This window comes from Sellimonas catena (assembly GCF_027924685.1).
Classification (GTDB): Bacteria; Bacillota; Clostridia; order Lachnospirales; family Lachnospiraceae; genus Sellimonas; species Sellimonas catena.
This window is the reverse complement of the sequence record NZ_BSBO01000009.1, coordinates 1-57671: the sequence shown is the minus strand read 5'-3', so window position 1 is coordinate 57671 and position 57671 is coordinate 1. Positions and strand designations below refer to the sequence as shown.

Annotated in this window: 60 protein-coding genes and 2 pseudogenes (1 of these 62 running past the window's edge); 46 read left to right on the top strand and 16 right to left on the bottom strand. The window is 43.6% G+C overall.

The genetic code is table 11. From position 1 onward, the window contains the following. On the top strand, positions 1-344 hold the 3' portion of the coding sequence (locus Selli1_RS05820) for an SIR2 family NAD-dependent protein deacylase (RefSeq protein ID WP_281872479.1). Its footprint begins 577 nt before the window's first position; only the last 344 of its 921 coding nucleotides appear in the window; its start codon lies beyond the left edge, outside the window; its stop codon occupies positions 342-344. Positions 345-479: 135 nt separating this feature from the next. Continuing rightward, positions 480-1937, top strand: a complete 1458-nt coding sequence (locus tag Selli1_RS05815) for an ATP-binding protein (protein ID WP_191427879.1) — start codon at positions 480-482, stop codon at positions 1935-1937. 137 nt (positions 1938-2074) lie between these two features. Here Selli1_RS05815 and Selli1_RS05810 read toward each other — a convergent pair whose 3' ends face one another. From Selli1_RS05810 to Selli1_RS05795, 4 genes are all read right to left on the bottom strand, one after another. After that, positions 2075-2584 carry a nitroreductase family protein gene (locus Selli1_RS05810; protein WP_191434474.1) on the bottom strand — a complete coding sequence of 170 codons (510 nt, stop codon included), beginning with the start codon at positions 2582-2584 and terminating at the stop codon, positions 2075-2077. 82 nt (positions 2585-2666) lie between these two features. After that, positions 2667-3332 carry a hypothetical protein gene (locus Selli1_RS05805; RefSeq protein ID WP_281845440.1) on the bottom strand — a complete coding sequence of 222 codons (666 nt, stop codon included), beginning with the start codon at positions 3330-3332 and terminating at the stop codon, positions 2667-2669. Then, positions 3325-3666: a PadR family transcriptional regulator gene (locus tag Selli1_RS05800; RefSeq protein ID WP_191427882.1), complete on the bottom strand. Its 342-nt coding sequence runs from the start codon at positions 3664-3666 to the stop codon at positions 3325-3327. The genes Selli1_RS05805 and Selli1_RS05800 overlap by 8 nt, the downstream gene beginning before the upstream one ends. Before the next feature lie 178 nt (positions 3667-3844). Continuing rightward, entirely contained in the window at positions 3845-4870 is a 1026-nt protein-coding gene (locus tag Selli1_RS05795) for a LacI family DNA-binding transcriptional regulator (RefSeq protein WP_138373619.1), read from the bottom strand. A gap of 317 nt (positions 4871-5187) precedes the next feature. Here Selli1_RS05795 and Selli1_RS05790 point away from each other — a divergent pair, with 317 nt between their 5' ends. The 6 genes from Selli1_RS05790 to Selli1_RS05765 are packed head-to-tail and all read left to right on the top strand — an operon-like array spanning position 5188 to position 11716. Beyond that, a complete protein-coding gene (locus Selli1_RS05790; RefSeq protein WP_281872478.1) occupies positions 5188-6510 on the top strand; it encodes a sugar ABC transporter substrate-binding protein in 1323 nt (440 codons plus the stop codon). Positions 6511-6513: 3 nt separating this feature from the next. Beyond that, positions 6514-7413, top strand: coding sequence for a carbohydrate ABC transporter permease (locus Selli1_RS05785; protein ID WP_087169001.1), 900 nt, complete (start codon positions 6514-6516; stop codon positions 7411-7413). Continuing rightward, positions 7385-8236, top strand: coding sequence for a carbohydrate ABC transporter permease (locus Selli1_RS05780; protein WP_087169002.1), 852 nt, complete (start codon positions 7385-7387; stop codon positions 8234-8236). Before Selli1_RS05785 ends, Selli1_RS05780 begins: the two co-directional genes overlap by 29 nt. Positions 8237-8240: 4 nt before the next feature. Beyond that, entirely contained in the window at positions 8241-9341 is a 1101-nt protein-coding gene (locus tag Selli1_RS05775) for an ABC transporter ATP-binding protein (RefSeq protein WP_281872477.1), read from the top strand. Positions 9342-9381: 40 nt separating this feature from the next. Beyond that, the gene (locus tag Selli1_RS05770) at positions 9382-10731 is read left to right on the top strand and encodes a glycoside hydrolase family 32 protein (RefSeq protein WP_281872476.1); all 1350 of its coding nucleotides are present in this window, start codon (positions 9382-9384) and stop codon (positions 10729-10731) included. A 28-nt stretch (positions 10732-10759) separates the two neighbouring features. Further along, positions 10760-11716 (top strand): carbohydrate kinase family protein, encoded by a 957-nt coding sequence (locus tag Selli1_RS05765; protein WP_281872475.1) that lies wholly within the window; start codon positions 10760-10762, stop codon positions 11714-11716. Between the two features lie 94 nt (positions 11717-11810). Here the strand turns inward: Selli1_RS05765 and Selli1_RS05760 are convergent, their stop codons facing one another. Next, positions 11811-12584 carry a protein-ADP-ribose hydrolase gene (locus Selli1_RS05760; protein WP_281845435.1) on the bottom strand — a complete coding sequence of 258 codons (774 nt, stop codon included), beginning with the start codon at positions 12582-12584 and terminating at the stop codon, positions 11811-11813. Between the two features lie 155 nt (positions 12585-12739). Between Selli1_RS05760 and Selli1_RS05755 the strand changes: the two genes are divergently transcribed. From Selli1_RS05755 to Selli1_RS05705, 11 genes are all read left to right on the top strand, one after another. Then, positions 12740-13663 carry an AraC family transcriptional regulator gene (locus tag Selli1_RS05755; protein WP_281845434.1) on the top strand — a complete coding sequence of 308 codons (924 nt, stop codon included), beginning with the start codon at positions 12740-12742 and terminating at the stop codon, positions 13661-13663. Between the two features lie 77 nt (positions 13664-13740). Then, positions 13741-14337, top strand: a complete 597-nt coding sequence (locus Selli1_RS05750; RefSeq protein WP_281845481.1) for an HDOD domain-containing protein — start codon at positions 13741-13743, stop codon at positions 14335-14337. A 120-nt stretch (positions 14338-14457) separates the two neighbouring features. Continuing rightward, entirely contained in the window at positions 14458-15360 is a 903-nt protein-coding gene (locus tag Selli1_RS05745; protein ID WP_281872474.1) for a LysR family transcriptional regulator, read from the top strand. A gap of 141 nt (positions 15361-15501) precedes the next feature. Beyond that, positions 15502-16506: an ABC transporter permease gene (locus Selli1_RS05740; RefSeq protein WP_281872473.1), complete on the top strand. Its 1005-nt coding sequence runs from the start codon at positions 15502-15504 to the stop codon at positions 16504-16506. Between the two features lie 38 nt (positions 16507-16544). Continuing rightward, positions 16545-17480 (top strand): iron chelate uptake ABC transporter family permease subunit, encoded by a 936-nt coding sequence (locus Selli1_RS05735; RefSeq protein ID WP_281872498.1) that lies wholly within the window; start codon positions 16545-16547, stop codon positions 17478-17480. A gap of 3 nt (positions 17481-17483) precedes the next feature. After that, positions 17484-18236: an iron ABC transporter ATP-binding protein gene (locus Selli1_RS05730; RefSeq protein ID WP_281872472.1), complete on the top strand. Its 753-nt coding sequence runs from the start codon at positions 17484-17486 to the stop codon at positions 18234-18236. Positions 18237-18268: 32 nt separating this feature from the next. Then, positions 18269-19270 carry a siderophore ABC transporter substrate-binding protein gene (locus Selli1_RS05725; protein WP_281872471.1) on the top strand — a complete coding sequence of 334 codons (1002 nt, stop codon included), beginning with the start codon at positions 18269-18271 and terminating at the stop codon, positions 19268-19270. 225 nt (positions 19271-19495) lie between these two features. Beyond that, on the top strand, positions 19496-20176 hold the full coding sequence (locus tag Selli1_RS05720) for a hypothetical protein (RefSeq protein ID WP_281845429.1): 681 nt from the start codon (positions 19496-19498) through the stop codon (positions 20174-20176). Continuing rightward, positions 20173-20598, top strand: a complete 426-nt coding sequence (locus Selli1_RS05715; RefSeq protein WP_281845428.1) for an HNH endonuclease domain-containing protein — start codon at positions 20173-20175, stop codon at positions 20596-20598. The genes Selli1_RS05720 and Selli1_RS05715 overlap by 4 nt, the downstream gene beginning before the upstream one ends. A 219-nt stretch (positions 20599-20817) precedes the next feature. Continuing rightward, a complete protein-coding gene (locus tag Selli1_RS05710; protein ID WP_281872470.1) occupies positions 20818-21300 on the top strand; it encodes a MazG family protein in 483 nt (160 codons plus the stop codon). Between the two features lie 273 nt (positions 21301-21573). Continuing rightward, positions 21574-22620: a virulence RhuM family protein gene (locus Selli1_RS05705; protein WP_138373630.1), complete on the top strand. Its 1047-nt coding sequence runs from the start codon at positions 21574-21576 to the stop codon at positions 22618-22620. A 672-nt stretch (positions 22621-23292) separates the two neighbouring features. Here Selli1_RS05705 and Selli1_RS05700 read toward each other — a convergent pair. Further along, positions 23293-24567, bottom strand: coding sequence for an ATP-binding protein (locus tag Selli1_RS05700; protein WP_138373631.1), 1275 nt, complete (start codon positions 24565-24567; stop codon positions 23293-23295). Positions 24568-24773: 206 nt separating this feature from the next. On the opposite strand from Selli1_RS05700, the gene Selli1_RS05695 reads away from it, so the two are divergent. The 6 genes from Selli1_RS05695 (at position 24774) to Selli1_RS05670 (ending at position 31312) form a co-directional block, all read left to right on the top strand. Then, positions 24774-24980: a hypothetical protein gene (locus Selli1_RS05695; RefSeq protein ID WP_087252116.1), complete on the top strand. Its 207-nt coding sequence runs from the start codon at positions 24774-24776 to the stop codon at positions 24978-24980. Positions 24981-25234: 254 nt separating this feature from the next. Then, the gene (locus Selli1_RS05690; RefSeq protein WP_281872469.1) at positions 25235-25981 is read left to right on the top strand and encodes a hypothetical protein; all 747 of its coding nucleotides are present in this window, start codon (positions 25235-25237) and stop codon (positions 25979-25981) included. Between the two features lie 226 nt (positions 25982-26207). Further along, on the top strand, positions 26208-27128 hold the full coding sequence (locus Selli1_RS05685) for a DpnII family type II restriction endonuclease (protein WP_281872468.1): 921 nt from the start codon (positions 26208-26210) through the stop codon (positions 27126-27128). Positions 27129-27142: 14 nt separating this feature from the next. After that, positions 27143-28429 (top strand): hypothetical protein, encoded by a 1287-nt coding sequence (locus tag Selli1_RS05680; RefSeq protein WP_281872467.1) that lies wholly within the window; start codon positions 27143-27145, stop codon positions 28427-28429. A gap of 14 nt (positions 28430-28443) precedes the next feature. After that, positions 28444-30402 carry a DEAD/DEAH box helicase gene (locus tag Selli1_RS05675; RefSeq protein WP_281872466.1) on the top strand — a complete coding sequence of 653 codons (1959 nt, stop codon included), beginning with the start codon at positions 28444-28446 and terminating at the stop codon, positions 30400-30402. Then, positions 30377-31312 (top strand): protein NO VEIN domain-containing protein, encoded by a 936-nt coding sequence (locus Selli1_RS05670; RefSeq protein WP_281872465.1) that lies wholly within the window; start codon positions 30377-30379, stop codon positions 31310-31312. Before Selli1_RS05675 ends, Selli1_RS05670 begins: the two co-directional genes overlap by 26 nt. Positions 31313-31357: 45 nt before the next feature. Here Selli1_RS05670 and dcm read toward each other — a convergent pair whose 3' ends face one another. Further along, on the bottom strand, positions 31358-32806 hold the full coding sequence (dcm, locus tag Selli1_RS05665; protein WP_281872464.1) for a DNA (cytosine-5-)-methyltransferase: 1449 nt from the start codon (positions 32804-32806) through the stop codon (positions 31358-31360). Positions 32807-32995: 189 nt separating this feature from the next. Here dcm and Selli1_RS05660 point away from each other — a divergent pair, with 189 nt between their 5' ends. The 3 genes from Selli1_RS05660 to Selli1_RS05650 all read left to right on the top strand — a co-directional run bounded on the left by Selli1_RS05660 (position 32996) and on the right by Selli1_RS05650 (position 34867). Continuing rightward, positions 32996-33373 (top strand): helix-turn-helix domain-containing protein, encoded by a 378-nt coding sequence (locus tag Selli1_RS05660; protein ID WP_281872462.1) that lies wholly within the window; start codon positions 32996-32998, stop codon positions 33371-33373. Further along, positions 33373-34035, top strand: a complete 663-nt coding sequence (locus Selli1_RS05655) for an ImmA/IrrE family metallo-endopeptidase (RefSeq protein ID WP_281872461.1) — start codon at positions 33373-33375, stop codon at positions 34033-34035. The genes Selli1_RS05660 and Selli1_RS05655 overlap by 1 nt, the downstream gene beginning before the upstream one ends. A gap of 76 nt (positions 34036-34111) precedes the next feature. After that, positions 34112-34867, top strand: a complete 756-nt coding sequence (locus tag Selli1_RS05650; RefSeq protein WP_281872460.1) for a hypothetical protein — start codon at positions 34112-34114, stop codon at positions 34865-34867. A 59-nt stretch (positions 34868-34926) separates the two neighbouring features. Here Selli1_RS05650 and Selli1_RS05645 read toward each other — a convergent pair whose 3' ends face one another. After that, the gene (locus tag Selli1_RS05645) at positions 34927-35127 is read right to left on the bottom strand and encodes a helix-turn-helix domain-containing protein (protein WP_087169710.1); all 201 of its coding nucleotides are present in this window, start codon (positions 35125-35127) and stop codon (positions 34927-34929) included. Between the two features lie 107 nt (positions 35128-35234). On the opposite strand from Selli1_RS05645, the gene Selli1_RS05640 reads away from it, so the two are divergent. From Selli1_RS05640 to Selli1_RS05600, 9 genes and pseudogenes are all read left to right on the top strand, one after another. Beyond that, positions 35235-35588: a hypothetical protein gene (locus Selli1_RS05640; protein WP_281872458.1), complete on the top strand. Its 354-nt coding sequence runs from the start codon at positions 35235-35237 to the stop codon at positions 35586-35588. 655 nt (positions 35589-36243) lie between these two features. After that, entirely contained in the window at positions 36244-36630 is a 387-nt protein-coding gene (locus tag Selli1_RS05635) for a plasmid mobilization protein (RefSeq protein ID WP_256196191.1), read from the top strand. 219 nt (positions 36631-36849) lie between these two features. Next, complete coding sequence (locus Selli1_RS05630; protein ID WP_405595493.1) at positions 36850-37050, top strand: hypothetical protein; 201 nt, start codon at positions 36850-36852, stop codon at positions 37048-37050. After that, the gene (locus tag Selli1_RS05625; RefSeq protein ID WP_281872455.1) at positions 37034-37780 is read left to right on the top strand and encodes a replication initiator protein A; all 747 of its coding nucleotides are present in this window, start codon (positions 37034-37036) and stop codon (positions 37778-37780) included. Before Selli1_RS05630 ends, Selli1_RS05625 begins: the two co-directional genes overlap by 17 nt. Beyond that, on the top strand, positions 37777-38631 hold the full coding sequence (locus tag Selli1_RS05620) for an ATP-binding protein (RefSeq protein WP_281872453.1): 855 nt from the start codon (positions 37777-37779) through the stop codon (positions 38629-38631). Before Selli1_RS05625 ends, Selli1_RS05620 begins: the two co-directional genes overlap by 4 nt. After that, positions 38632-38826, top strand: a complete 195-nt coding sequence (locus Selli1_RS05615; RefSeq protein WP_281872451.1) for a DUF6462 family protein — start codon at positions 38632-38634, stop codon at positions 38824-38826. 107 nt (positions 38827-38933) lie between these two features. Beyond that, positions 38934-40147, top strand: a pseudogene (locus Selli1_RS05610) (tyrosine-type recombinase/integrase). Between the two features lie 430 nt (positions 40148-40577). Then, on the top strand, positions 40578-41027 hold the full coding sequence (locus tag Selli1_RS05605; protein WP_138373506.1) for an Hsp20/alpha crystallin family protein: 450 nt from the start codon (positions 40578-40580) through the stop codon (positions 41025-41027). Positions 41028-41171: 144 nt separating this feature from the next. Then, a complete protein-coding gene (locus tag Selli1_RS05600; RefSeq protein WP_087254712.1) occupies positions 41172-41639 on the top strand; it encodes a helix-turn-helix domain-containing protein in 468 nt (155 codons plus the stop codon). Between the two features lie 57 nt (positions 41640-41696). On the opposite strand, the gene Selli1_RS05595 is transcribed toward Selli1_RS05600, so the two are convergent. Then, a complete protein-coding gene (locus tag Selli1_RS05595; protein ID WP_281872450.1) occupies positions 41697-42587 on the bottom strand; it encodes a LysR family transcriptional regulator in 891 nt (296 codons plus the stop codon). Positions 42588-42791: 204 nt separating this feature from the next. Here Selli1_RS05595 and Selli1_RS05590 point away from each other — a divergent pair, with 204 nt between their 5' ends. Together Selli1_RS05590 and Selli1_RS05585 are read left to right on the top strand one after the other, a co-directional pair. Continuing rightward, on the top strand, positions 42792-43658 hold the full coding sequence (locus Selli1_RS05590) for an aldo/keto reductase (protein WP_281872449.1): 867 nt from the start codon (positions 42792-42794) through the stop codon (positions 43656-43658). Positions 43659-43691: 33 nt separating this feature from the next. Continuing rightward, entirely contained in the window at positions 43692-44051 is a 360-nt protein-coding gene (locus Selli1_RS05585; protein ID WP_087169650.1) for a cyclophilin-like fold protein, read from the top strand. Between the two features lie 65 nt (positions 44052-44116). On the opposite strand, the gene Selli1_RS05580 is transcribed toward Selli1_RS05585, so the two are convergent. Next, on the bottom strand, positions 44117-44968 hold the full coding sequence (locus Selli1_RS05580) for an aldo/keto reductase (protein WP_275950813.1): 852 nt from the start codon (positions 44966-44968) through the stop codon (positions 44117-44119). A gap of 118 nt (positions 44969-45086) precedes the next feature. Between Selli1_RS05580 and Selli1_RS05575 the strand changes: the two genes are divergently transcribed. Continuing rightward, complete coding sequence (locus Selli1_RS05575) at positions 45087-45941, top strand: LysR family transcriptional regulator (RefSeq protein WP_191427754.1); 855 nt, start codon at positions 45087-45089, stop codon at positions 45939-45941. Positions 45942-45988: 47 nt separating this feature from the next. Here Selli1_RS05575 and Selli1_RS05570 read toward each other — a convergent pair whose 3' ends face one another. Next, positions 45989-46915 (bottom strand): DMT family transporter, encoded by a 927-nt coding sequence (locus tag Selli1_RS05570; protein WP_281872448.1) that lies wholly within the window; start codon positions 46913-46915, stop codon positions 45989-45991. 399 nt (positions 46916-47314) lie between these two features. Between Selli1_RS05570 and Selli1_RS05565 the strand changes: the two genes are divergently transcribed. The 6 genes from Selli1_RS05565 (at position 47315) to Selli1_RS05540 (ending at position 55042) form a co-directional block, all read left to right on the top strand. Continuing rightward, entirely contained in the window at positions 47315-49096 is a 1782-nt protein-coding gene (locus Selli1_RS05565; RefSeq protein WP_087254695.1) for an adenine deaminase, read from the top strand. Between the two features lie 24 nt (positions 49097-49120). Continuing rightward, positions 49121-50851 (top strand): adenine deaminase, encoded by a 1731-nt coding sequence (ade, locus tag Selli1_RS05560; protein ID WP_087254692.1) that lies wholly within the window; start codon positions 49121-49123, stop codon positions 50849-50851. Positions 50852-50877: 26 nt separating this feature from the next. Continuing rightward, positions 50878-52443, top strand: coding sequence for a xanthine/uracil/vitamin C permease (locus Selli1_RS05555; protein WP_087169644.1), 1566 nt, complete (start codon positions 50878-50880; stop codon positions 52441-52443). A gap of 182 nt (positions 52444-52625) precedes the next feature. Further along, positions 52626-53666, top strand: coding sequence for an ABC transporter substrate-binding protein (locus Selli1_RS05550; RefSeq protein ID WP_087169643.1), 1041 nt, complete (start codon positions 52626-52628; stop codon positions 53664-53666). Beyond that, entirely contained in the window at positions 53644-54417 is a 774-nt protein-coding gene (locus tag Selli1_RS05545) for an ABC transporter permease (protein WP_204863987.1), read from the top strand. The genes Selli1_RS05550 and Selli1_RS05545 overlap by 23 nt, the downstream gene beginning before the upstream one ends. 1 nt (position 54418) lies before the next feature. Continuing rightward, positions 54419-55042 (top strand): ATP-binding cassette domain-containing protein, encoded by a 624-nt coding sequence (locus tag Selli1_RS05540; RefSeq protein ID WP_087169641.1) that lies wholly within the window; start codon positions 54419-54421, stop codon positions 55040-55042. Positions 55043-55093: 51 nt separating this feature from the next. Here the strand turns inward: Selli1_RS05540 and Selli1_RS05535 are convergent, their stop codons facing one another. The 5 genes and pseudogenes from Selli1_RS05535 to Selli1_RS18480 all read right to left on the bottom strand — a co-directional run bounded on the left by Selli1_RS05535 (position 55094) and on the right by Selli1_RS18480 (position 57507). After that, positions 55094-55543: an Hsp20/alpha crystallin family protein gene (locus tag Selli1_RS05535; RefSeq protein WP_087169640.1), complete on the bottom strand. Its 450-nt coding sequence runs from the start codon at positions 55541-55543 to the stop codon at positions 55094-55096. Positions 55544-55829: 286 nt separating this feature from the next. Further along, entirely contained in the window at positions 55830-56159 is a 330-nt protein-coding gene (locus Selli1_RS05530) for a type II toxin-antitoxin system RelE/ParE family toxin (RefSeq protein ID WP_087169638.1), read from the bottom strand. Next, positions 56156-56464, bottom strand: a complete 309-nt coding sequence (locus tag Selli1_RS05525) for a type II toxin-antitoxin system RelB/DinJ family antitoxin (RefSeq protein WP_171027950.1) — start codon at positions 56462-56464, stop codon at positions 56156-56158. The genes Selli1_RS05530 and Selli1_RS05525 overlap by 4 nt, the downstream gene beginning before the upstream one ends. 109 nt (positions 56465-56573) lie before the next feature. Further along, positions 56574-56760: pseudogene (locus Selli1_RS05520) on the bottom strand (MerR family transcriptional regulator); the annotation flags it as partial. 162 nt (positions 56761-56922) lie between these two features. Continuing rightward, positions 56923-57507 carry a sugar O-acetyltransferase gene (locus Selli1_RS18480; protein WP_204863985.1) on the bottom strand — a complete coding sequence of 195 codons (585 nt, stop codon included), beginning with the start codon at positions 57505-57507 and terminating at the stop codon, positions 56923-56925. Positions 57508-57671 lie beyond the last annotated feature (164 nt).

The window sequence follows — 57671 nt, the reverse complement described above, 5'->3', positions numbered from 1 at the left end:
CGTCGGAACTTGTCCCTTACTGTCCGAAATGCGGGAAACCGATGGCAATGAATCTGCGCGCAGACGATACCTTTGTGGAAGATGAAGGATGGCACCGGGCAGCAGAACGGTATGCGGATTTCCTGCGCAGACACCAGAATGGAAAGATCCTGTTTCTGGAGCTTGGAGTCGGATTTAATACTCCGGGAATCATCAAGTACCCATTCTGGCAGAAAACAAATCAAAACCCGAATGCAGTTTATGCCTGCGTAAACTACGGGGAGGCTGCGGCACCGGAACCGATTGCGGAGCGGTCGGTCTGCGTGGATGGGGATATTGGGGAGGTATTGAAAAAATTAAAGTAAAATCGTGGACTATTTCCATAGTATGATTTGCAATTTGCTAAAACTATTGCTATAATATACTTTGTAAACGGAAAAGAAAAATGAATTGTATAGTAGTTGAATTCCAACGGAATAATAATATTATGGAGGTGTATTATGGCAATTGTAAGTGATGAACAGGTTATAAAAGTATTGCAACAGTATAATCCGTGGTGGCGTACACCTTCTGCTATAAAGGAAGAAAGTAAGCCTCAAAAGAGGCTGGCATATTATGAAGCTCTGAAAACGCTTACACATAAGAGCATCCGGAGGTTTGCCGTTTTGTCTGGTATGAGGCGTGTAGGTAAGACGACAATTTTATATCAGATTATTGAGCATCTGATTGATGAGGGAGTCAATCCTAAAAACATTTTGTACGCTACTTTTGATAATCCGATTCTGAAACTTGTCAATGTGGAAAATGTGCTGTCCATTTATGAATCTATGTATCCTATCGAAGGCATACAGTATATTTTCTTTGACGAAGTGCAGTATACTGAAAATTGGGAACTTTGGATGAAGGTGATCTATGATAGCAGAAAGGATATTCGCCTGATTGCCACAGGATCTGCCAGTCCTATTTTAGAAAAGGGTTCTGCAGACAGCGGTACAGGTCGATGGAGTGTTCTCAAAATACCTACCATGTCATTTTATGAGTATTGCAGGTTACTTGATCTGGACTTGCCTCTTCTGCCGGAGGATTTACGTCTATCAGAGCTTCCAGGCTATGGTTTGGCACAACTTGGTGATTTGATGAATAAATTTATTCCGCTGCAAAATCATTTTAACCGTTATCTTATGATTGGAGGCTTTCCGGAGCTGGTATTATCGGACGATGATGCCTATGCCCAAAGGATGCTGCGAGAAGATGTGGTTGATAAAGTTATTAAGCGCGATGTACTGTCGCTATTTAATATACGAAGTCCTTTGCTGATGGAAAAGCTGTTTCTCTACCTGTGTATGAATTCTACGGAGATTTTTAATGCAACTACCGCAGCCAAGGAATTGGAGAATATCTCGATCACAACAATTGATAGTTATATCAAGGCATTGGAAATGTCCAATCTCATTTATCTGGCAAAGCCGATGAATGTGGGAAGCAAAGGTTCGCTAAAAGGGAAACCGAAAATATTTGTCGCTGATGCGGCTATCCGTAATGCTGTGCTGATGATTGACGATGTACTTTCGGATGAAAAGGAACTTGGTGCAATGGTGGAAACAACTGTTTACAAGCATATGGTTTCCTTCTATCAGGGCAGTCCGGCACAACTGGGATATTTCAGAAAGGCAAAGGATAATAAGAAAGAGGTTGATGTGGTAGTGGAACTTCCTCGCCAGAAGATTCTCTGTGAAGTAAAATATCGTAATCAATCCCACATTGCGGAGACAGATGCCATTGTAGAGTTGTGTAAGGACGAAAAATCCAAAGTAACAAACGCCTTTTTAATCACAAAACGCCTGGACGATTTTGGTATTACCAGGCACGAAACAATGGTACCGATTTTGCGTGTACCGGCCATTGCATTTCTCTATATCTTAGGCAAGACGGAAGCAGAGGGAAAGAATGGAATGTGACTATTTTGCCTTTGAACAAATATTTTTTGAATGGACAATATAAAAGCCACTTTGTATTTCCCTAAAAAGGAGGGGAGGAACAGAAGGCTTCCAAAAGAGAAGCTTTCTGTCCCTCCCCTCCTTTTAGAGTAAAGTTCTTACCGAATATACGTCACGCGGTCCGGATCGAATCCCCCTCTTGCCGCAGGTGTCTCATCTGCAACGCCGACCGCTACGATTGATACAGGAATACTCTGAGTATTCAAAATTTCCTGGATTTTTTCCACCCGGTCCATGGCAGGATAGCAGCCGCACCAACAGGTGCCGTATCCGAGATCTTTTGCCTGAAGGAGAAGATTTTCAATGGCTGCGCCGCAGTCCTGCGGCCAGTAAGGTCCACATTTACCTTCCTGGAGATCCGGCCGTCCACAGACAACGATGGCAGCGGAGGCGGTGGTAAGCATACTGGTGTAAGGATGAGCTTCCTGAAGTCTGGCCATTGTATCACGGTTGGTAATGACGAAAAATTCCCACGGCCTTGTGTTGCATGCGCTTGGCGCCATCATGGCAGCTTCCAGCATCTTTTCAAAATCCTCCTGAGGGATCGTAACCTGTTCTTTATATTTGCGGATACTTCTTCTTTCACGGATTACATCCGAACAATTCATACTAAATGCTCCTTTCCTCTAAAGACAATTTCTGAACAATTTGATTACGTTTATTATAACGCCGGATGTGCCGGCAAGCAAATCAGTCCGTATACGCAGCCAGCAGTTTGTGTACACAGAAGCAGATCACAAATCCTGCAATGTAGACGGCGATATGCACGTTCAGGACGGTATTCCGAAACAGAATTGCCGGCGCCATGCAGACCAGGACGGCAAAGAACAGGATCAGGATGAAACGGAAACGGTTCTTCCGGCGAGCCTGTTCGGATTCGTCTTTGAGAGAAGTTTTGCAAATATACTGTACAATCGCGTAAGAAACGACGAGAATGATCAAAGTTGCGGAAATCGTTCCCGAGGAGACCGGAACGTGGATCATGCTGCCGCCGTTTTGTACGCTGTCAAGAAGTCCGGTGACCATCCAGAGCGGCATCAGAATCGCAAGGCCAAGGAACAGAATGTCGGCATGGTAAGCGATCGTCTGTAAAGGCGTCCGCGGCGGAAGTTCTGCTACAATGCCTTTGCAGAATTCTTTGTAGTCCTCTCCGAGAACTTCGGAAGCAGAAGCCCCTCTTGCAGCTCCTTCCAGTAACATCCGTGTAATATCCAGCCGGACAAGTTCTACCTGATATTCACTGATCGGAAAGGATTTCAGATAGACGACAATATCGGTCAGGATCTGCCGTGTTTCTTTCGGCAGTTGCTTCTCATAATGATTATTCTGCTGTTGCAACGCTTTTCTTTTATTCATCATCATTTCCTCCCTTCACATCGGCAAGCAGGGCAGCGACAGCGGCGGATAATTCCCGGTAGCTTGTCAGAAAAGACTGAAACTCCGTCTCCCCATCTTCCGTCAGTGAATAGTACTTGCGCTTCGGACCTACGTCGGACTGACGGTAAGTGGCACGGATCATTCCATTTTTCTCCAGCCGCAGGAGAATCGGATAGATGGTTCCTTCCGTAATCTTTCCGAAGCCGTACTGTCCAAGTGCCTCTGAGATTTCATATCCATATGTTTCTCTTTTTCGGATGATGCCAAGGATACAGCCCTCCAGTGTTCCTTTCAACATCTGCGTCGAGATCATAATTATCACATCCTATTTTGTAATACCAAATAGCTTGAGTATATGGTAATACAAAATACCGGATGTGTCAATAGAAACAGGAGTAAATGAGAGAAAATGAGGGAAAGAAGAAAGAAAAAACCGGATACGGCAAGCATCTCCGGTATCCGGTTTCGGAAAAAGTGTCAGGTGAGTAGTGTTATACTGTTGTTTCGCGCCTGATCAATATCGGCGGAATGATCTTATGCACCGGTTCTTTTAACGGTTCCGGCCGTCTTTTCTTACGTTCTGCCATCTGTGCGGACAAAATGTTCATTGCTTCATTGGCGATGACAGAGATCTGCTGGCCAACTGTACTCATAGGAATGACGGCCTCTCTGGAAATCGGAGAATCGTCAAAGCCGATGATCTGATATGTTTCCGGAAGTTTCCCGTATTTTTGAAAGAGAATATTCAGGAGCACATTTGCGTGGGTATCATTAGGCATAAATACCCCTTTCTTCCTGCCGGGATATTTACTTTCAAGCTGATCCACAAGGCCGGAAATCCGTTCTTTGTTTTCTTCAAATGTATTGCCAAGATGCGTAAGAATGAGTTCATAAGGCAGGGAGTTTTCTTTACATGTATCAACAAAACCTCTGATTCGGCCAGAAGCAGGGATCGTGTCCGGAAGATCACTGTTTACATGGATCAGGATATCGCAGTCACTCTTTCTGAGCAGACTTGCGGCCTGTACACCTCCCATATAATTATCTGTATTCACACTGGAGATATACTGGTCTTCCCGCTCAATCCCAACAACAGGGATATTGTAGGAAGCAAGTTCCTGTGAAGGAATCGTTCCGCTTAGAGTAATGAGCCCTTCAATATTGTAAGCGAGGAGCTCTTTTATATATGCCCGCTCTACGTTTGCTTTGTCATTGCCCGCAAATACGAGAAATTTATACTTGTATTTTTCGTATGTAGCCAGGATCTGATTAAGCATCTCTGAATAATAATGCAGGTACAGATTTGGTATGATAATGCCGACGAATTCCGTTTTTCCGCTTGCCAGTATCCTTCCAACCTTATTTTCTTTATAATCTAGTGCTACAAGAGCATCTGCGATCTTCTGCTGATTTTCTAACGTAAGGGAATCCGGATTATTGAAATAGCGGGAGATCGTTGTTTTGGAAAAGCCGGTATAGGATGCAATATCGGCAAAAGTGACCTTCTTTGTTTTCATGTAGTAATCCCTTCCTCTCTTCATGATAAAAATAAATGTCAGGATAAACAGTGGTGAAATACCGGATGCTGTAAAAGTCCTTGCCACTCATTATATCAGATATAATTGACAGAAATCAATAAAGTAACCGGTAACGACACCGGTTTTGTGACATGTGTACAGAAAGTACGGGGGAAAAATAGCAGATATGACGAAAGTGTATTTTTTGATTGACATCTGTGTTAGTTAGGACTATGATTGCATTAAAGGAACCGGTTACTTAACCGGTAACAAAACTGTTTTTTATGAAAATATCAAATGAAAAAGGAGGAGATGGGATGAGAAAGCGGTTGCTGATCCTGACAGGTATACTTCTTGCTTCGACATGCCTCGCAGGATGCCGGCAGAAGGATCCAGAACCTGGAGAGATTGCCGGCTACGATGAAGGCGAAGAGTATTTATCCATATGGGTACACTCGATTGAGGATACGGAAGAGGGAGAGGCTTACAAAGAGTCGGTCGAAAGTTTCAATGAGGCATACGACGGAAAATATTTTGCGGATATAGAGTTTGTGCCAAGGAATGACAGCGGAGGCGGATATTCGGATAAAGTCAATGCATCTGTCATGGCAGGAGGACTTCCGGATGTACTTACAGTAGACGGACCGAACATATCAGCGTATGCTGCAAACGGAATTATTCAGCCGCTTGCCGATCTGACGGAAGAAGAGAAAAGTGAATATCTTCCTTCCATTATTGAACAGGGGACGGTCGATGATCAGCTGTATGCACTGGGAGTAATGGAATCAAGTGTTGGTCTCTATTACAATAAAGATATTCTCGAGGAAGCAGGTATCGAAGTGCCGGAGATGGATGATCCATGGACATGGTCGGAATTTCTGGATATTCTGGAAGAACTGAAACCGGTTATGGAAGAGAAAAACGGCTATCCGCTGGATATGACTTTTCCGGTAGGGGAAACGAGTATTTATTACTTTGCCCCGTTCGTCTGGTCCGGAGGGGGAGAACTGGTAAGTGACGATGGACTGACCGCAGATGGATATTTCAACTCAGAAACGACAGTTGAAGCAATGGAGTATTTTCAGACAATAGTTGACAACGAATACATGGCGGAAGCTCCAATAGACCATCTGTTTGAAAGTAGAAGAGCCGCTTTCAAATTTGACGGGGCATGGGAAGTCAACACTGTTTACACGAGTTATCCGGACATCAGCCTTGGAGTCGCACCTTATGTTGTAAATGACAACTGGGACGGCGGAACTTATACGCCGACAGGTTCCTGGGCATTTGCAGCATCATCGGAGACGGAGGAGATTGAAGGAGCGACCGAGCTTGTCAAATGGATGAGCGGTGTGGACAGCGGGATCCGGATCTGGGAGATGGCGAAAAGCTTTCCATCCACCTACGAGGCATTCGAGAGCATCGATGTTTTCCAGACGGACGAAAACTACAGCGCACTATATGAACAGCTGAGTACTTATGGCCACCCGCGGCCAAAGACGCCGGTATACCCGCAGGTGAGCACCTCTTTTCAGGAAGTGCTTGAAAGTGTGGCACTTGGCGGAAAAGACGCCTCGTCCGAACTTGACAAGGCGGTGGAACGAATTGATGCGAAACTGGAACGTTATACGAGGAAATAAACAATGAAAAAGAAAAATTCAATTATGGGAATGGCGTTTTTCGGACCTGCACTTGTACTGCTCACGTTGTTTTTGTTCCTGCCGATGCTTCTGACTTTCGGATTCAGCTTCACAGACTACTTTGCGCTGAACCCTGAGCTGACACATTTTGTAGGGCTGGAAAACTATATTAATATTTTTAAAGACGAATTGTTTGTACAGTCATTTTTGAATACTGTAAAATTTGTAGTTATCATCGTACCTCTTCAGTGCGGCGGAGCGCTGCTGCTTGCTCTTGCGATCAACAAAGCCGCGCACTGTAAGAAATATTTTAAAGTTGCGTTTTTTGTACCTGTTGTAATGTCTCTGGCTGTTGTATCTACTTTATGGATGCAGATTTACAGCCCGGAAGGGATACTGAACACACTGCTTGCGAATTTCGGAATTGACACGCAGCCGTTTATCCACAGTGCAGACCAGGCGCTTCCGTCTATTGCCATCATGAGTGTGTGGCAGGGTGTAGGATATCAGATGATCATCTTCCTTGGCGGTCTGCAGAATATTAATCCTGCACTCTATGAAGCGGCGGAGATGGATCATGCAAGTGCATGGCAGAAGTTCAAAGATATTACGCTTCCGGAACTGAAACCTCTTTGTATCTTCGTGTTCATCACGGTTACAATCGGCGCGTTCCGTATGCTGGTTCAGCCGATGGTTATGACCGGAGGAGGTCCGGATCATTCGACCTACACGATCGTCTACGATATTTACGAGACAGGTACTGTGAACTGGGAAATGGGTCTTGCGTCTACGATGGCAGTTGTATTTACCGTATTTGTCGTAGTGCTGACGATTATTCAAAATGTATTGACTAAGGACAAGGAGGAGAGAAAGCATGTTAACAAAAAAGCAAAAGCGAATTAACTGGATCCTGGTAGCAGTACTGCTGATCCTGTCAATCTTCTTCCTGTTTCCTGTAATATGGATGCTGGCGAACTCCTTTAAGCCGGATGCGGCAATCACCGCTGACATGAATTCGGTTGCGGCATTTATCCCTCCGGCACCTGACGGAAATTTCTTTGAAAACTATGTTTCCATTATCACCGATACGAGCTTTTTGAGATATATGGCGAATACGCTCTTTTATGCGGCAATTCTCATTCTTTTAAGTATTGTGGTAAATGGACTTGCAGGATATGCGCTGGCAAAAATCAAGTTTCCATTCCGTGACCAGTGGCTTATGATTATCATTATGCTGCTGATTGTGCCGACAGAGACAGTCATCACCATTCACTTTCTGATTATTGCAAAGGCAGGGCTGCTGAATACAATTGTAGGATATATTCTTCCGCTGATTGTGAATCCTTTTAATATCTTTCTGTTCCGTCAGGTGTTCGTAAGTCTGCCGGACGATGTGTATGAGGCGGCACAGCTTGACTTCTGTGGACCGGTAAAATACTTTTTCACCATGGTTCTGCCTATGTCCAAGACAGTTGTGGCAACAGTCAGCGTATTCACATTCCTGAATGTGTGGAATGACTACCTCTGGCCGTCACTGGTATTTACGTCCAGTGATCTGCTGACGGCTCAGATCGGCCTGAACTCCATCACATCGAATGAAAATACAACGATGGGACAGACACTTGCAGTTATCACTCTTGTTACGATTCCGGTTATTATCATCTACTCTTTGTTCTCAAAACAGATCGTGGAAGGCGTAACATCAACAGGTTCAAAGGAAGGATAAGAAGATGAGTTTTATAGAATTTAAAAATATTTGTAAAATGTATCCTGGATCAGATAAAAATACAGTAGAAAACTTCAACCTTGATATTGAAGAAAAAGAGTTCATTGCTTTTGTAGGTCCGTCCGGCTGCGGAAAATCCACAACATTACGTATGATTGCCGGATTTGAGGAGATCACCGGAGGAGAACTCTATATTGACGGGAAAAAAGTGAATGAAGTGGCGCCAAGAGACCGCGGCATTGCCATGGTATTTCAGAACTACGCTCTGTATCCGCATATGACGGTGGAGAAAAATATCGGATACGGATTGAAGAATATGAAGATGCCGGCGGACCAGATTAAGAAAAAGGTCGACTGGGCGATTGATATCCTTGGATTGGAAGAATACCGCCATCGTAAACCGAAAAATCTGTCTGGAGGACAGAGGCAGAGAGTTGCTCTCGGGCGTGCGATTGTAAAAAATCAGAAAGTGTTCCTCATGGATGAACCGCTCTCAAATCTGGATGCTAAACTTCGCGTCAGCATGAGGACGGAGATCAGTAAGCTCCACAGAGAACTGGGGGCAACCACAATATATGTTACGCATGACCAGGTGGAAGCAATGACCATGGCAGACCGGATTGTTATTATGAAGGACGGAATTATCCAGCAGGTTGGAAAGCCTATGGAACTTTATGATCATCCGAAGAATCAGTTTGTCGCCGGATTCATCGGCTCCCCTCAGATGAACTTCTTTGATGTCACTGTTTCCGGAAATACGGTGAAATTCGCCGATGGAAATACAATCACTTTATCAGAGGGAATGGCAAAAAAACTGGGTGGACACCAGGGTGAAATGGTACTTGGAATCCGCGGTGAGGATATCAAGATGGATGCTCAGAATATGGATCTTCACAGTGACAACCAGCAGTATGCGGTCATCACGGATACGGAAGTGATGGGGAATGAAAACAACCTGTACTTCAACTTCGGCGGAACACAGGCAGTGGCGAGAGTATCGAAATATGAAATCAGTCAGATCGGGGACCGGATTGATTTCGTGTTCATGCCGTCAAAGATGCATTTCTTTGACAAGGAGACGGGAATCAACTATACGGAAATGTGATCCCCGGTCAAACAAAGATAAGATAGACATGGAGGAAGCTATGAAAAGACAGCGATTGCACTTGAAAGCGCCGGATAACTGGATCAACGATCCGAACGGCTTCATATACTACAAAGGATATTATCACCTGTTTTATCAGTATTTCCCGTATGAACCACGCTGGGGAACCATGCACTGGGGCCATGCAGTGAGCAGGGATCTGGTAACATGGGAACATCGGGGAGTGGCACTTTATCCATCTACCCACGAAGACAGGAACGGATGCTTTTCCGGAAGTGCTATAGAGGAAGACGGAAAACTGTATCTTGTTTATACCGGCGTACGCTACGAGGTTGTGAATCCGGAAGATCCACATACGTGTCTGGATGAACAGTTCGAATCTGCCCAGCTTATGATTACTTCCGAGGACGGATTCCACTTCGACAATGAAGAGGGAAAAACAGTCATCATTCCTCCGCTTACAGATAAAAAGATCGGCGACCGGACACATACGAGAGATCCCAAAATCTGGAAAGGAAAAGACAGATGGTATCTAATTCTGGGAAGTACAATGGAAGAAAAGTATGGAGAGGTCCTTTTTTACCAGAGTGAGGATCTGCATACATGGACCTATGTGAATAAAGCATGGAAAGGCCCGGATTATGGATGGATGTGGGAATGCCCGGATTTCTTTGAAACAGAAGGGGGCGGCGTACTGATGGTTTCCCCGATGGGACTGCTTAAAAACGGAGAAAAAGAGACCAATCAGTCAATATGTTTTCCGGCGAAATTTACGGAGAGTACCTGCCGGATGGAGATACCGGATCAGTACCAGTTTACAGACTATGGAATGGATTTGTATGCCCCTCAGACCACTCTTGACCCGGAGGGGAGAAGAGTTATGGAAGGATGGATCCGGATGCCGAAACCGGCGGAGGAGGGCTGGATTGGAATGTTCTGCCTGCCGCGAATTGTAGAGAGAAAGGGAAATCATATTTATTTCCGAATACATCCGAATGTGAGGGCGGCATATTCTAAAGAAATCACAGATATTTCCTGTGCTTCAAAAGACGGATACATGGCGGTATTTGATCTGGAGGACGGGGAGCAGGCAGATATCGGCGGTTTCCTTATCAAAAGAAAAGGAAACAGGATTCAAACAGATCGGACAGCAGTATATCCTTCCATTAAGGGAGCGCATCTTGTATCTGAGACACCGGAACTTACAAACGGATGTCGGATTGAGGTACTGGCAGATAAGAATCTGATTGAAGTTTATATCAATGACGGAGAGTATGTGATCAGTAATGCAGTGTATGGAATCGGCGATTTTATTAAGGTAAACATTGAAAAAACAGTACATCTGTATACACTGAAGGAACATGATGAAAGAACACGGGGAGAGGAGTAAGGCGGACTTTGGTTCTGCTGCAGGGACTATGAAAAAATATGATGTGACAGCACTGGGAGAACTGCTGATTGATTTTACAGAAAACGGGGTCAGCGGTCAAGGCAATCCCTTGTTCGAGGCAAATCCCGGAGGAGCACCCTGTAATGTCCTTGCCATGCTTTCAAAGCTTGGACGAAATACAGCTTTTATCGGGAAAGTCGGAAAAGACGTTTTTGGAGAACGGTTGAAGACCGCTTTGGAAGAAGCGGGAATCGATGCTCAGTATCTTCGTATGGATGAAAAGATCCATACGACCCTTGCTCTTGTGCATACCTTTCCGGGTGGGGACAGGGAGTTCTCCTTCTATCGAAATCCAGGAGCAGACATGATGCTTACAGAAGAGGAGATTCCGGAAGAGCTGATCCGGAATTCCAGAATTTTTCATTTTAGAAGCATTTCCATGACCCATGAAAAGGTAAGGAATGCTACCAGAAAAGCAGTACAGATCGCAGAACAAGCTGGATGCATGATCTCCTTCGATCCAAACCTGCGGGCACCCCTCTGGGACGATCTGAATGAGGCAAGAGAGCAGATACAATGGGGATTGAAGCACTGCCATATTTTGAAGATCTCAGATAATGAAATTACCTGGCTGACCGGGAAAAAGGACTACACAGAAGGTGTGGAGTGGCTGAACAACAGATACCGGATTCCGCTTGTACTTGTATCTATGGGAAAAGCAGGAAGCAGAGCTTACTATAAGGGGAATATGATAGAGGTACCTCCGATTCTACGGGAGGACACGATAGAGACAACCGGAGCCGGGGATACATTCTGTGGATGTATACTGAATGGGATTCTGGAAAAGGGGCTGGAACAACTTACAGACGAATATTTGAAAGAAATGCTGATGTTTGCCAACAGCGCAGCTTCGGTGATCACAACAAGAAGAGGTGCATTGCGCGTGATGCCGTCAAGAGAAGAAATCGAGGGAAATTTTAGTTAATATTGACAGAGCTCGTAAAGTCCTGGTTTTAGAAGGCTTTACGGGCTTTGTTTTTTGTCCGGCAGTGTCAAAATTCGTTTTTCAAGAAAAGGCGTTATGCAAGAAGTCTTGTATAAATGTCCCGATCCAGATCTTTGAATACATTGAAGATCACGTTCTTCACACTGGTATCTTTTGCGAGAAATTCCCGGACGGTTTGGACGGCAATCTCAGCCGCCTTGTCATTCGGAAAATGAAATTCTCCTGTGGAGATGCAGCAGAAAGCAACGCTGTGTAACCCGTGGCCTGCGGCAAGTTCCAGACAGGATTGATAGCAGTCCGCAAGTTGACGGCAGTGTGTCTCGGTCAGGCGACCCGATACGATGGGACCGACGGTATGAAGGATGTACCGGCACGGAAGATTAAAGGCCGGTGTCAGCTTAGCCGTCCCGGTCGGCTCCGGATACCCCTGTTTTTCCATGATGGTGCCGCAGAGCAGGCGCAGTTGTATGCCGCTGAATGTATGAATGCAGTTGTCGATGCAGCGGTGGTTCGGGACGTAGCAGCCGGTCATGCCGCTGTTTGCCGCATTGACGATGGCATCGCATTTCAGCGTCGTAATATCGCCCTGCCAAAGATAAATGCCGTCTGAGACAGGAGTCAGATCCGTAAGATCAGTGATTCCCTTTTTCCGGGTCTCTTCCTGAAGATAGGCATCCTGAACGTTCAGAAATTCTTCGCTGATTTCGCGCGGCGGCCGGACATTCAAAAGGGCACGCAGAAGCATCTTCTGGTTTTCTTCTCCGGATGGAATCTGCATGGTCCGGTAAGACGGTTCCTCTTTTAACAAGGTTTCAATCAGGTATTGTCTTCGTTCGTTCTGGTTCATGAATTCTTACTTCCTTTGTTTATGATTAATAGATGTAATCGTTTTGCTTACAAGGGAAAGTGTAGCAGAGAGCAGATGTAATGTCAATAGTTACAATAAAATACATGAAGAATTTCTTTAAAATATGGTACACTGAAAGAAGGAGGAAACACACAATGAAGATTACGCGAGGCCTTCAGTTTTATACGGGAAGCAGGGAAGAGAAAATAGAAGGATTCACGGAGGAATTCCCTTATATTGCGTCAAGGGCGGAATTAAACGCTTATCGGGAATCCTTTGTGCCATGGCACTGGCATAAGGCGGTGGAACTGTTTTATATAGAAAGCGGGACACTGACTTACCATACACCCGGAGGGGTGAAAGAATTTTCGGCCGGATCGGGCGGGATGGTGAATTCCAATGTGTTGCATATGACGAAATTTCAGAAAGAGGGCAGAGAGAACGTGCAGCTTCTTCACATTTTTGATCCGGTTTTGGTTGCGGGGAATTACAGCAGCCGGATCGGAGAAAAATATGTGACGCCGCTGATTTCTTCACAAGAGCTGGAGCTGATCTGCCTTTCCCCGGAAAACCCGGAGCAGCAGAAGATTCTTCACATGATCCGGCAGGCGTTTCAGATCCCGGAAGAAGAAAGTGGGTATGAACTTCAGATCCGCGAAGCCCTGTCGGAAATCTGGCTGGAACTTTTCCGGCAGAATCAATCGGTGCTACATAAACAGAAATATCCGGGACCGGCAGACCGCTCGAAAGAACAGATCAAGCAGATGATGAGCTATATTCAGGAGAATTATGCAGAAAAACTGACTGTTTCCGGGATTGCGGCTGCGGCATTTGTCAGCGAAAGGGAATGTTACCGGATTTTCCGGAAATGTTTGCAGATGACACCGACAGAATACCTGACGGGATTCCGGATTCAGACAGCGTGCCGGATGCTGGAGGAAGGCAGGAAGTCTATCACGGAAATTGCTCTGGACTGCGGAATGGGAAGCGGCAGTTATTTCGGTAAAGTATTTCGGAAGTATCAGGGAGTGTCACCACTTGCATACAGAGATCGATGGCGGGATTTTACCAATAAGTGACGGAAAAAAGATATCATCCAAGGATACTGCGGCGTTATCATAACAGTAAATGATGCGAAACAGAGAGGGATGAGATGATGGAACTGAATGTAAAAACAGCGGAAAAGGAACTGGAACGTGCAGAGAAATTAAATCCGGGAGACTGGGTGGCACATTCCCGGTTTGTTGCTCAGGCATGTAGAAATATAGCAGCCTGCTGTCCCGGATTATCACCGGACGAGGCATACTGTTTTGGACTTTTGCATGATATTGGACGGTATGCGGGGAGAAGCTCGGAGAAACACCTGATTGACGGTTACCGTTACTGTATGGAACGAGGCTGGGAAAAGGCGGCGCAGATCTGCATTTCCCATGCATTTATGATCCAGGATATCCAGACGTCAATCGGTGTTTTCGACGTATCGGAAGAGGACTACCGGTTCATGGAACAGTTTATTCAGCACGCCGTCTACGATGATTACGACAGACTGGTACAGCTGTGCGACGCGCTGGCGCTTCCGACCGGATTCTGCCTTCTGGAGAAGCGGTTTGTGGACGTGGCAGTCCGGTACGGGACAAAACCCGCTACCGTACCGAGGTGGAAGAAAACACTGGAAATCAAGGAGATGTTTGAACGAAAAATCGGCGGATCGATTTATGACCTTCTCCCGGGAGTTGTTGAAAACAGTTTTTAGCAGGAGGGAAAATAACAGCCTCCGGACGGGAATCCCTGCACAATAAAAAACAGAAATAATTCTTGCGATCCGGGTTTGTTTCAGATATAGTTAGTTAAGACAAACTATAAGGAGAACAAAATGGAAATCAAACAGTTAGAATATTTTGTAGCAGCCAGTGAAAAGGGAAGCTTTAATAAGGCGGCAGAGTGTCTGTATACATCGCAGCCCAATGTAAGTAAAGTCATTTTAAGTCTGGAAAAAGAACTGGGGCGGGAGCTTTTTGTAAGAAACAGCAAAGGCATACAGCTGACGTCTTTTGGGGAGATGATCAAAGAGTACGCCCAGAATATCCTGAAAAATGCCCAGCTGATTCACAGTACCGTATCCGTCAATCCGGGAGCAAGGCTGAAAGTTTCCACATTTCCAAGCAATCTGCTTGCAGGGATTCTGGTCAGCTTTTATGAGGAAACAAAGGAAAACTATACGATTGAACATCTTCAGGGGACGGCGGAAGAAATCACGGATAATGTCAAATCCGGAATCTCTGAGATGGGTGTTGTCTTTATTGCGCAGAACCAGCTGGCGGCGTTTCAGCATATCCTCACCCACAAAAAGCTGGAGTTCCATCCGCTGGCCACAAGAGAACTGTGCCTTTACGTGGGAAAGAACAACCCGTTGTACGAGCGCAGCGAAGTCCGCTTTTCGGAACTTCCCAAGCTGCGGTTTGTCAGTGGAGCCAGGGATTATTTCTCGATGGAACATCATCTGGAGACAATAAGCCTTGGGATCATCAGCCGGGAAATGCTCAACAATGTCATCTGTACCAACAGCGAGTATGCCCTGATCCATGCACTCAGTACGACCGATCTCTGCGGGATGGGCGTGAAGTTTCTCACGAACCAGTATGAAGGACACGGAATCAAAACACTGACAGTCAAAGACTGTGAACCATTTCTTACGGTTGGCTATGTCGCGTCAGAACAGCATATCTTGAGCAGTCCATGCGTTGAATTTATAGAAAAATTAAGAGAGAAGCTATAACTGAAGAAGCAGAAAAACCCATTCCAAATCGATATTGGTTAGTTAAAACTAATCCGTGCTATAATCGGTTTCGTCAACAAACCAAGGAAGGGGGATTCAGCTATTAAAGGAAGAAAACTAACAATCATTCTTGCGGGGCTTTTGATTGTCCTGTCTTTTCTGTCGCTGTTTGTAGGCGTCATGGACATGGATCTGCGTCAGCTTTTGACAGGAGATGCGAAGCAGTGGGAAATCTTTCTGGTATCCAGAATGCCAAGGCTGCTTGCGATTTTGTGTACGGGAATCGGCATGAGCACCGCAGGACTGATTATGCAGCAGTTATGCATGAATAAATTTGTTTCGCCGACAACGGGAGCAACCATATCTTCGGCTCAGTTCGGGATTCTTCTGGCACTTTTGTTTATGCCAAAATCCACACTATGGGGAAGGGCGCTGTTTGCTTTTGCGGCGGCGATTCTGGGAACGTGGATTTTCGTATGGTTTATCCAGAAAATCCAGTTTAAAGATGTGGTGATGGTGCCGCTTGTCGGAATTATGTTCGGAAACGTAATCGGTGGAATCACCAATTATCTTGCCTACAAATATGAAATGACACAGGCATTGTCGTCCTGGCTGGTAGGACATTTTTCCCTTGTGATGCGGGGACGGTATGAGATTGTATATCTGGTTGTGCCGCTGGTGGTGCTTGCGTTTCTCTTTGCAAGCCATTTCAACATTGTGGGAATGGGAAAGGATTTTTCCAGAAATCTTGGAGTACCGTACAATTTCGTCCTTTTCATGGGACTTACCATTGCGGCGATGATCACAGCATCTGTTGTGGTGGTCGTGGGATCAATCTCCTATATCGGCCTGATTGTGCCAAATATCGTCGCCATGTTTAAAGGCGACAAGATCCGCGGAACCCTTGTGGATACAGCCCTGTTTGGGGCGCTCTTTGTTCTGGTATGCGACATGATCGGAAGAATTGTGATTGCTCCGTATGAGCTGCCGATTGAACTGGTCATCGGCATCCTCGGAAGCCTTCTTTTTATCGGGCTTTTGCTATACCGGTTAAAGCACGGAAGAAAAGCGGTAACGTTCCGGACGGGCGGCGCGGCCGGATGTGCGGAATGTGTGACCGGACTGGACGGAGGTGACAGAGCGTGAGGACAAAAGCATACTATCGGAACATACAGAAACTGGTGATGATGGCCCTGCTTGCGGTAGTGGCGGCAGCGGCATACATGCTGGTGGAAGTTAATTTTAACAATGAGAGACTCTTTTTCTATGCCCTGAAACTGCGGACGCCAAAGCTGATTGTCATGGTTATCACTGCTTTCGTCATCGGAGGCGCCTCCCTGGTGTTCCAGTCGGTGATCAACAATACTATCGTTACCCCGTGTCTGCTTGGGATGAATTCCCTTTATACCCTGATTCATACGGCGGTGGTATTTTGCGCGGGATCCACAAGCGTTCTTGCAAACAATGCAAATCTATCGTTTGCGGTGGACCTCGTCATCATGGGGATTACGGCAACGGTGATCTACGGCTGGCTTTTCAAAAAGACAAACTATAACGTCCTGTACGTACTGCTGATCGGGACGGTGCTGACCTCGTTTTTCTCCAGCATCCAGTCGACACTTACAAGAGTGATGGATCCGAATGAATATGACAATCTGCTGAGCACGCTTGTGGCAAGTTTCAGCAATGTCAACTCGGAGATTATTCTGTTTTCCGTGGTGGTTCTGGGAGTTCTGATTTTTGTTCTGAGAAAAGATCTGGCACTTCTGGATGTCATCACGCTTGGAAGGCAGCAGGCGGTGAATCTGGGTGTAGATTATGACCGGACGATCCGCAGGCTTCTGCTTGGAGTTACGATCTGTATCGCGGTGGCAACAGCAATGGTGGGACCGATCTCATTTCTGGGACTGATCATTGCCAACCTGTCAAGGCAGCTCCTGCAGACATTCCGGCATAGACAGCTGAGCCTCGGCAGTGCCCTGTTTGGAACGATCGTACTGGTTGCAGGACAGCTGATTGTGGAACACGTTTTTACCTATTCGATTCCGGTCAGCGTGTTTATTACAGTGGGCGGCGGTCTCTATTTCCTGTATCTGCTGCTGACAAGACGGAGGGTTTGAGAAATGAACATACAAGAACTGACAAAAACATACGATGGGAAAACAGTAGTGGATTCAATCTCGTTTGAGATCCCGAAGGGCAAGGTCCTGTCGCTGATCGGTCCAAACGGGGCCGGAAAATCGACGGTCATGGGCATGATTTCGCGTCTGATTGCGCGGGATGAAGGAATGGTGGATTTTCACGGAAAAGATATTGGAAAATGGAAGAGCAGGGAGCTCTCCAAAAAGCTGGCGATTCTGACCCAGAGCAACCAGATCCAGATGAAGCTGACGGTGCAGGAGCTGGTCGCCTTCGGACGCTTCCCGTATTCCGGAAACCGGATTAGAAAAGAGGACCAGGAAATCATCGATCAGGCCATTGCCTACATGGAACTGGAAGAGATGAGAGACCGGTTCATTGACGAACTCTCAGGAGGACAGCGGCAGAGAGCGATGATCGCCATGGTCATTGCCCAGGACACAGACTATGTACTGCTGGATGAACCGACCAACAACCTGGATATTTACCACGCCGCCAATATGATGAAGATCGTGCGCAGGCTCTGCGATGAACTGGGCAAGACGGTGGTACTTGTACTGCATGAAATCAATTATGCGGCATTTTATTCGGATTATATCTGCGCCTTTGTGGACGGCAGAATCGCAAAATTCGGAACCGTGGAGGAAGTTATGACAAAGGAAAATCTGTCGGAGATCTATCAGGTGGATTTTGAAATTCAGATGGTCAAAGGAAGACCGCTGGCAATTTACTATTAAATGATTTCTATATGAAAAAGGAGAACAGGATTATGAAAAGAAAACTCATTACATTGATTTTAGCCTGCACAATGGCTTTCTCACTTGCCGCGTGCGGTTCCAAAGAAGCGGACAATACATCGGGGGAAGCACAGACAGTGGGAAATGAAGAAACTTCAGAACCGGAGACTGTGACGATCACAAGCCTGGACGGAAATGGAGAAGAGACGCAGGTCGAAGTACCGTACCGTCCGGAACGGGCCGCCCTCCTCGATATGGCCAGTCTTGACATTATTGACAGCCTTGGAGAAGGAGACTGCGTAGTTGGAAGCGCAACCACTTCCCTCGATTATCTGCAGGACTATGTGACGAACGAGAATATAAAAAATCTGGGAACCATCAAGGAAGCAGATCTGGAAGCAGTCATGGAAAGCGAACCGGACGTGATTTTCATCGGGGGACGGCTTTCCGCTTCCTATGACGCACTGAGTGAAATCGCGCCGGTGGTTTATCTTTCCACAGACAGCGAAAAGGGTGTGGTAGAAAGTGTACGCAGCAATGCGGAAACCATCGCTGCAATTTTTGGAAAAGAAGATAAAGTAGAGGAACTGATGGCCGGATTTGACAAGCGTATCCAGACTCTGGCCGAATTTGCGGAAAACAAAACTGCCATTATCGGAATGTGCACAAGCGGCGGCTTCAACATTCTCGGAAACGACGGAAGATGCTCCCTGATCGGAAATGAGATCGGGTTTGAAAACATTGGAGTAGCTTCGAATGTGGATACCTCCACCCACGGAAATGAAGCATCTTTCGAATTCGTAGTGGAACGCAATCCGGAATACATCTTCGTCATGGACCGTGACGCCGCAATTAACACAGAAGGCGCTCAGCTTGCACAGGAGATTGTGGAAAATGAGCTTGTGAAGGGAACGGACGCATACAAAAACGGACATATCGTGTACCTGGAACACCCGGCAGTATGGTATACGGCAGAGGGCGGAATTAGCGCACTGGATATCATGCTGCAGGATCTGGAAGGGGCACTGCTGTAACAATAATTTTGAAAAGCCTGATTCTTGGAAAGAAGAATCGGGCTTTTTTCATGGTGCGGATTTCGCGGACTGGAATGGGGAGGGAAGGAGCTTTGGAGGGCTTAGAAAGAGAGTGCTATCGGTTGGCGAAAGATAAAGAGTCTGATAAAATGGAAGGTAGAATTGTATGGTGTAAATGCGGGAAATAATTTTTTAGAAGAAAGAAGATTTAGTTAGGAGATTGATATGCAGTTACCATATTCTGACATACTGGACATTGCTCATTTTTCCAGATTGTTTGACAACAAAAGCGAGTGCTATAAATTATTCTGGTTTCAGGCGATTGCGCGGAAAATCAAAGAGGGACACACGATCATTACCTTCGAGGAACTGATCGATGAAATGATTGCCGATGCCTGGTATATGGTTTCAGAGTATCACTTAAATCTGGGACCCAATGATGCGCTGGAACGGGTGGTTCATCGCCTGGGTGAAATCAGCAACATGAAATCCTGCGAGAAGAAAGAAGTGATTCTGGACTATCTGGCAGCCTGTGAGGATAAAGAAGTCCTGAACATGAAACGGACTTTATCACAGAACGTACCGTATCGGCTGCAGGCACCTTTCATGGAGTCCATGAAGGGAAAAGAGTGGAACAGATCCGGCAAAAACCTTGCAGCAAGAATTAATCAGGAAGAAAGACTGATGTATTATTTTTTACAATTCCGTGGACTGGACACCCGGATTCAGATACAGAAAGAATGGGCGGATTATATCGAAGAGAAATACGAAATCATACAGGGATGGGTGGAGCGAAATCTCATCCAGTATCTCCAGAGAAGGAATCCAAGTGTTCCGGGAATCGTGACAAGCTCTATCCGCCGAAAGAGAGGAATCTGGAAAAGGTTAAAAAATACTGGAAAATGATTGTTTCCATCAAACCTGTCTGCGAGATCTATGGAGAAGAACGGCTGAATGAGAAAAATATTTCGATTGATCATTTTGTGCCATGGGCTTATGTGGCACATGATGAGCTGTGGAATCTGACGCCTACGACCCGGAGCATGAACAGCAGGAAAAGCAACAGCCTTCCGGACTGGAATACTTATTTTCCGATGTTATGTAAAAGCGAATATTTATCCTACGAAATGATGTGGGAATATCCGGAAATCCATGCGGCGTTTGAGAAATGCGCCAAGGAACATCTAAATAATCAGGAGATTAAGCACAAGCTGTATCAACGCGGGCTGTCAGAAAGAGAGTTCTCCGGGCGGCTGGAAGAGGTGATGCTTCCGGTCTATCAGTCTGCAAAAAGTATGGGATTTTCGAATTGGAGTCTGAGAGTGTGAGAGGATGGGATAATCGGTGCGTATTACGGAGATATGGTATATTGCTGTGCAGTGGGAATTGGTGGGGCAATGGGATGGATGAAAGTGCATGGATCGAGGATCGTACCAGAATGGAGTATTGAAAACAGGGCGGTGTGGAAGAGCGGAAAAGAGGAAAAGGATATTTGAAAAAATAAGAGAATATCAGAGAGTATTTCAGAGATAAAGGAGTGGAATGATATGACAAAGTTTGAAGAATTTGAGCAGGTTGTTGCGAAACTTCGGGCTCCGGACGGATGTCCGTGGGACAGAGAGCAGACACATAAGAGCCTTAAAAAGCCGTGTATAGAGGAAGCAGCAGAAGTGATCTGTGGAATCAATATACTGGACGAGACAGGAAATCCGGATAACCTGAAAGAAGAATTGGGAGACCTGCTTCTGCAGGTAGTGATGCATGCTCGGATCGCAGAAGAAGAAGGATACTTTACCATGGATGATGTGATCCAGGGGATCATTGATAAAATGGTGCGGCGGCATCCGCATGTGTTTGGGGATGCAGTCGTATCGGGGTCAGGTGAGGTGCTGACCAGATGGGATGAAATTAAGAAGTGGGAGAAGGCAGGAAAAGAATGGACGGAAGCATATCTGCCGGAGGCGTTTGAGGAGGCAAAGGAGCTGATTGAGGAAGCAAAGGAGAGGAAAGGGGTTGGGGAGAGGGAGTGAGTTTTGGGGTGTATTGTGGTATTAGAGTATGCGGATCTTTATTTATAAGGTTTCTATGGGTACTGATTTTTGCTTTGGAGTGTCAATAGTGTAGTTTTCTATGGAGATGATGTAGTGAAATGGATATGAAGGTGAAGAAAAATATAGAGATAGCGAAAAGCATGGAGATTTGATAAAATTGAGATAAATGTAAATTTGAGCGAGAAAGGTCTAATTTCCGGAACCTATAATGAACTTATACAAAGTAGGAAATAAGAAGAGGAGGGATTTCGGGTGAACAAGAAAAAAGACGAAGTGACGATTCGATCCAGCGCAGCAGAGTATTTGACGTATGTGTCATCCATTGGCGATCAGTCGGATAGTATCGAAATGCGATATGAGGATGAAAATATATGGCTGACACAGAAGATGATGGCTACGTTATATGATGTAAATGTCCGTACAGTAAATGAACATATAAAAAAGATTTATAGTGATTCAGAACTTGAACCTATTTCAACTATCCGGAAATTCCGGATAGTTCAAACCGAAGGTTCCCGTCAAGTGAGCCGGGAAGTAGCACATTATAATTTGCAAATGATCATAGCCGTTGGTTTTAAGGTAAATAATGAGAGAGCAGTTCAATTTCGCAAGTGGGCTAATAGGATCGTGAAAGACTATACAATCAAAGGTTGGGCCGTGGATGATGAACGACTGAAAAATGGTGGTTCTATGCTTACTACGGAATATTTTGATAGATTGCTTGAACAGATACGAGAAATTCGTTTGTCAGAGCGTAGATTCTATCAGAAAATTACAGATATCTACGCTACATCCCTTGATTATGATCGGACGGCAAAAACGACAAAGCAGTTTTTTGCTAAAGTACAGAATAAAATGCACTATGCAGTTCATGGCCATACGGCGGCGGAATTGATCTATGAACGGGCAAATGCTGAGAAACCGCATATGGGACTTACTACATGGGCAGCAGCACCAGATGGTAAAATTGTGAAAAGTGATGTTAGCATTGCCAAGAATTATCTTACAGAGAAGGAAATGCGTTCTTTGGAACGAATTGTATCTGCATATTTGGATTTAGCTGAAGACCGAGCTGAACGTCATATACCTATGACAATGGAAGACTGGTCCGAGCGTTTAGATTTGTTCTTGATGGCGGATGACAGAGAGGTTCTGCAAGATTCCGGGAAAATTACAGCAGAAATTGCAAAAGAGAAAGCAGAAACAGAATTTGAAAAGTACCGGGTGATTCAGGATAGATTATATATGTCGGATTTTGATAAATATCTACTTGAATTAGAAGAAAATGCAAAAAAATAAACTAATATAATTTGAACTCTTGATAACGTATAATTAATTTCGCAAAATCAATTTCATAAAAATAGACATGGTTTATAGCCGTTTGGTAAAATTAAGTCACCACAACAAAATCTATCAAAGAAAGCTATAAAACCATGTCTGATAAGATTATACAGCTAAATGAAATGCCAAAAATATTCGACAAATATATTAATCAAACATTGACGGAAACACTATCTGCGATATAAACTAGAAAAAGAAGTTTAATGCATTAATTATCGACATTGAAAATTGAAGATATATCAGGAAACATCATAACTATTGACTTAATGGCTTGTATAATTTTATTAAGGAAACCATCATTTACTACAGAAAATATCACCGATAATAATCCGGCAAATAATTAACCAGTAGCCGGCAAAATGGTTATAGATCATTAATCTGTAAAAGCACTGAGTTGATCCTAATAGAGGATATAAAAGATTTATTGTCATAGAAAGTATACACATAGTTGGTAAAGCTAGGAATACATGTGCGAGACCTCTTCCTGTTAATGACCTCATTTGGTCCAGGATTTCGTCCGCATCCCCTGAATGGCGAAAATCGCCCGGCGCTAACAATGGTAAAAATTCTCACGAAGAACATAGAAAAAACGAGGGCTGTTCGGTCCTCGTTTCTTCTGCAAAATACTGATTAAATGAGCCAAACGGGTACATACCAGTTCTTTTCGTCCACAGGCAACAGATCGTTTGCCATACAGACCACACTTCCGGTTCCAATTTCAACCTTCAAAGACTCTAATCCTCCGAAAGCCGATTCCCTGCTAACGGGTTCCAATACCTTGAAATTTTTAATCGCGGCCTTACCCGGTGACGCCGATTTTTTGATCTCTATTGGAGAAAGAATACCATTTTGATATAGCAGCAGGTCGATTTCTTTCTGGTCTTTATCTCTGTAATAGAAAATAGGCGGCTCTTTTCCGGCGTTCAGATAACTCTTATAAATCTCTGAAAAAACATAGCTCTCAAAGAACGCCCCGGACATGGCGCCCCTTTCCAAGGCTTCGGAATTGCCCCATCTTAAAAGGTACGCTGCCAGGCCGGTGTCCAGGAAATGGATCAATGGCATCTTTACCACCCGTTTAAGTGCATTGTTGTGATAAGGCTGTACAAGCGCAATGATATGAGATGACACCAAAATAGAGAGCCACTTTTTGGCCGTTGGAGCTGAAATGCCCGCGGCACTCGCCAGTTCTTCATAGACAACAGGCTTTGAAGTCCACGCAGCAACAATCGTCATAAAATTGTAAAACTGCATTTCATCCGCGACCTGTGCCAGATCCCGGATATCCCTTTGCAGATAGGTGTTAACATAGGAGCGGTAATAAGTTTCCCAATCCACATTTTCATCTGCATAGAGTTCCGGCATAGAACCTTTGAATATCCTACGGTAGATCTCATTCAAATCTCTTTTTCTTTTTACAGGCAAACGCTCCATCAAATCCCCGGCTTCTGTCTGGAAAGGCTTGCTTGGTTCATGGTAGATTTCCGCATCGGATAATCCCAACAGGTTTACGATTCCAACCCGTCCGGCCAGACTTTCTCTGACATTTTTCATAAGGCGGAAAACCTGCGATCCTGTGATCCAGAAATCACCTTTTTTCTTAGAACGGTCAACACTCATTTTGATGTAGGGCAATAGCTCTGTTGCATACTGGATCTCATCAATCAGTACCGGTGGGGAATACCTCTGCAAAAACAGGGCAGGATCGTGTTTTGCCAAGTAGCGGACATCAGGATCATCCAGAGTCACATATTTACGCTCTATGCCTTCGCTTTGCTCTGTCTCTGACATCCTTTGCAATAAGGTCGTTTTTCCAACCTGTCTGGGGCCGGTTACCAGCAGCACCGGAAACATTTTGGACACCCGTGCAATCGTATCTTCCACAGCTCGTTTGATATATGCCATGACAATCTCTCCCTTCGGTTATAGTATAGTCAATTTCATTTAGAATATTCGTCCAAACCAAATTATAATTTTATTATAGCCAGAATTTCATAGATTGTCAACGAAATATCCGGCCAAACCAAATTGTGATTTTTGTTTAGCCGGATTATTCGCCGCAATTTAAGTGGGTATATTCTAACTAATCTAACCAGGGGATTATTGATAAAATGGCGCAGCGGCATCCACATGTGTTTGGGAATGCAGTCGTGCCGGGTTCAGGTGAAGTGCTGACCAGATGGGATGAAATTAAGAAATGGGAGAAGGCGGGAAAAGGATGGACGGAAGCATATCTGCCGGATAGTATCGAAATGCGATATGAGGATGAAAAACAAGGTAAAATTTACCTTTTTAAAAGCTCTCGCCATAAAATTTAAAAAAATTAGCACTCACCTCTTGGCGTGGTGTGGGTGGTTTTGTCCTGTGGCGTCAGAGCCCGTAAAGCCTTATTTTACAAGGTTTTTGCGGGTTCTTACTTTTTGTCTGGAAGCGTCAAAAATCGTCATTTTTTGCGAAAATGGTGTAGTAAATGGTGTAGTAAAAAGGGGGAGTGAACAAGTGGACCTGAAAGTTGGTGGTAAGTGTAGAATTTGATATAATTGATTTATGATAGAAAAAGGAGAATGATAATATGAGGGATAAAGAAGTAGGGTTTTTTCTTAACAATGATGATAGCAATTATATTGGCGACGAGCGAATAAGACCATATCTTTCTTATAATAGAAAAAAGGAGTCGTATTGTATTTATTGTTCAAATTTAGCAGATAGTCGAGAACATTTACCACCACGGATATTTGTTGATACCCCTAATTTAAATGAGTGGAATATTGTTCCTGCATGCAAAAGCTGTAATAACGGATATTCACAAGAAGAGCAAATGGTTGCATGTATGATAGAATATATTATAGCCTTAATCTATTATAAAGGTGAAATTCAAAGAGAAAAAATAAAACATACTTTTGAAAAAAGACCTAAAATTCTAGAAAAAATAAAAACACTTTGTGTTGTTGAGAATGATCTGGTACAAATTGATAGCGCAGTTATTGATATGATTAAGCGGGTAATGTTAAAAATTGCTAAGGGACATTTCATGTATGAATGTAATGTTTTTTTGCCCGATGATGCAGATGTTTTAATTGACTTTGAACCTCTGATGGATAAAAAGAAATTAGACGAATTTAATTCGCCTATTGCTTGTAATTATTTTCCTGAAATTGGAAGTAGGGAGAGCGATCAATTGTGTATTATGATGGGGGAAAATCAAGTATTGTATAGCTGGAAGGTAATAGATAATGATAATTATAGATATGCAATTTCCCCTAATATTTTGAGGATTGTTATTAGAGAGTTTTTATATGTTGAAATTATTCACAAATAAAATAAGTTCATGGGGGGTTTTATGTAATGTTACAATAAAGTGATAGGTATATAGTAGATTGCGAACATAAATTACGCAAAATAGCGTAAATATGAGGAACAATTAAATAAAAAATTTATATTTTTACGGAACTTTAAAAAATACGCAAAAAAGTGAAATTTTTGTATTGCCAATTTTGTAAGAAGGTGCTAGTATACATATAGAATAATTATTTGGAGGATTGACTATGCCAGCAAAAAAGCTTTCTTATGATGAACTTTTTAACTCAACAACAATGTTTTATATGAATGACCAGTATGAAAAAAGCATTGAAAGAGAAGTAAAAGCTAAAACGGAAGAGATATCTGTGGGACTCAGAACTATTAAAGATAAAGAAAGTCTCAAAGAATATATAATTGCTCATAAAGACGCTCTGGATAATCTTACCTCTGTTAGTCAAATCTCTGTAGAACGCTTTAAACGCATGGTTTCTATGATTCGGAAAGATCGTGGATTTGTTTTTGCTACGGAATGGAGTCTTGGAAAAATCAGGACAGCAATGATGGAAAGCCCGGCAATGATGGAAAGTATCTTAAATCTTATATGGAACGGAAAGAATGATGAAAAACTGAAATCATGTATTCCAGCATTCTATTTGGAAAATATGGCTATGGATGAATCGACTCTTCTAAGGTTGCAGGATGAAAATATAGTGAGACAGCTTGTTAAACGTGGAATGGAAGGAAAATACAGTAATGGCATTGGTGATGCGGTTCTAGCAGATATTGAAAAAGAAATTAAAAGAATATGTGCAAAGCATGGATTGGAGTATCAGAAGAATGTGAGAGTACCAATTTTGGATAGAGCGGTAAGTTTTGTTCTTGAAAATCCTGCTCAACCTCATATTATCATTGATGTTTCTTATAGTGTAACGACATCAAGTAGCCAAGGAAGTAAGAAAGAAGCAGCAAGGAAGACTGTCGAGGTATTATCCAGAGAAAAATCAGCTGGACGAAATATTATTTTTGTCAATTTTCTTGATGGAGCAGGTTGGATCGGAAGACAGGCAGATATGAAAGAAATACATCGGTGTTCAGATTATGTCCTTAATTTTCAGAATCTTGGCATGTTGGAAGATATCATTGATTCATATATTTCAGAATTTTAAATGGAGGATTTTTTATGAATGCAGAAGAAAGAAAAGCTAAATTAAAAGAGTTTACGGACAATCCTAGTTCTGCTTGTCGGACAGGTATTCCAATTACCTATCATGGAAGAATTATTACATTGGACGCATATGAGATTCCACTTGAATATTTAGTTTACAATCCTTACAACGGTCGTATAGGTAGCGTTGTAAAATCATTTGAAAGACAAAATCACACGCTTAATCCTGAAGAACCATCAGATAAGGCACTGATAGAAAAATTTTTGTGGGAATCTAAGGTGGAGGCTAATAAAAAAACGAAGGAGCGATTATTAAAAGAGCATCAACAGAAACATGGTATTGTTACTGCTGATGGCATAATCATAGATGGAAATCGTCGGGCAAGTTTGTTGAATAATATTATGGCCGATACAAGTATTCCTTATACAGAAAAAAGTCATTGCCAATATTTTATTGCTATCATTCTGCCGGAAGATGCTGACAAAAAGGAAATTTTGGCACTTGAGACTACATATCAGATGGGAGAAGATGCAAAAGTAGATTATAATCCCATTGAGAAATATCTTAAGTGTAAAGACTTAAAAGATGCAGGATTCACAGATGATGATATTGCGGGTATGATGGATTGTAAAGAAGGGGAAGTTAGAACTATGCTTTCTGCCCTTAAATTAATGGATGAATATCTGGATGAATATGGATATTCAGGTATGTACACACAGCTTGACAAGAATGAAGATTCATTCTTAAAATTGGATTCTGCTTTGAAAAAATATAGAGCGGGTGTTCCATCTATGTGGGCGTATGATCCAGATGCCGATGTTTCAGATTTAAAATCGATTGCATTTGATTATATTCGTTCTGGTTTTGAACAGACATTATTCAGAAATATTATTACGGCACCGACTGCAAAAAAACCTGCATCTAGTTTTTTTGCTAAAAAGGAAGTATGGGAATCTTTTCGAGATGCTCATTATCAAGTGACAGACAATATACAAGAAGCGTCTGTTAAAGATATTATAGACACAAATCCGCCAGATTTATCCCGTGCGTTAAAGGCAAGAGATAAAAAGTGGCAACAGGAGGTGGCTGATGATTTCGAAGAAAATTTTGTTAGAAGTCTAGATCAGCTCAATAACCATGCAAATGCGGCAAAACCATTGCAACAGTTGCTCAAGGCTTGTCAGGCATTGGAAGTTGTTGATGTGAATCAGCCAAATTTCTTAACTGATAGTAATGTTAAAGGATGTGTCAAAACACTGGAAGAATATGTTTCGAAATTTAAAGAAATTCTTGGAATGTAAAGGAAACGTAATATATGAAAAAGCTATGTCTTGAGTCAAAAGAAAATAGCAATTGTCTTATTATTACTGGTGATATAGATGCCATTTTCAGTAATCGAAGGGCATCACGATACCTTAAAGATAATTTGCAATTTTTAAAACAGGATTCGTCATTGATTATAGATTCACAACAAGACATCAATAAGACAATTGATAGAATCAAAAAAATTTGTGAATATACTTGTTCAGAATTGATTTATTCAGAAAGGGTGTCTGACGCCGTAAACCAATATGCGATAGAGGAAGAAAAGTTTAGCGAATTTGCGGAGAAAGCTCGGTTGATAAGAGATAATCATTGTAATCGAGAAGATTTTCAAAGATTTATAGATTCGGTTAGTAAGAATCTGAAAAATCGAAGTTTGTATGAATTGCAGCTTTTATCTGCATATCATTTAGCGTTTTCACAAAACGCCTGTAATTTTTCTGTGCCAGGTGCTGGTAAGACAAGCGTGGTATATGGCGCCTTTGCCTATTTATCAAATCTTAATCCAGAAGACAAAAAATATGTAAATAGGTTATTGATAATATCTCCACTTAGTGCTTTTGGACCGTGGGAGATAGAATATGAGGAATGTTTTGGAGAAAAACCTTCAACAAAACGTTTAAATGGTGCAGTATCGGTAGATGAAAAGAAGCAGTATCTGTATTCGCAGAATCCTGCAAAAATCACTTTGCTATCTTATGCATCAGTATCGTCACTGAAGGAAGAATTGATATATTTCCTTCGAAACAATAAAGTTATGGTCGTGTTAGATGAGGCGCATAAGATAAAAAATACTAGTGGTGGACCTACTGCAGCGGGAGTGCTTGCTATTGCTAAGTTTTGTTCAGCGAGAGTTGTTTTAACAGGTACACCTGCACCGAATGGTTATGAGGATTTATATAATCTGTATAAATTTATTTGGCCAACTAAAAAGGTTATACCGTATGAAGTGTATCAGTTGAAGGATATGAGTAAAAATCAAGACGATCCCCGAGTAGACACTTTGTTGCAAGCGATAGAACCATTTTTTATTCGCGTAAAAAAAAGTGATCTTGGCATTCCGGTAGCAACTGAACATGATCCGATTGTAATACCTATGGGGCAAACCCAGAGACGTATTTACGATGTTATAGAGAAAAAATACATGGGAGATATCGTTTCAAACAGGGACAATAGATTTAGGCAAGATCTAGTGAAGGCAAGACTTATCAGATTGATGCAGGCAGCTACAAATCCTAATCTTCTAAAAGTTCCGCTTAAAAATTTTGCTTCATTTGAGAATTTTGATCCTGATATCGTAGAGGAGGATTCTTCTCTTATCAATGACATTATGCAATATTCATCTAACGAAATACCTGCTAAATTCGTGAAAGCAAAAGAATTGATTGAGAATATTCTTCAGGAAAATGGTAAGGTGGTTGTATGGGCAATTTATGTCAAGAACATTCTAGACTTTGAGGCTTACCTTATCTCTTGTGGCATTCCATGCAAAACATTATATGGTGCGACTCCTGTTTCATCAGGTGAAGAAGATGACGGTACAACAGAAACAAGAGAGCGTATTATAGCAGAGTTCCATCAAGAAGATTCCTCTTTCAGAGTAATAATTGCAAACCCGTTTGCAGTTTCGGAATCGATCTCACTTCATAAAGTATGCCATAATGCAATTTATATGGAACGTAGTTTCAATGCTGCACATTTTATTCAATCCAAAGATAGAATACACAGATATGGTTTAAAACCAGGAACAGAAACAAATTACTATTACCTATTATCGGAGGATTCTGTTGATAATGTTATACATGAAAGACTGATCGAAAAGGAGACAAGGCTTAGGGAGATTATTGAGAGTATGCCAATTCCTCTGTTTGAGAATGCAGAACTGGAAACTGGAGACAATGATATTAAAGCCTTGATAGCAGAGTATGTTAATAGAACTAAAAAGATGTAATTCAATAGGCAATATTGATGGTTTGATGTTTCTCATTTCAATAATTGCTGGTAAAAAGAAAGTTATCCAATCTGAGATAACAAATCGATGTGCATTGGAGTATGGGATAACAGTGAATTGTTCTGGTGCGGTTGCTTTTCTCCAGTACCTTGGTTATGTAGATGTAACTGAAAACGTAGTAATTCCAAATGAAAAGATGGATATTTTCCTTTCTGGCAGTAAAGAATTAATTTTAAACTTACTGATTAAAGAATGCATAGCCAAATTAGTTGAAGAGGGAATTTTTGATAAAAGTGCTGTTTTATTTAATGTGGAAAAGGGACATTTTAGTATAAAGCGTTCTGCTTTTCCACTATCTCACGCAGCAATTAGAAATTTTTTGACCATTTCTGGGGCATTAGAAAAAGAGGAACATGGGGAGATTTGTATTAAGGATTCTTATGAAAGCGATTTTATTGTGCAGCTTCAATCTAGAAGAAATAAGTTTACTTTAGAAGAATTATTGAAACAACAAAAAGAGCAGAGTGAAAGAGGGCTCGCTGCTGAGAAATTTGTGTTGAAATTAGAAAAAAATAGACTCCCAAATAAAGCTTGGAAAATCAAAAGGATTACGGATTTTGATGTTTCAGCCGGATATGATATTGTTTCGTTTAAAGAAGCTGACTCGGTGACATATGACAGGTATGTAGAAGTAAAGTGTTATCTGGGACAACCACATTTCTATTGGTCAGAAAATGAATCAGAAGTTGCCATGATTAAAGGAGATAAGTATGTATTGTGTCTAGTTGATTATTCGCGAATTAATGAGCCGGGATATATACCAGAGTATATCAATAATCCATATTCTGTTATTTTTAATGATAACCAGTGGATGGTAAATACAGCCTCTTACAGAATACAGAAGATATAATAAAAGGACATGGTGTATTCCATGTCCTCACATTTTTGATTTACGTTAAGATTTATATATATCTGCCAGTCTTTCAGAGACTGCTTTAATGACTGGAACACATACGGTATTTCCAAGTAAATCAAATGCCTCTTTTTCTTTCAAAAAAGATAAATCATAATTTTCGGGGAAGCCGCATAATCTTTGACCCTCCCTGATGGATAGCCTACGCAATCCGCCATTATCGATAACGCCTAAGCGGGAGACATCCATTGCAACAAGCGTAGGGGCTAAGGCTTCAGGATCAAGAATTTTAGTAAATTCGAAAGATAATTTTCCAGTAACAATATTGTACCCTTTTGGTTTAGTTTTGTCAGGAACACGTCGTCCATTTTCTTTCTTGCGTGGATGTTCTAAGGTTAGATAACCCATATCAACTAATTCTGTTAAGAAAGCATGCAAGTTTTCGCGTGGAAAGAAAGTTGAAATCTGCTTTTCAGTCAATGGCATTCCATCCATCCAATCAATTCCAATTTCAGTTGCCCATTTACGTTTACGTCTTTCTAAAAGTAGCTGATTTAGAAAATTACTTTGTTCAGTAGTTGTATCGCCTTTTAATCCAAGCTCCCAGCTGTGAATATTGTCGATTCCACCACGTTTATCTTTGATAGATTTACCAATTACCTGATCAGGCTTAAAATGGTTAAAAAGTTTTTTGGTGAATTCTGAATTGACAGATGGCAAACCAGATTCGAGGATATCTCCTAAAACTGCGGTATGTTCTTCAAAATTGTCTAGGGAAACATGAGCGTCAATACTACCGACTATGTATACTCTTTTCCGAGGTTGTGCAAGACCAAAATATTGACTATCAATAAGACGATAGGATACATAGTAGCCAAGTGATTTTAGATGATTAACAATAATAGAAAGAGTTCTTCCTTTATCGTGATTCATTAATCCTTCTACATTCTCTAATAAAAAACCGTAAGGTTTTTTATCTTTTAAAATACGCTCAATTTCAAAAAACAGAGTGCCTCGTGTATCCTCAAATCCAAGACCAAGTCCAGCAGCAGAAAAAGGTTGACATGGAAATCCAGCTAACAAAAAGTCAAAATCTGGAATATCAGATGATGGGATTTGAGTTATATCTCCTGCAATATTTGAATCCTTAAAATAGTTTTTGTATGCTTTTACGGCATAATCTTTAATTTCACTGCTGAATACACATTTTGGTTTAAATCCTTTTTCAAGGAATGCAGATTCAAAACCCAATCGAATTCCACCAAGTCCGGCAAATAAATCTATAAACTTAACTTCATTGTTTTCAGCCCTTTTTCTCCTTGCAATTTGAGCTTGTATAAGATCTATGCACTTCTCAGAGAAACTATTTCCATGTGCATATACTTCAATTTCATTATTCTGGGTATGGGTTATATAAATTGTTTTTGCAATTTTCTTTTTACTCTCAGGAAGAGGAGTGCGTCCAGAACCTTCGCGTTTTCCACCATGCATGGTTGAGCTCATTCCTTTCTACTAAAATAATATGTCGATCATTATAGTAACACATTCAACTTGATTTTACAATGCCTTAAATCAAGTTAGAAAATCTTATTTCGAAATATTGACAAAAGAAAAAAATTATCGTACTTTATAATTACACAAAAAAGCATAAATGCTTAATAGCGAAATGGAGGATGAAAAATGGCTGGAGAATTTGGTGCATTTATTGCACAAAAGCGATTGGAAAAAGATATAAAACTTAAACCTATTGCAGAAAAAATGGGCGTGTCTGTTACTTATCTGTCTGATATTATAAAGGGAAGAAGAAATCCACCAGATATTGATGGTTTAGAGGTGATTGCATCGGTACTCAATTTAAATGAAAATGAAAGAAATGAAATGTTTGATCTTGCAGGAAGAGAACGTAACCAGATATCACCTGATTTGCCAGAATACATAATGGATGAGACTCTTCCAAGTGCTCGTGTTGCACTTCGAAGAGCAAAGAGCCAGGAGCTTGGTGACGATTTCTGGCAGGAGGTTAATAAAATTATTGACAGAAGAAATGGAGAGAATTAGTGAATTACAATATAAATAGTCTTATACCATATATCCCCACAAATGAATATGATGCTGTAGCGGAAGAATTTCTTCATTTATATTGTGAAGAGGCTTTATTGCGGCCGATGGCTATTCCGATAGAGCATATTGCAAAAAATGAATTGGGATTGGATGTGAAATATATACGTCTTTCAGAAGAATGTGATATTTATGGAATGACTATATTTTCCGATGGCATAGTTGAAGTATACGATCCAGCAGAATGTCTGTATGATTCAAAAATATTTAAAAGAAAGACGATATTAATTGATCCTGAAGCAGTCAAAAAAACAAATTTAGGTTGTCGTAATAATACACTTGCACATGAGTGTGTCCACTGGTATAAGCACAGGCTGTATTATAAAATGCAAAGCTATACTTCTACACGGCAGGCAAAATATTGCAAATGTAGAGTTGAGAATCTTCCCAATATAACAGAAGATGAAAATATTATGGAGGCACAAGCAAGAGGTATTGCCCCTAGAATTTTGATGCCTAGAGCAACATTTATTGAAGCGGCGGATCAGGTAGGAATCAAATGCAAAAATGAAAACCGAGATGCAATTGCAAGGCTTGCCAAAATGTTCAATGTATCAAGACAATCTGTGAGAATTCGACTTAATGAATGTGGTTTACTTTAATATTTGTTTTTACGGCAAAATTTTATCCGACTGTTCAAAGAGAAAATGAATTATAAGTAAGAAAAGGTGATCAGATATGGAAAAAATAGAACAGATTTTTAATAATACAAATAAAATATTAGAGTTTATTGAAAAAGGAGAGAATCAAAGTGACTGGACAGTTTGGCTACCAGTCATTGCATCTTTTATTACTGCGATAATTGCATTTTTAGGAATTTTATATTCAACACGTTATGTAAAAAATAATATTAGAATGGATGCTCGTATTGAATGGATACAAAAGGTTAGAGAAACAGTAGCGCGTGTGATATCGTTATGCTATTTAGTGGTATATGAAATTAATGAAGAAGAAGTACTTAAAAATTTTTTGAAAGCTAAAGAGCAGATTAACTTATTAATGCTGTATTTTGGACCCGATGAAATTGGCAATAAAGATTTTTTAGGACTAAATGAACAAATTTTAAAAAAAGAGGATAACAATATAGGGAAAAATGATCATATTGTGGCCTTTTTGGAAAAATTATTGTTAGACATCGAAAAATATTATCAGAGAAAGCATAGTTCAAGAGCAAAAATGCTAGAAATAGAACTTAGATGTTTGAACAAAAAATATGATCTAGAAGATACAGGGGAGAGGTTAATAGATAATGAAGGTAATTGGGTTAATGTAAAAGGTAGACCCAAAGAATATTATGAGGAAAAAAATAAGCTGGAAAAAGAGAAAAGTGAGTTAGAGAATCCCAATAATATTCTAGAGGATATTGCTAATCTACGAGAAATCATGAGATTATATTTAAAAATTGAATGGACTGTAGCAAAAGAAGGAAAATAATTATATCAATTCATAAATAGAAAGAAAAGGCTAATGGAATGGTAAAACTCCAATAGTTTTTATTCTTTCTCAAATTTGATTATATCATTCGGTTCGCAATTCAAAATCTCACATAACCTTTCCAATGTAAACATGGTAATAGATTTATTATGTTTTAAATTATTGATCGTCCGGGGATTGATACCATACTTGTGAATCAGTGTATAGGTGGAGATATCCCGTTTCTTCATGGTCTCCCATAATGGAGAATAGCTTATCATTTCTGCTCACTTCCCAGTTTGTAATATAATCATTATCATGGGAAAAATAATAGTTTACTATACTGAAAAATGTATCTATAATAGAGGCATATGAAAGGAGAGCAGGGATGAAAAAATATGATGAGCTATCCAACAAAGAAAAACATAATTTTGAAGAATTCCTTATCTTAACATTCGAGTTTTCCGAAGATGAGCTGGCGGCAATCAATAAGCAAAAGCCGATGACAATGGAACTTTTTTCTTCCTGTCTGGCTAAGTGTACAGAGCGGGGGCTTTATAAACTTTTCGAAAGGCTGTTGGATGAGTATCCGGATTTAACGGATAAATACGTAAAAGCTATTGATGATGATATAAAGGATGTGATATTGCCGAAAAGAACTCCAGAGGAGGAAGAAGAAAGCTGGAATCGACTGTGCGAAAGGATAAAAAAAGAATATGGTGATGATTTAACATGCGAATAGCTGCCGGAAAATCTGGTGGCTATTTTTTATAACAGAAATCTATGAATTAAAATCTGGCATCCGGTCAAAAAAGACGGGATGTTTTTTTATGCACTTTATTAAAAACTTTGTCTCCAAACACTGTATAATCCTCGAATTCCCTTTCTATAAGTGAGGGGAAATATTTTTTGAAACAGAAAATTAAAAGATTTTTCGAATCTCCTTGTATTTCTGCCTCTGACAAATGGGTTAAGTGAGGGGATCTTTAAAGAATAAAAAAGATAAGAGCGGATCTGATCGAAAAGAATGAAATGATTTCTTTTTGCCGTTGTATAATAGCCGCTCCCGGTTACGTTAAGTGAGGGGGTAGATATTATAGAGCAAGATCCACCCGTGTTAAGCGGTTATGCCATTCCTGGCAGTCCTCTAACTTACAGGTTGAGCTCTTGATGGGGATTTTCTCAGAGCAAGATCCACCCCGTAATACACTATCGTGTTTTCCTGTGTAGGGCTCTTGCCTGGGATTTCGATTCCCCATACCCTCGATGATCTGCCGATCTGGCAGATATTGGCGTCCACTGGAAAGTGGGACGCAGCACAAAAGGAAGATTCCGGCAGGACTGCCGGTTCTCCTGTTTGTGATGTTACTGAAGTAACAGAGAAGAAAGGAGGAGCCATGAGAAAAAAGAGATTAGAACGGGAACTGAACCATCCGCATTTTGTCGGAGTCCGGCTTTCCGATATTGAGCTGGAACTTCTGGACAGGAAGGCAGAGATCCTGGGGGTGTCCAGATCCGAATGCCTGCGGAAACTTCTGGTGGAAAAGGAGATCGTGCATCGGGTAGAAGTGGTCGCCGATATGGAAGAACTGCGAAGTCTGGTGGGGGCATATGGAAAGATCGGTGTGAACCTGAATCAGATCGCACGGTACTTCAATACGGGCGGAGAACGCTCTCTGGCTATGGAGGATGAAATCCGTCACTGCATCGCGGAATTGTTCGCACTCAGGGAAGAGGTGTTGAAGATGGCAGGGGATTTTGAACGGGATTATCGGGGCGGTTAAAGTAGTCCAGATGAATTGTTCCAAAATGATACCGAAACACGACCAAACAGCGTTTTCTGTCGTCAGACAGGATAAACCCTAGGCAAATATATTTGAGGTCAAAAAAGCCTGCCGTAAAGGGCAAAAAGTGCAAAAAATGATACCGAAACGTGACCATATTTCGCTGTCCTGTGCCGGACACTGGCAGGATGGCAGGAAGGAGGAATGTCTGTGCCGAGAATGAGCAAGAAAAGAAAACAGGAATTGGCCTTTTTTCTCAATGAAAGAGGGCGCATCGCCCACAATGACATCTGCAGGAAATGCGTCGGAGACTGCAAGCAGAGTTTCCGGACTGTGATTGTCTGTTGCCCCTGTTATGAATCCAAGCGAAGCCGCCGGCGGAAGATCAGACAGAGACAAAAGGATGGATGTGAAGAATAGAAACCAGATGGAATATTTGACAGAGCGTACCCTGATCAGGGATTTCATTCCTTACCCACGGTTTCTGTTGGAAATGAACCTGACTCAGACAGCCAGGATTTTGTATGCCCTGTTGCTGGATCGGTCCAAGATTTCAAGGAATAACGGATGGAAGAATGAAAAAGGGTATATTTACGTGATTTATCCAATCATGGATTTGGCGCAAGTGTTGGAAAAGAGTCATATGACCATTAAGAAAGCTTTGAATGAACTGGAAGATGCCGGACTTTTAGAAAGACAAAAGCAGGGATTTTCAAAGCCCAATCTGCTGTATGTCAGAATCCCGGCAGAGGGAAAGAAAAGTGTCCCTGTGAAGGAAAGAAAACTATCCCCCATAGGGAAAGAAAAAGATACTTATGAGGGAAAGAAAACTGTCCCTGTGAGGGAAAGAAAAGTATCCCCTAATAAAATGAGTAATAATCAAATGATATATAGTCAAATAAATAAAGAGAGAGAAGCGCGCTCTGCCTATGGGAAATATCACAATGTGTTTCTCTCCGAAACAGAATATGGAGAATTGAAACAGGAGATCCGGGAAATAGACAGGCTGATCGAGGAGCTGTCCAGTTATATGCGTTCCAGTGGAAAGCAATATGCTGATCATGCTGTTACCTTGAGAAGATGGGCAGAACGGTCAGCCCCGGTAAAAAACATTCCGGATTATACCTGCAGTGAGGAGGAAAGTCTATGAACAAGATGGTAGAAGAAACAGTAAAAAACATGATGCAGCCGGGAGAAAGAACCAGGGAGGATTACATCGGAGAAGACGGGCTTCTGTATTGTGGACAATGCCATGAACCGAAGGAGGCTTATTTCGATCAGGAAAAAGTCGGAGTTTTGGGAATAAAAAAACATCCGCGTGAATGTGAGTGCCGGAGACAAAAGAGAAAAGAAGAGGAACAGTACCGGGAACAGCAGCGCCATGAAGCTGTAGTCAGAGAATTGAAGGAACATTGTTTCTCGGATAGATCCATGAAGGAATGGACATTTAAGAATGATAAGGGACTTTCCGAAAATACCGTGCTTGCAAAGCTTTATGTGAAAGACTGGGAAACAATGAAGGCGGAAAATACAGGCTACCTCTTCTGGGGAGCAGTGGGAACCGGGAAAAGTTTTCTGGCGGGCTGTATTGCCAATGCACTGTTGGAACAGGAGATAGAAGTGCGTATGAACAATTTTGCAGAAGTGCTGAATGATCTGTCTGCTAATTTTTCAGAGAAGAACACATACATAAAAAATCTGTGCAGAGTTCCGCTGCTGATTCTGGATGATTTTGGAATGGAGCGGGGGACAGAGTACGGACTGGAACAGATCTATGCGGTGATTGACGGCAGATATCGGAGCGGGAAGCCCCTGATCGCGACGACCAATCTGACACTGCAGGAGTTAAAGAATCCGCAGGATACAGCGCATGCCAGGATTTATGACCGGTTGCTGGAGATGTGCGTGCCGGTTCAGTTTAAAGGTGAGAGTTTTCGAAAACGTACGGCTCAGGAAAAGCTGGGGCGGATGCAGAAAAGAATAAAGGAGAAGATGAGGTAAATGAGACAGACAAAAGAAAGAGAGAGCAACTGCCGTCTGGCAGTGGATATTGAAGGTCTGGCCGCTATGCTTTCCTGCGGACAGATGACTGCAAGGAAGATAGCGGAAGATGCGGGAGCCCGGATCACCATCGGCCGCCGGGTATTGTATTCGGTCCAGAAGGTGGAAAAATATCTGGAAGCGATAGCAGGATAGAGGAACACGGATGTGCGTGGGGGTGGTTTTGTGCTATACTTTTCATAGACAGGACAAGACCATTCCCTACAACAGGGAGGTGTGGAAATAGAGAAAGGAATGGTTTTGTGGCAAGAAAAGACAATAGAGGAAGAAATCTGAGGACAGGGGAATCCCAGCGCAAGGATGGACTCTATATGTACCGGTATAAAGATGAACGGACCGGCAGACGCCTGGCCGTTTATTCTCCGGATCTGGCTGAACTCAGGAAAAAAGAAAAAGAGAGATTGAGAAAGACCAGAGCGAAGGAATTATGACCGATACTCAATGCAAGAACATGACTCTCAATGACCTGTTTGAGATCCACATGGATACCAGAAAGCTGGCAGAGAGTACACAGGCCAATTACAGAAGGATGTGGAACAGTCTTGTGAGGAACGAACTCGGACAGATGAAAGTGGTACAGGTAAGAACATCTCATGTACGCTTGTTTTATTCCCGGCTGAGCAAACAGAAATATTCCCACAGTACCATCAAGTTTCTCCATAATATGATCTTACCGAGCTTTGAGGTGGCTGTAGATGACGATATCATCCGGAAGAATCCGGCCAAGAGAACGCTGGGAGACTATGGGGAACCAGAAAAGAAACGCACCGCCCTGTCCTTTGACCAGCAGAAAAATCTGCTGAACTATGTAAAGAACAGCGAGGTATTCCATATCTATCTGCCACTTTTGCAGGTGATGATCGGAACCGGACTCCGCTGTGGGGAGCTGATCGGACTCACCTGGAAGGATGTAGATCTGAAGACCAGGACCGTATACGTGAATCATCAGCTGATCTATAAGAACTATGGAGACGGGTGTGATTTTCATGTGACCATGCCGAAGACAGAAGCCGGGATCCGGGAGATACCCATGAGTAAAATGGTGGCAAAAGCCTTTGAGACCCAGAGACGGCTGAATTTTCAGATGGGGATTCCCAGAGATGTGAAAATCGAAGGGCTTTCGAATTTCGTATTCATGAGCAGGAGCGGACGTCCGATGATGCCCACTACCGTGAACTTTATTCTCCGGGATATTGTGAAGGCGTATAATGAGGAAGAAAATGAGCGGGCAAAGCGGGAGAGGAGAAAGCCGGAAGAGCTACCGCACATTTCCGCCCACATTCTCCGACATACAGCCTGTACCCGGATGGCAGAGACAGATCTGGATATGAAGGTCGTTCAGTATGTGATGGGACACGCCAACATCAGTGTCACGATGGAAGTTTATAATCATATCACAGACCGGTCCAGGATCGAAAAAGAGATTGCGAAGATGGATTTGGTTCAGATTATGTGATGGGAATTTCTGTCCCGGCATTGGAGGTTTTAAGGGCATGATGGTGAAAAAAATCAGATTTTTCTGCTTTTGATGGTGTAGTAAATTAACTCAGATTTCCTTGAATTTACAGGGGATTTTGGAGGTCCCCGATTCTGAAATTGGTGTAGAAATGGTGTAAAAATGGTGTAGTAAGCCATTTTTTGAAAAAATCAAAAATTTGGAAAGCCCGAAAAAGCCCATAAAATCAAGCTTTTTTGAGGTTTTCCAAAAAAATTATTAAAAAAATTAGCACTCACATCTTGACACTGCTAATAATAAGTGCTATATTACAACTAGAACAAAGGAAGAGATGAAGATCTCGAAAGAAAGTTGTTCGATTTCAACACTTCGGATTTCTCCGATAGTGCTAAAATAAAATGAATTGTCATAAAGAAAGGAGACATGACTTATGATGATGCCTAGTATTTTTGGAGAAAACTTATTTGATGACTGGATGGATTTCCCATTTGATGATGATTTCTTTGGAAAGAGAAACCCGTTGTATGGAAAACACGCAAAGAACATGATGAAGACAGATGTCAGAGAGACAGATGATTCTTACGAAGTAGATATTGATCTCCCTGGATTTAAGAAAGACGAGATCAATGCCCAGCTGAAGAATGGATATCTTACCATTTCTGCAGCGAAGGGACTGGATAAAGATGAGAAGGATAAAAAAGGTAACTACATCCGCAAGGAGCGTTATGCAGGCAGCATGAGCAGGAGCTTCTATGTAGGCGATGACGTCAAACAGGAAGACATTCATGCGAAATACGAAGACGGTATCCTGAAACTGACAGTTCCGAAGAAAGATCAGAAGAAAGTAGAAGAAGCATCGCACATCGCGATCGAGGGCTAATAAATCATGCGGGCGGCCGAAAAGGCCGCCCCTTTTTGTTCCCACCTTCTGTCAGGAAAACGGGCGAAACTGTACAGGATTCCTGCTGGTATCTTTTCACGAAAACAGGTAAAATGAAGACAGAAAACATCAGGAGGAACAGTTATGAATTTAGGAAATAATCTGTATCAGGCAAGGAAAAAGAAAGGGCTGTCTCAGGAGGATGCGGCTGAGAAGCTTGGTGTGAGCAGGCAGACGATCTCCAAGTGGGAGACCGACGAGACGCTTCCGGATATCCGCCAGGCAAAGCAGCTTTCGATGTTGTACGGTCTTTCGCTGGATGAGCTGATTTCATTTGATGTGGAAATGCAGGAGATTCAGGATGTGATCGACCGGATGAGTGACGAGGTGACAGAAAAGATCGACTGGACAAAAGCGTGGAGTAAAAAGTATCCGATTCTGGCGTCCTACCAGAAAGAGGTGGACATTTCGTATTATGCGGAAGAGTTGTGCAGGCTCTTGATCCGGATGGAAAAAGAATATGGATATAATGAGCTGGATTCCATGCTGGTGCTGAAAGATATTCTGGCAAGAGTGTGGAAGAACAGAGGAAAAAAGAATTCCGGGAAATAGATGATGAAAACGCAGGGCAGGCAGCGGACGATGATAGAACCGCTGCCTGCTCTGGCTTTATGTTTCGGAACCGACTGCCGTTGTGAATGCTTTCAGGCGTTCATAGAATACTTTTGCGGCCGGTGAAAATGTTTGATATTTTTTGGTGACCATATAAAGGCCTACAGATAATTCCGGACTGATTGGCCGAAATACAAGGTTTCGTCCCATGGTGTTGACAAGCCGGTCAAGGCAAAGGGCATATCCGATGCCGTGCTCCACAAGATAGGTAGCATTGTAAATCAGATTGTAGGTCGCTACGACATTCAGGGCATCCTCACCGAACCAGTCCAGATCCTGATGGCCGGAAAAGGTCTGGTCTGCCAGAATCATCGGAAGCGTTTTCAGCTGATCGATGTTGATGGTGTTCTGTCCGGCGAGCACACAGTCCTTTGGCATCAGCAGTCCGTAAACATCTTTTTGATGTAGATTCAGGTAATCGTATTTTTCCTGCCGCACCGGGCCAAGCAGAAGTCCCATATCGGAGAGCCCTTTGTCAATCCGGTCCATGATGGCGTCAGCATCCCCGCTGTAAGTATGAAGCTTGACATCCGGATAATCTCTGTGAAACCCTGCCAGAAGCCCGGCGATCATATCCATTCCTACCGTTTCGCCGCAGCCGATAAAAATATCTCCGCTCAGATGCTCGGCGTCCGTATGAAGAGCGGTCTCTGTATTTTCCAGAAGTTTCATAATCTCCTGCGCACGGTTACGAAGGAATACCCCGTCTTCCGTCAGTTCGATGCTTCGTTTTCCGCGGATAAAGAGCTGTTTTCCAAGCTGGCTTTCCAGATCCATCATCTGCCTGGAAAGGGTAGACTGGGAAATAAACAGTGTCTGAGCCGCCTTTGTAATATTCAGTTCTCTTGCTACTGCAAGAAAATAATGGAGCAGTCGCGTTTCGATCATGCCGTTTCACCCTTTCAAGTATGGAATATAAAATCAGTATATGGTCAGTATACCACAAGTCTATCATTCCTGAAAGTGATGATAAATAAGAAGTGATAACTGTTTGTTGTTTCTTTAAAACGGACCTATAATGAAATCAAACAGGTGACAGCCGCCGTGCGGACGGTCTGCTGTCATCAATAAAAAATGCAGGAGGCGGATTTTATGACGGAAACAGTGAAACTGTCGAATGGAGTTTCCATGCCAATGGAAGGATTTGGCGTGTTCCAGATACCGGAGCAGGAGTGTGAGCAGGTCGTAAGAAATGCGATAGAATCCGGTTATCGTTTGATTGATACGGCCAGTTCCTATCAGAATGAAGAGGCGGTCGGCCGGGCAGTCAAAACCTGCGGCATCCCGCGGGAGGAACTTTTTATTACGACAAAAGCATATATTCAGGAAATGGGCTATGACAACACGATGAAGGCATTTGAGGATTCCCTGAAACGGCTGGGGCTTGACTATCTGGATCTGTGTTTGATTCATATGCCGTTTGGCGACTATTATGGATCGTGGCGGGCAATGGAAGAGTTGTACCGGGCAGGGCGGATTCGTGCCATCGGAGTCTGCAATTTCCTTCCGGACCGCCTGCTTGACTTCTGCTATAACGTGGAAATCAAACCGCAGGTCAATCAGATTGAGCGCCACCCGCATTACCAGCGCGCAGAAGATCTGCAGCTGATGGAAGAGCTCGGCGTGCAGCCGGAGGCCTGGGCACCTTTTGCGGAAGGATTGAAGGGAATGTTTGAGGAACCGGTGCTGATGGAGATTGCGGCGAAACATCAGAAGACACCGGCTCAGATTCTCCTGCGCTGGAATGTGCAGCAGGGCGTCATTGTCATTCCGAAATCGGTTCATAGGGAGCGCATGGAAGAAAACAGAAAGATCTGGGATTTTGAACTGGATGCAGAAGACATGCAGCGGATCGCGGAACTGGACAAAAACTGTCCGTCCATGCTGGACACCCGAAAAATCAGTGAGATCAGGCGAGTGTACGATTATCTGAACAACCCTGTTTTGACCAGTTTATAAGAGAAATAAAAGCTTGCAAAGGAGAATGGAATCATGATGAATATGGAAGTGAATGGAACGACCATTCAGGTGAAATTATACGAGAACAGTTCGGCGGAGGCAGTGAAAGAACTGCTGAAGAAAGGCCCGTTTACAATAGAAATGAAAGATTATGCCCATATGGAAAAGTTCGGAAGCTTTGGGATGCAGTTTCCGACGAACGACGAAACGATTACAACCGAAGCCGGAGATGTGATCCTTTCGGAAGGGAATCTTCTCGTTATCTATTATGCACCGAATACGTGGAATTTTACGAGGCTTGGAAAGGTTCAGAATCTGTCAGAGACAGAATTGAAACAGGTACTTGGAAAAGGAAGTATTACGGCAGTCCTGACGCTGTCGGACGACGAATAACAAAGCGGGAGAGGTTTGCGGCCTCTCCCTTTTCATACCTGGTTTTTCAATGTTGTTTCTGTTTTTTATTCATGTACTTTTAAGCCATGAAGCATTTTTACAAAGTTCGGATCATCGTGGTTTACGATTTCGCTGTGTCCGATATCCAGTTTTGCGATTTCGTTCATATCTTCTTCGCTGAGCTCAAAATCCCAGATGTTCATGTTCTGTTCCATACGGTCTTTGTGAACGGATTTTGGAATTACGACAACGCCGCGCTGTACGTTCCAGCGGAGAGCAACCTGAGCTGCGCTCTTTCCGTATTTTTCTCCGATAGAAGAAAGAACCGGATGAGTGAAGATGCCGTGGTTTCCTTCTGCGAATGGTCCCCATGCTTCCGGACGTACGCCGTATTCTTTCATCAGTGCAAGAGCGTCTTCCTGCTGGAAGAATGGATGAAGCTCTACCTGGTTGACTGCCGGGATCACATCGACTGTCTCGCAAAGATCTGCCAGACGTGCCGGATAGAAGTTGCAGACACCGATGGCACGAAGTTTTCCTTCTTTGTAAGCCTCTTCCATTGCACGGTAAGCTCCTACATAGTCACCCATCGGCTGATGGATCAGGTACAGATCAAGGTAATCAAGTCCCAGTTTTTCAAGAGAAGTCTCGATTGCTTTCTTTGCGCTTTCGTAGTCTGCATCCTGTACCCAGAGCTTGGTTGTGATGAAAAGCTCGCTGCGGTCTACTCCGCTTTCCTTGATGGCTGCGCCGACAGCTTCCTCATTCATATAGGCAGCGGCCGTATCGATCAGGCGATAACCGCTGTTTATAGCATCCAGAACTGCCTGTTTGCACTGTGCCGGATCCGGTACCTGAAATACACCAAATCCTTCCAGGGGCATTTTGATTCCATTATTTAAAGTCACATATTCCATGATTTTTACCTCCATTTCTTTTGATGACTTTATTGTAGATGATCCTTTCAGAAAAGTACAATACAGGTTCCAAATTGTGCTATAATTGAAATGAATAGTGAAAAAGAGAGGTGCTTGCATGATTGAAATCTATCTTCTGGAACAGCTGGTGGCGTTTGAAACATACGGAACGCTTTCGGCTGCAGCGGAATATCTTCATATATCACAGCCGGCGCTCAGCCATTCGATGCAGAAGCTGGAGGAGCTGATGGGAGTCCCGTTGTTTCACCGTCAGAAAAACAGGCTTGCACTAAATGAAAATGGCAGGCTTACTGCAGAGTATGCCCGGAAGATTCTGGAGCAGGAACGGGACATGGTAGAAAGGGTCCGGCTTTTTGACAAGAGCAGAAGGACAATCACCCTTGGCTCCTGTGCGCCGGTGCCGGTTTCGGATATTGTGCCGCTTCTGTCAGGGCAGTATAGAGGGATGACGATTTCATCCGAGATTGTAAACAGCGATGAAGAGCTGATGGAGGGGCTGATGAAAGGTTCTTATCAGATCGTCGTTCTGCACCATGATCCGAAAAAGGACGGCCTGTATGCGGTACCGTTCCGGCGGGAACGACTGTATCTGTCTGTTCCGGAGCAGCATCCGCTGGCTGAAAAAGATGAAATTGTTCTTTCTGATATTGACGGACAGAACATTCTGCTCTTTACACAGATTGGTTTCTGGTACGAATTCTGTAAAGAAAAGCTTCCGCACGTTCATTTCCTGATGATGAATGAGTTTGACGCGTTTTCCGAAGTGGCGGAAGCAGGATCGTTTCCGTCCTTTGCGTCGGATGTACTACTGCGGCAGAATGGGATGCCGGAAGGGAAAAAGATTGTTCCGATCCTTGATCCCGAGGTGGACGTCACCTACTATCTGGTCTGCAAGACGACGGATCAGAAATTGTTCCAGCCTGTGTTCAGGAGGCTGCATACGATCAAATAGAAAAGTTCCGCTTTTCCCGTGAGGAGAGGCGGAACTTTTTTGACACGCTATGCTTTTTTAACCTGATAAATATTCAGAAGAAATACGGCTCCGATAATAAAGAAAAATCCAATGAGATCGGCGGCCGTAAACCGGGTGCCAAGCAGGAGAGCGGTCAGGATCACGGAGGAGACCGGATCAAAGTTTGCAAGGGTTCCGGCCTTCACCGGAGGCAGCAGTGATGCTCCGAAATGATAGAAGGTGGAGCCGGCCGCTGTTCCAATCAGGATCAGCCCGCAAAATCCGAGGATGACCTGCGGCGTGATGTCGATGGAATAGGTCCATGGGCGGACAAAAATGGAGAAAAAGATTCCGCTGATCAGCATTCCGCGCCCCACGATGTATTTGGCGCCGTAAGTCCGCACAATTTTTCCCGGAATCAGGGTGTAAGTGGAGTAGGAAAAGGCACAGATCAGACCGAAAAACAGGGCGTACCCGGAGATTGCAAGGTTCCCCGGCCGTCCGCCGGTGCTGATGATAAAGGTGCCCGCCACCGCGGCGATGATTGCGGCTGCTTCCGTCTTTTTCGGAAGCGTTCTGGTGCGGATGCAGGTGACGATCAAAATGATGATCGTGGACAGATACTGCAGCACCGTCGCGGTTCCGGAGTCGGAATAATAGATCGACATAAAAAAGGTAAACTGTGTCAGGCAGATGCCGAAAATCGCGAAAAAGACCAGTGTCATCGTATCTTCCATGGACTGCCAGATGGAAGGATGCGGATGTGCTTTGGAATCTTTTTTACGAAAAATCAGGTCCAGCAGAATCAGGATAATCCCGGCGCTGATCTGCCGGATACAGAGGACAACCGGTGTCGGGAGTGCCAGATCGTGCAGCAGATACTGCCCGGAACATCCGGAAAATCCCCAACAGAGAGTTGCTATGATAATGGAAACGGTGCCGAGCAATTCTTTGTGTTTTGTCAGACGATACATGAATTTTGATTCCTTTCTTTCTAAATGCGTCATATCCCAGTATTATAATACAAAACAGAGAAAGTGGCTATCAAAAAATAAAAGGAAGAAAGTGGCAGAGGGGTTCGTATCATGGGACAATATATAAGTATGACTAATGAATAATCATGTAAAATTATAATATACTAATATATTTCCAATCGTTTTCACTTATGCTATGATGGAAAACGAAAGGAAGCGAAAGCTTCGGCACAACCAAATATAGTTGAAAATTCTTCAAGATACATTCGCAGGACGGGAAACCTGTTTAGCCTCTGGCCGATGTATCTTTTTTATTTCCCATTCCTGCTGTATGGGGAGTAAAAACACCCTTTACGGAATCATCCGTAAGAGGAAGCGAAACGCAAGGAGGATTTGAAAATGGAAAGAACAGTGGAAAATTTAAAGGAAATGATCCGCGCAGGACGCGGAAAGATCCCGGCACACAAGGTGATCCGGGGCGGACAGCTTGTCAACGTCATGTCAAGCGAAGTGTATCCGGCGGACATTGCCGTGTACAATGATATGATCGCGGCAGTCGGTGATGTGGAAGACTACATCGGACCGGACACAGAGATTATCGATGCCAAAGGAAGATACCTTGTGCCGGGTATGATTGACGGCCACATTCACAGTGAATGCAGCAAGCTCAGTATTACAAGTTACGCAAAAGCGGTTGTGCCAAGAGGAACGACAAGTATGATTTCCGGTCTGGATGAGTATATCTCCGTATCCGGTCTGGAAGGACTGAAGGAAATCTTTGCTGAAGTGAAGAAAAGTCCTCTGAAAGTATTTTGGGGAGCGCCGTACAAGACTCCGTACACCATTCCGGAATCTACGGTTGCTTTTAATTTCACCAAAGAAGTGCATCAGGAAGTGCAGAAGTGGCCGGAATGCTTTGGAGTATGGGAAACAGTAAGAGAGTTCCTTCAGGAAGAAGATGAGGACACATTAGGGGCAATTGCCGAGGCCTTCAAGAACCGTCTTCCGGTTTTCGGATGTGCGCCGATGGCACAGGGCAATGACCTGAACGGTTACCTTTGCGGAGGAGTACGTCTTGACCATGAAAGCTACACCCATGAAGAGGTAGTGGAGAAGATGCGAAAAGGAATGCACATGCTGATCCGTGAATCATCGGTTACTCATTTCCTGGAAGAGAACATCAAGGCGGTAACAGAGGTCAACCCTGCATTTGCGCGCCGTGTCAGCTTCTGTACGGATGATGTGACCGCAACGGATATTCTTGAAAAGGGACATCTTGACAACGTGGTACGTCTGGCAATCAAGGCTGGAGTAGAGCCGATGACAGCGATTCAGATGGCAACCATCAACAGCGCGGAAGCATACCGGATCGACCATCTGGTAGGCTCCATCTGCCCGGGAAGAATCGCGGATATTCTGTTTGTCGATGATCTTCACAATTTCAATGTAGAAGAAGTCATGACAAATGGTAAAATGGTAGCAAAGGACCACAAGCTTAGCTATGAGCTGCAGGCGCCGGAGAGAAGTTCTGTATTAAAAGGGGTTCTGAAATGCAAAAAGACAACAAAAGAAGATTTTGAATACCGGACTTCCATTGAGAACGGGGAAGCGAAGGTACTGGCTATGGACGTCAAAGGACCGTTCGTCCGTAAGAGAAGAGATGTCGTACTGAAAGTGGAAAACGGCATTGTGCTTCCGGATCCGGAACAGGATGTGGCAATGGTATCTGTCCTCGAAAGATTTGGAAGAAACGGAAACAAGTCTCTTGCATTCTGCTCCGGATGGAAACTGAAAAAGGGTGCCATGGCTTCCTCCGCGGCACCGGATGACAACAACCTGGTTGTCATGGGAGTCAGTGCGGAAGATATGTCCATCGCCGCAAACTATGTGATCGAGCAGGGCGGCGGACAGGTTGTTGTTGCAGACGGCGAGATTCTGGAATTTCTGCCGCTTCCGGTCGGAGGAATCGTAAGCGATCTGGAACCGGAAGAAATAGCGGCATGGGAAAAGAAAATCGACCATGCGGCAAGAAGCCTGGGATCCGATCTGCCGGACCCGATGATGTACATGTTCTTCCTGCCGATTACAGCGATCCCGGATTACGCCATCACGGATGCTGGCCCGGTTGACTATACGGCGCTTACTACATTTGAACCAGTCCTTGAAGTTACTGAGAAATAGAAGTAGAAGAAGAAGGTAGAGATCATGAAAAAAGAAGAACTGAAAAAGCTGATTGATACGGCAGCCGGAAGAATCCCGGCGGATGTTGTGATTCAGAACTGCAAAATTGTCAATGTATTTTCGGGAAAAATAGTAGAGGGAAACATTGCCATCTGCGGAGACCAGATTGCAGGAATCGGCGACTATGAGGGAAAAGAAGTGATCGATGCCGGGGGCCGGTATGCGGCTCCTGGATTTATCGACAGCCATATTCATATTGAATCTGCTTATGTAAGCCCGGAAGAGATCGGACGTCTTCTTGTTCCTCACGGGGGAACAACGATCATTGCGGATCCGCATGAGATTGTCAATGTCTGCGGAATCAGAGGGCTGGATTATATGATGGAGGCCGCAAAAGGGACGAAGCTTGATATCAAGTATGTACTTCCATCCTGTGTTCCGGCTACTCCGTTTGAACATGCCGGCGCGGTCATCAATGCTCCGGAGATGGAAGAGCCGATCAAGAGGGACGGAATTCTCGGACTTGGGGAATTCATGAACTTCCCGGGAGTCATTGCGGCGGACGAAAGCGTGCTGGACAAACTGATGACAGCCAAAGAAGAAGGAAAGATCATTGACGGACACGGCCCTGGAATTACGGGAAAAGAACTCAATGCCTATGCGTCAGCGCGAATTCTTGCAGATCATGAGTGTTCTACTGTAGAGGAAATGGAAGACCGTCTGGAACGGGGAATGTATATCCTGTTAAGACAGGGATCTGCCTGCCATAATCTGCGTACATTGATTAAAGGCGTGACACCGGAAAACAGCAGACGGTGTCTGCTCTGTTCCGATGACCGCCAGCCAAAGACCATTTTGCACGAAGGACATCTGGACAACCATCTCCGGATCTGCGTGGAAGAAGGACTGGATCCGGTGACGGCGATCCGGATGGCGACACTGAATGCGGCAGAATGTTTCCGCCTCTATGACAGGGGAGCTATCGCGCCGGGATACCGTGCGGATATTGTCCTTCTGGATGATCTGAACGATTTCCATGTCAACCGTGTATGGATTGCGGGAGAGCTGACGGCGGAAGAAGGAAGATACCTTCCGGAAATTCAGTTCCACGATATTTCTTCCGTAAAAGGAAGCGTAGTTGTAAAGGATTTCTCCAAAGAGAAATTCAAAATGCATCTGAAATCCGGTCATGTCAACGTGATCGGTATTCTGCCGGGAGGAGTTGTGACGAAAAAGGAAACAGCGGATATCAGACTGGATGAAAATGGGGAATTTATCCGGGACCCGGAAACAGATATCGTGAAAGTGGCTGTGGTGGAACGGCATCAGGGAACAGGAAACGTGGCCTGTGGATTCTTGAAAGGATACGGAATCAGGGAAGGTGCGGTTGCTCTTTCTGTGGCTCACGATTCCCACAATATCATCGTGGTCGGAGTCAGCGATGAAGAAATGGAATTTGCGGTCAACAGTTTGATTGCTCAGGAAGGCGGCATTGTTCTTGTGAAAGAGGGAAAAGTCATCGAGAGCATGCCGATGCCGATTGCAGGGCTGATGAGCGATCAGAGCGGTGAGTGGGTAGACCAAAAGCTGACCGACATTCATGAGAAGGCTTATTCAGAGCTTGGAATCAGCGGAGAGGTAGAGCCGGTTATGACACTGTGCTTCATGTCCCTTGCGGTGATTCCGGAGGTGAAACTGACCGATATGGGACTGTTTGATGTGACAACCTTCTCCTTTATTTCGACAGAAGCATAATACTTAAAAAGAAGAGAGAGAAAAAAATGAATAAAGAGAAAACACTTGTGCCATGGTTTCAACGTGGCGACATTGGTGGAATGACCTATTCCATTACAAATAACATTGTAAACTATTTGATTGTTATCACAACTCTTTCCGGCGTCCTGGAATGGCCGGATGAGATTGTATACGGATCCGTTATACCGGGTATGTCTGTAGGTCTGATGCTGAGCGGCATTTATTATGCGTTTATGGGACGGCGGCTTTCTAAAAAAGAAGGACGGGCAGACGTAACGGCTTTGCCATCCGGTGTTTCTACACCTGCCATGTTCGTTATGCTGTACGGAGTGATCATGCCGCTTCACTATGCGCTCAATGATCCGGAACTCGCATGGTCGGCAGCGGTAGCAGCATGTTTCATTGGAGGTGGAGTGGAAGCTCTTGGTGGATTTATCGGTCCGTGGATGAAGAGAAAACTCCCAAGAGCAGCACTTCTCGGAACGGTTTCCGGGATTGGATTTATCTGGATGGCGACGCAGGGAGTATTTGATGTGTTTGGAGATCCGCTTGTAGGACTTCCGATCCTGCTTGTCGCGTTCGTGGGCATTTTTGGAGGCTATCTGTTCCCGAAGAAGATTCCGCCGCTGGTGGTGGCCATTGTAGGTGGAATCGTATATGCATTTTGCCTTGGACGGACAACCGTTGATTTCAGCGGGATCGGATTTTACATTCCGAATCCGGTCAACAGTGTTCAGCATCTGATTAATGGATTTTCTGTGGTACTTCCGTACCTGACCATTGTGATTCCAGTGGAAATTTATAATTTCATCGAGACGATGGACAATGTAGAAGGTGCAAATGCTGCCGGGGACAATTACGATGTGCGGGAGACACAGTTTGCGGACGGAATCTGTACCATGCTTTCCGCAGTCTGCGGAGGGGTCATTCCGAACACGGTATGGCTTGGACATGCCGGACTGAAGAAATCTCATGCCGGAATCGGATATTCACTTGTTTCCGGTCTTGTACTCGGAGCGGCAGGAATCTTCGGACTGTTTACCTTTTTAAGCAATATGGTTCCGCCGGCAGTGTGCGCGGTGACCTTCCTCTGGTGTGCCGTGGTTATGGTAGCACAGGCCTTCAAAGACTGTCCGGTAAAGCATTATGGTGCCATTGCCGTGGCCATGGTTCCGCCGGTTGCGGACTATCTGTATACGCAGATCACCGGAGCAGTGGGACTTGCCGGTTACAGTACGGAAGTGCTGGCGGACGGAACGTCCGGCTACAATGCAGAAGTTACACAGATGATCAAAGATGCCGGGGTGATGTGGAACGGTGTGCCGGGCGTAAAAGCCGGGGCAATCATTATTGGAATTCTGCTTGGAACCATGACAGTCTTCATCATAGAAAAACAGCTTCATAAAGTAGGGATTACGGCTCTTGTAGGTTTTCTGCTTGCCTGCTTTGGATTTATCCACAGTGCACAGCTGGGCTTTTATCCGACCTCGCCGTTTGCGATCGGATATCTGATTATTGCCGTGCTGGCATTCCTTCTTCACCTTGGAAGAAATACCTGGTTCAAAGGGCCGGATGATTTTGAATATGTATAAGATTCAGCTGCCGGGTTCCCGGTGCCGCCATGTGCATCATCGTATGCACATAGGCGGCCAGGGGAACCTGGCTTTTTGTTTCCGTGACAGCCAGGAAATTGTGCAAAAAAACAAAACAGGCTTGCCCGGAGTAAAGAATTGATTTATCATAATATTATCTGACAGAAAGAAAGGAGCTTATTATGAAAAAGTTATGTTCATGGCTGCTTGTCCTGGTACTGGCTGCGGCGTCCCTCGCAGGATGCGGCTCTCAGAGTACGGATGAAGGCAGTAAGCAAAGTGAAGAAAATTCTGCAAAGCAGGAACAGACCGCAGAGCCGGTGGATGTCAATATCGCGGCACTGAAGGGACCGACCGCCATGGGAATGGTGAAGTTCATGGATGATGTGGACAAGAGCGAAGTGGATGATGAAAATTACAACTTCCAGATTGCGGCATCCGCAGACGAAGTGACACCGAAGCTGGTGCAGGGAGAGCTTGACATCGCGGCGGTACCGGCCAACCTGGCATCCGTACTGTACAACAATACAAAAGGTCAGGTACAGGTTCTGGCAGTTAATACACTTGGTGTTCTCTATATCGTTGAGAACGGAGAGACAGTACAGTCAGCAGCAGATCTGAAGGGAAAGACGATCTATGCAAGCGGAAAAGGGTCTACTCCGGAATATGCGCTGAATTATATTCTGACGGAAAACGGAATCGATCCGGCAGCAGATGTGACGATTGAGTGGAAGAGCGAGCACTCGGAATGTGTGGCGGCACTGGCAAATGATCCGAGCGGAATCGCAATGCTCCCGCAGCCGTTTGTGACGACAGCGCAGACAAAGAATCCAAATATCCGCGTTGCGCTGGATCTGACAGAGGAATGGGATAAGATTCAGGAGAATAAAGAGGAGAAGAGCGCGCTTCTGACAGGAGTGGTTGTAGCAAGAAGCGAGTTCGTAAAAGAGAATCCGGAAGCAGTGGCGAATTTCCTCGATCACTACAAAGAGTCCGTTGACTATGTAAACGAAAATACGGATGATGCGGCGAAGCTGGTTGGACAGTATGAAATTGTGACGGAAGAAGTGGCGAAAAAAGCGCTTCCGGAGTGCAACATTGTCTGCATTACCGGGGATGAGATGAAAGAACAGCTTTCCGGATATCTGCAGGTGCTTTTGGATGCCAATGCGCAGTCAATAGGAGGAGCGTTGCCGGAAGATGATTTCTACTACAGCGAATAAGAAGAAAAAAAGAACAATCAGATTATGGGCTGTGGCAGTCTGGCTGCTTGTGTGGCAGGCAGTCAGCACTTGGATCGGACAGGAGATACTGCTGGTATCTCCTGTTGTTGTTTTCAGGAGGCTGACAGAGCTTGTAAGGGAAACTGAATTCTGGCAGTCCATCGGATTTTCCCTGGTACGGATTCTGGGCGGCTTTCTTATTGCCATGGCAGCGGGGATTCTGGCGGCAGGACTTTCTGCCCGGTTCAGGCGTATTCGAGAGCTTCTTGCGCCTGCGGTGCTGACGATCAAGGCGGTTCCGGTCGCGTCCTTTGTCATCCTTGTGCTGATCTGGGTGCCCTCCCGGAATCTTTCCATCGTGATTTCCTTTCTGATGGTATTTCCGATTCTTTACACGAATGTACTGGATGGGATCCTTAGTACGGATTCGAAACTTCTGGAGATGGTGCAGGTATTTGATGTACCGAAGGCAGTACAGATCCGTTATGTCTATGTTTCGCAGGTCCTTCCGTTTTTCCGGTCAGGGTGTTCGGTGGCTCTTGGACTTTGCTGGAAGGCAGGGGTGGCGGCGGAAGTGATTGGAATTCCGGACGGCTCTATCGGAGAAAATCTGTACAATGCCAAAGTCTATCTGAACACGCCGGATCTGTTTGCGTGGACGGTGGTGATTGTGCTGATCAGCCTTGTATTTGAGAAACTGTTTCTGGCGGCGGTAGACCGGATTGTCAGTCATTTGGAAAGGATGAGCTGAGATGGATAATGGAAAAATCAAGATTTCCCGTCTTTTTAAGTCCTATGGTACGCACATGGTGCTTGCCGGTTTCTCGGCGGAGTTCGAAAAAGGGAAGACTACATGTGTTATGGCACCGTCCGGTGCGGGAAAAACGACGCTTCTTCGGATTCTGGCCGGACTGGAAGAGGCGGATTCGGGAAGTATCGAAGGAATGGAAGAAATGAAAAAGAGCATGGTCTTTCAGGAGGACCGGCTCTGTGAGAATTTAAGCGCCTCCGCAAATATCCGGCTGGTGCGGCAGAAAAAGCCGTGGGGCCGGGACCGGGAGGAGGTGCGTCAGATCCGGGAAGCAATGACGGCGGCCGGACTGTCCGGGTGCGAGGATCAGCCGGTCCGGGAACTTTCCGGCGGTATGCGACGGCGGGTTGCGCTTTTACGGGCACTTTGCTGCGACTGGGATATCCTGTTTCTGGATGAACCTTTCAAAGGTCTGGATGAAGAGACAAAAAAACAGGTTATGGACTATACGAAAGAAATGTGTACCGGAAAGACGGTGATCTTTGTTACACATGACAGCAAAGAGGCGGCGCAGATGGGGGCAGTCTGTATCAGCCTGGATCATAAAGAAGAGGAAAGACAATAAAAAACCGGCGGCAGTCACTGATGTTTGACTGCCGCCGGCTCTCTTTTTATATTAACCTTCGATGGAGATGTAATTTGCCTGCTCAACTTCCTTTTTCGTTTTCTTTGGAACGGAGATCTTCAGGATACCATCGGCATATTTTGCACGAATATCATCCTGGTGAATAGCATTGCCTACATAGAAGCTCCGGCTCATGGTGCCGTTATAACGTTCACGGCGGATGTAGTTGCCCTTCTTATCTTTCTCGTCGTTCTCTGTATTCTTCGAAGCGGAGATGGTCAGATATCCTTCTTTCAGCTGAACATTGATTTCGTCTTTCTTGTATCCAGGAAGATCGACATCCAGTTCATAGGAATCATCTGTGTCCCTGATATCTGTCCTCATTACTGATGTAGAACTCTTCTTGCTGTAAGAAGGTGTTCTTCTAAAGAAATCATCATCAAATGGGAAATCCATCCAGTCATCAAATAAGTTCTCTCCAAAAATACTAGGCATCATCATAAGTCATTTCTCCTTTCAATTGACAAAATATTTATGTAATCACCCCCGCTGGGGGAGTGGTATTTCGGGGCAGGTACCTGAGCTTTCCGGCTCTTTTCTATCTGTTCCCTTTGTTCTATGTGTAATATAGCACTTGATATTAGCACTGTCAAGAGGTGAGTGCTAATTTTTTGAAATTTTTTTGCAAATCTTGTAAAATCGGTGTTTGCAAACATTTTCCACTTTTGAATTTGAGTATAGAAAAAGCGGTTGATCTCCAAAGGAGAAACCGCTTTGTATGAATTGCTTATTGCTTTATATAGACGCTTAACTGTTCTTCAATGTTGCGTCCGCTGTACATGACACGAAGAATTGTTACCACCTGTTCTTCCACATCCGGAAGATAAAACACGATATAGTTATCTACCGCAACAAAACGTAAACCTCGGCTATGCCACGGTTCTTTTCCATATCTCGGAAAGCGTTCCGGCATTTCATCTAAACTTAATATCTGCTTTTCCAGACGTTCCAGTTGCTTTTCGGCATTTTCTGGTGACAAAAGTTCAAAAGTGATATACTCAAATATCCCTCGCAGATCTTCCTCAGCCTGTATTGATGTGACTACGTTAAAAATCATAAGCTATAATCTTTGCGAATATCAGCAAAAACCGTCTTTGCATCTTTGGTTCGACCTGCTTTCATATCCACATATCCTTTCTCCAACTCTGCATGCAGTTCTTCTGTTCCCAGCATACTTATATCTGTGGGCGTTCTGTCTGGGATTTTCACTTCAAAAGGAAGTCCCCGATGTAAGATAATCTGTTTATAAAACATATTGATAGCGTTAGAAGCAGGAATACCAAGTGTGGAGAGGATTTTTTCGGCCTGCTCTTTGACTTCAGGTTCTATTCTTGCATATAAATTTGCTGACTTTGCCATAATAACACAATGCTCCTTTCTCGTTCATATCTTTTTCTTTATTATACACAGATGTCCGCACAATAGCAATACGTTATATCCTGCGCTCCAATGATACGGTTGAACTGCTCTAACGTTCATAACTAATATTTTCTTCATACAACATTTTTTCGCACATGAATTTCACTCTGTTCAAATCAATAATCTGACTTTTTAATATTACTTTCATTTCTTGAAGGCTCAATGAGTTTTTCTTTTTCATAAAAACGGATATTAGAACGGGATAGACCTGTTCGTTCTTCTACATCTTTCATAGTCATGTTATGCATCCCCTTTCAAGCAACTCTAGTTTACTTAATAATAAGCTGTAAACAAGGCTTACAGTCAAGGATTTATCAAAAATCCGTCTATTAAAGCTGGAATAGCCGCAATAGACGGAGAGTCTCCAATTCTTTATCAACTTCAAATCTTTTTTACTAAATCTATTTATTTTCCCGTCTTACCCGGCAAGGATTTCCGTAAGCAATCGTGTTGCTTGGAATGTCCTTTGTGACAATACTGCCTGCACCGATAACAACGTTATCACCAATCGTGACGCCAGGCATAATAATTGCGCCTCCGCCTATCCATACGTTGTCACCGATTACGACAGGCGCGGTCTGTGTTTTGCAGAATTCAAAGGAGCCATCTTCTTTCGGTGAACCGAAACGGTCGGAAGCGTTGGTTGGATGAAATGCTGTGTAAATTTGAACATTTGGGGCGATCAGCGCATTATTGCCGATCCGAATAATATTATCGTCCAAAAAAGTACAATTCATGTTTACTTCACAATTATTGCCAAAATAAATATTGTTACCATAATCGACATAGAAAGGAGCGGTAATCCAGAGATTTTTCCCTTTTCCGCCAAGTAATTCATTTAAAATGCGTTCTTTTTCCTGTGCATTTGCGGAATCTGTCTGGTTATAGTCCCTGGCCAGGTCCTTTGCCTTATGCCATTGTGTCAAAAGCTCTTCATCGCCGCAGTCATAAAGCTGTCCGGCAAGCATTTTTTCTTTTTCCGTCATCTAATGTTCCTCCATTACTCAAAGATATAATTATTATACTCAAACTTCGCACATAGATTTTGCCTATGCACCTTGAAAATTCAATATCTGGCAGGTATTCGATTATCAAAGTTCACCCTTTGCCCTATGCCGCCTGAAGCTGTGTCTTCAACAAAACAGGCAAT

Coding starts and splice junctions, on each gene's coding strand:
- Selli1_RS05800 (WP_191427882.1), bottom strand. CDS start 3,666: ATGATCTCGACGCAGATGTTGAAAGGAACACTGGAGGGCTGTATCCTT.
- Selli1_RS05780 (WP_087169002.1), top strand. CDS start 7,385: ATGTTAACAAAAAAGCAAAAGCGAATTAACTGGATCCTGGTAGCAGTA.
- Selli1_RS05540 (WP_087169641.1), top strand. CDS start 54,419: ATGGATAATGGAAAAATCAAGATTTCCCGTCTTTTTAAGTCCTATGGT.
- Selli1_RS05625 (WP_281872455.1), top strand. CDS start 37,034: ATGGATGTGAAGAATAGAAACCAGATGGAATATTTGACAGAGCGTACC.
- Selli1_RS05725 (WP_281872471.1), top strand. CDS start 18,269: ATGAAAAGAAAACTCATTACATTGATTTTAGCCTGCACAATGGCTTTC.
- Selli1_RS05770 (WP_281872476.1), top strand. CDS start 9,382: ATGAAAAGACAGCGATTGCACTTGAAAGCGCCGGATAACTGGATCAAC.
- Selli1_RS05715 (WP_281845428.1), top strand. CDS start 20,173: ATGATTGTTTCCATCAAACCTGTCTGCGAGATCTATGGAGAAGAACGG.
- Selli1_RS05585 (WP_087169650.1), top strand. CDS start 43,692: ATGATGAATATGGAAGTGAATGGAACGACCATTCAGGTGAAATTATAC.
- Selli1_RS05730 (WP_281872472.1), top strand. CDS start 17,484: ATGAACATACAAGAACTGACAAAAACATACGATGGGAAAACAGTAGTG.
- Selli1_RS05580 (WP_275950813.1), bottom strand. CDS start 44,968: ATGGAATATGTGACTTTAAATAATGGAATCAAAATGCCCCTGGAAGGA.
- Selli1_RS05745 (WP_281872474.1), top strand. CDS start 14,458: ATGGAAATCAAACAGTTAGAATATTTTGTAGCAGCCAGTGAAAAGGGA.
- Selli1_RS05675 (WP_281872466.1), top strand. CDS start 28,444: ATGAAAAAGCTATGTCTTGAGTCAAAAGAAAATAGCAATTGTCTTATT.
- Selli1_RS05590 (WP_281872449.1), top strand. CDS start 42,792: ATGACGGAAACAGTGAAACTGTCGAATGGAGTTTCCATGCCAATGGAA.
- Selli1_RS05570 (WP_281872448.1), bottom strand. CDS start 46,915: ATGTATCGTCTGACAAAACACAAAGAATTGCTCGGCACCGTTTCCATT.
- Selli1_RS05645 (WP_087169710.1), bottom strand. CDS start 35,127: ATGATAAGCTATTCTCCATTATGGGAGACCATGAAGAAACGGGATATC.
- dcm (WP_281872464.1), bottom strand. CDS start 32,806: ATGCATGGTGGAAAACGCGAAGGTTCTGGACGCACTCCTCTTCCTGAG.
- Selli1_RS05795 (WP_138373619.1), bottom strand. CDS start 4,870: ATGAAAACAAAGAAGGTCACTTTTGCCGATATTGCATCCTATACCGGC.
- Selli1_RS05695 (WP_087252116.1), top strand. CDS start 24,774: ATGGCGCAGCGGCATCCACATGTGTTTGGGAATGCAGTCGTGCCGGGT.
- Selli1_RS05630 (WP_405595493.1), top strand. CDS start 36,850: ATGAGCAAGAAAAGAAAACAGGAATTGGCCTTTTTTCTCAATGAAAGA.
- Selli1_RS05640 (WP_281872458.1), top strand. CDS start 35,235: ATGAAAAAATATGATGAGCTATCCAACAAAGAAAAACATAATTTTGAA.
- Selli1_RS05690 (WP_281872469.1), top strand. CDS start 25,235: ATGAGGGATAAAGAAGTAGGGTTTTTTCTTAACAATGATGATAGCAAT.
- Selli1_RS05615 (WP_281872451.1), top strand. CDS start 38,632: ATGAGACAGACAAAAGAAAGAGAGAGCAACTGCCGTCTGGCAGTGGAT.
- Selli1_RS05710 (WP_281872470.1), top strand. CDS start 20,818: ATGACAAAGTTTGAAGAATTTGAGCAGGTTGTTGCGAAACTTCGGGCT.
- Selli1_RS05595 (WP_281872450.1), bottom strand. CDS start 42,587: ATGATCGAAACGCGACTGCTCCATTATTTTCTTGCAGTAGCAAGAGAA.
- Selli1_RS05785 (WP_087169001.1), top strand. CDS start 6,514: ATGAAAAAGAAAAATTCAATTATGGGAATGGCGTTTTTCGGACCTGCA.
- Selli1_RS05535 (WP_087169640.1), bottom strand. CDS start 55,543: ATGATGATGCCTAGTATTTTTGGAGAGAACTTATTTGATGACTGGATG.
- Selli1_RS05660 (WP_281872462.1), top strand. CDS start 32,996: ATGGCTGGAGAATTTGGTGCATTTATTGCACAAAAGCGATTGGAAAAA.
- Selli1_RS05545 (WP_204863987.1), top strand. CDS start 53,644: ATGATTTCTACTACAGCGAATAAGAAGAAAAAAAGAACAATCAGATTA.
- Selli1_RS05790 (WP_281872478.1), top strand. CDS start 5,188: ATGAGAAAGCGGTTGCTGATCCTGACAGGTATACTTCTTGCTTCGACA.
- Selli1_RS05565 (WP_087254695.1), top strand. CDS start 47,315: ATGGAAAGAACAGTGGAAAATTTAAAGGAAATGATCCGCGCAGGACGC.
- Selli1_RS05735 (WP_281872498.1), top strand. CDS start 16,545: ATGATGGCCCTGCTTGCGGTAGTGGCGGCAGCGGCATACATGCTGGTG.
- Selli1_RS05620 (WP_281872453.1), top strand. CDS start 37,777: ATGAACAAGATGGTAGAAGAAACAGTAAAAAACATGATGCAGCCGGGA.
- Selli1_RS05805 (WP_281845440.1), bottom strand. CDS start 3,332: ATGAATAAAAGAAAAGCGTTGCAACAGCAGAATAATCATTATGAGAAG.
- Selli1_RS05530 (WP_087169638.1), bottom strand. CDS start 56,159: ATGATTTTTAACGTAGTCACATCAATACAGGCTGAGGAAGATCTGCGA.
- Selli1_RS05765 (WP_281872475.1), top strand. CDS start 10,760: ATGAAAAAATATGATGTGACAGCACTGGGAGAACTGCTGATTGATTTT.
- Selli1_RS05635 (WP_256196191.1), top strand. CDS start 36,244: ATGAGAAAAAAGAGATTAGAACGGGAACTGAACCATCCGCATTTTGTC.
- Selli1_RS05605 (WP_138373506.1), top strand. CDS start 40,578: ATGATGATGCCTAGTATTTTTGGAGAAAACTTATTTGATGACTGGATG.
- Selli1_RS18480 (WP_204863985.1), bottom strand. CDS start 57,507: ATGACGGAAAAAGAAAAAATGCTTGCCGGACAGCTTTATGACTGCGGC.
- Selli1_RS05650 (WP_281872460.1), top strand. CDS start 34,112: ATGGAAAAAATAGAACAGATTTTTAATAATACAAATAAAATATTAGAG.
- Selli1_RS05810 (WP_191434474.1), bottom strand. CDS start 2,584: ATGAATTGTTCGGATGTAATCCGTGAAAGAAGAAGTATCCGCAAATAT.
- Selli1_RS05550 (WP_087169643.1), top strand. CDS start 52,626: ATGAAAAAGTTATGTTCATGGCTGCTTGTCCTGGTACTGGCTGCGGCG.
- Selli1_RS05575 (WP_191427754.1), top strand. CDS start 45,087: ATGATTGAAATCTATCTTCTGGAACAGCTGGTGGCGTTTGAAACATAC.
- Selli1_RS05720 (WP_281845429.1), top strand. CDS start 19,496: ATGCAGTTACCATATTCTGACATACTGGACATTGCTCATTTTTCCAGA.
- Selli1_RS05775 (WP_281872477.1), top strand. CDS start 8,241: ATGAGTTTTATAGAATTTAAAAATATTTGTAAAATGTATCCTGGATCA.
- Selli1_RS05815 (WP_191427879.1), top strand. CDS start 480: ATGGCAATTGTAAGTGATGAACAGGTTATAAAAGTATTGCAACAGTAT.
- Selli1_RS05750 (WP_281845481.1), top strand. CDS start 13,741: ATGGAACTGAATGTAAAAACAGCGGAAAAGGAACTGGAACGTGCAGAG.
- Selli1_RS05760 (WP_281845435.1), bottom strand. CDS start 12,584: ATGAACCAGAACGAACGAAGACAATACCTGATTGAAACCTTGTTAAAA.
- ade (WP_087254692.1), top strand. CDS start 49,121: ATGAAAAAAGAAGAACTGAAAAAGCTGATTGATACGGCAGCCGGAAGA.
- Selli1_RS05700 (WP_138373631.1), bottom strand. CDS start 24,567: ATGGCATATATCAAACGAGCTGTGGAAGATACGATTGCACGGGTGTCC.
- Selli1_RS05755 (WP_281845434.1), top strand. CDS start 12,740: ATGAAGATTACGCGAGGCCTTCAGTTTTATACGGGAAGCAGGGAAGAG.
- Selli1_RS05555 (WP_087169644.1), top strand. CDS start 50,878: ATGAATAAAGAGAAAACACTTGTGCCATGGTTTCAACGTGGCGACATT.
- Selli1_RS05685 (WP_281872468.1), top strand. CDS start 26,208: ATGCCAGCAAAAAAGCTTTCTTATGATGAACTTTTTAACTCAACAACA.
- Selli1_RS05680 (WP_281872467.1), top strand. CDS start 27,143: ATGAATGCAGAAGAAAGAAAAGCTAAATTAAAAGAGTTTACGGACAAT.
- Selli1_RS05670 (WP_281872465.1), top strand. CDS start 30,377: ATGTTAATAGAACTAAAAAGATGTAATTCAATAGGCAATATTGATGGT.
- Selli1_RS05600 (WP_087254712.1), top strand. CDS start 41,172: ATGAATTTAGGAAATAATCTGTATCAGGCAAGGAAAAAGAAAGGGCTG.